This window comes from Thermofilum adornatum (assembly GCF_000446015.1).
In the GTDB taxonomy this organism is placed as follows: domain Archaea; phylum Thermoproteota; class Thermoprotei; order Thermofilales; family Thermofilaceae; genus Thermofilum; species Thermofilum adornatum.
This window is the reverse complement of sequence record NC_022093.1, coordinates 1,645,987-1,703,657: the sequence shown is the minus strand read 5'-3', so window position 1 is coordinate 1,703,657 and position 57,671 is coordinate 1,645,987. Positions and strand designations below refer to the sequence as shown.

58 protein-coding genes and 1 pseudogene (2 of these 59 only partly in view) are annotated in these 57,671 nt (G+C 47.1%); 26 read left to right on the top strand and 33 right to left on the bottom strand.

The genetic code is table 11. The features are described from left to right. The 6 genes from N186_RS09175 to N186_RS09150 all read left to right on the top strand — a co-directional run. Positions 1–56: the end of an N-acetyltransferase DgcN family protein gene (locus N186_RS09175; RefSeq protein WP_020963544.1), read on the top strand. Its footprint begins 1,006 nt before the window's first position; the window shows 56 of its 1,062 coding nt (coding positions 1,007–1,062); the start codon falls outside the window, past its left edge; it ends in the stop codon at positions 54–56. A gap of 4 nt (positions 57–60) precedes the next feature. Then, positions 61–1,524, top strand: coding sequence for a hypothetical protein (locus N186_RS09170; RefSeq protein ID WP_020963543.1), 1,464 nt, complete (start codon positions 61–63; stop codon positions 1,522–1,524). Between the two features lie 41 nt (positions 1,525–1,565). Further along, on the top strand, positions 1,566–2,237 hold the full coding sequence (locus tag N186_RS09165) for a ribbon-helix-helix domain-containing protein (RefSeq protein WP_020963542.1): 672 nt from the start codon (positions 1,566–1,568) through the stop codon (positions 2,235–2,237). 114 nt (positions 2,238–2,351) lie between these two features. Next, positions 2,352–3,650, top strand: a complete 1,299-nt coding sequence (locus N186_RS09160; protein ID WP_020963541.1) for an AAA family ATPase — start codon at positions 2,352–2,354, stop codon at positions 3,648–3,650. 37 nt (positions 3,651–3,687) lie between these two features. After that, positions 3,688–4,143: a hypothetical protein gene (locus N186_RS09155; protein ID WP_148682201.1), complete on the top strand. Its 456-nt coding sequence runs from the start codon at positions 3,688–3,690 to the stop codon at positions 4,141–4,143. A gap of 179 nt (positions 4,144–4,322) precedes the next feature. Beyond that, the gene (locus N186_RS09150; protein WP_052885592.1) at positions 4,323–4,655 is read left to right on the top strand and encodes a hypothetical protein; all 333 of its coding nucleotides are present in this window, start codon (positions 4,323–4,325) and stop codon (positions 4,653–4,655) included. A 41-nt stretch (positions 4,656–4,696) separates the two neighbouring features. Here the strand turns inward: N186_RS09150 and N186_RS09145 are convergent, their stop codons facing one another. After that, positions 4,697–5,506 carry a nicotinamide mononucleotide deamidase-related protein gene (locus N186_RS09145; protein WP_020963538.1) on the bottom strand — a complete coding sequence of 270 codons (810 nt, stop codon included), beginning with the start codon at positions 5,504–5,506 and terminating at the stop codon, positions 4,697–4,699. 72 nt (positions 5,507–5,578) lie between these two features. Between N186_RS09145 and N186_RS09140 the strand changes: the two genes are divergently transcribed. After that, the gene (locus tag N186_RS09140; protein WP_020963537.1) at positions 5,579–6,055 is read left to right on the top strand and encodes a GNAT family N-acetyltransferase; all 477 of its coding nucleotides are present in this window, start codon (positions 5,579–5,581) and stop codon (positions 6,053–6,055) included. Between the two features lie 76 nt (positions 6,056–6,131). Further along, a complete protein-coding gene (locus N186_RS09135) occupies positions 6,132–7,004 on the top strand; it encodes a CPBP family intramembrane glutamic endopeptidase (protein WP_020963536.1) in 873 nt (290 codons plus the stop codon). Positions 7,005–7,046: 42 nt separating this feature from the next. Here the strand turns inward: N186_RS09135 and N186_RS09130 are convergent, their stop codons facing one another. From N186_RS09130 to N186_RS09120, 3 genes are all read right to left on the bottom strand, one after another. Continuing rightward, positions 7,047–8,285 carry a radical SAM/SPASM domain-containing protein gene (locus N186_RS09130; RefSeq protein WP_148682199.1) on the bottom strand — a complete coding sequence of 413 codons (1,239 nt, stop codon included), beginning with the start codon at positions 8,283–8,285 and terminating at the stop codon, positions 7,047–7,049. Next, a complete protein-coding gene (locus tag N186_RS09125; protein ID WP_020963534.1) occupies positions 8,285–9,217 on the bottom strand; it encodes a prenyltransferase in 933 nt (310 codons plus the stop codon). Before N186_RS09125 ends, N186_RS09130 begins: the two co-directional genes overlap by 1 nt. Before the next feature lie 185 nt (positions 9,218–9,402). Then, positions 9,403–10,143, bottom strand: a complete 741-nt coding sequence (locus tag N186_RS09120; protein ID WP_020963532.1) for a hypothetical protein — start codon at positions 10,141–10,143, stop codon at positions 9,403–9,405. Positions 10,144–10,486: 343 nt separating this feature from the next. Between N186_RS09120 and N186_RS09115 the strand changes: the two genes are divergently transcribed. Then, positions 10,487–11,035, top strand: coding sequence for a flavin reductase family protein (locus N186_RS09115; protein WP_052885591.1), 549 nt, complete (start codon positions 10,487–10,489; stop codon positions 11,033–11,035). On the opposite strand, the gene N186_RS09110 is transcribed toward N186_RS09115, so the two are convergent. From N186_RS09110 to N186_RS09080, 6 genes and pseudogenes are all read right to left on the bottom strand, one after another. Next, complete coding sequence (locus tag N186_RS09110) at positions 11,032–11,325, bottom strand: hypothetical protein (RefSeq protein WP_020963530.1); 294 nt, start codon at positions 11,323–11,325, stop codon at positions 11,032–11,034. The two genes, N186_RS09115 and N186_RS09110, sit on opposite strands and share 4 nt — an antisense overlap. A gap of 35 nt (positions 11,326–11,360) precedes the next feature. Beyond that, positions 11,361–12,212: a helix-turn-helix transcriptional regulator gene (locus N186_RS09105; protein ID WP_020963529.1), complete on the bottom strand. Its 852-nt coding sequence runs from the start codon at positions 12,210–12,212 to the stop codon at positions 11,361–11,363. 53 nt (positions 12,213–12,265) lie between these two features. Next, positions 12,266–13,111 carry a uridine phosphorylase gene (udp, locus tag N186_RS09100; RefSeq protein WP_020963528.1) on the bottom strand — a complete coding sequence of 282 codons (846 nt, stop codon included), beginning with the start codon at positions 13,109–13,111 and terminating at the stop codon, positions 12,266–12,268. Positions 13,112–13,154: 43 nt separating this feature from the next. Next, the gene (locus N186_RS09095; RefSeq protein ID WP_020963527.1) at positions 13,155–14,492 is read right to left on the bottom strand and encodes a BMP family lipoprotein; all 1,338 of its coding nucleotides are present in this window, start codon (positions 14,490–14,492) and stop codon (positions 13,155–13,157) included. Between the two features lie 50 nt (positions 14,493–14,542). Next, positions 14,543–15,411 (bottom strand): annotated as a pseudogene (locus N186_RS09605) (ABC transporter permease). A gap of 115 nt (positions 15,412–15,526) precedes the next feature. Next, a complete protein-coding gene (locus tag N186_RS09080) occupies positions 15,527–16,582 on the bottom strand; it encodes an ABC transporter permease (RefSeq protein WP_020963524.1) in 1,056 nt (351 codons plus the stop codon). 82 nt (positions 16,583–16,664) lie between these two features. Here N186_RS09080 and N186_RS09075 point away from each other — a divergent pair, with 82 nt between their 5' ends. From N186_RS09075 to N186_RS09055, 5 genes are all read left to right on the top strand, one after another. Further along, complete coding sequence (locus tag N186_RS09075) at positions 16,665–18,227, top strand: ABC transporter ATP-binding protein (protein ID WP_052885718.1); 1,563 nt, start codon at positions 16,665–16,667, stop codon at positions 18,225–18,227. Between the two features lie 60 nt (positions 18,228–18,287). Continuing rightward, positions 18,288–19,502 carry a hypothetical protein gene (locus N186_RS09070; protein ID WP_020963522.1) on the top strand — a complete coding sequence of 405 codons (1,215 nt, stop codon included), beginning with the start codon at positions 18,288–18,290 and terminating at the stop codon, positions 19,500–19,502. 57 nt (positions 19,503–19,559) lie between these two features. Further along, complete coding sequence (locus tag N186_RS09065; RefSeq protein ID WP_052885590.1) at positions 19,560–20,114, top strand: thymidine kinase; 555 nt, start codon at positions 19,560–19,562, stop codon at positions 20,112–20,114. A 384-nt stretch (positions 20,115–20,498) separates the two neighbouring features. After that, the gene (locus N186_RS09060; protein WP_020963520.1) at positions 20,499–22,082 is read left to right on the top strand and encodes a hypothetical protein; all 1,584 of its coding nucleotides are present in this window, start codon (positions 20,499–20,501) and stop codon (positions 22,080–22,082) included. A 5-nt stretch (positions 22,083–22,087) separates the two neighbouring features. Continuing rightward, complete coding sequence (locus tag N186_RS09055; protein ID WP_148682198.1) at positions 22,088–22,792, top strand: hypothetical protein; 705 nt, start codon at positions 22,088–22,090, stop codon at positions 22,790–22,792. Positions 22,793–22,926: 134 nt separating this feature from the next. Here N186_RS09055 and N186_RS09050 read toward each other — a convergent pair whose 3' ends face one another. Then, positions 22,927–23,382 carry a type II toxin-antitoxin system VapC family toxin gene (locus N186_RS09050; RefSeq protein WP_020963518.1) on the bottom strand — a complete coding sequence of 152 codons (456 nt, stop codon included), beginning with the start codon at positions 23,380–23,382 and terminating at the stop codon, positions 22,927–22,929. Continuing rightward, a complete protein-coding gene (locus N186_RS09045; protein WP_052885717.1) occupies positions 23,357–23,644 on the bottom strand; it encodes a hypothetical protein in 288 nt (95 codons plus the stop codon). The genes N186_RS09050 and N186_RS09045 overlap by 26 nt, the downstream gene beginning before the upstream one ends. Positions 23,645–24,034: 390 nt before the next feature. Here N186_RS09045 and N186_RS09040 point away from each other — a divergent pair, with 390 nt between their 5' ends. Beyond that, positions 24,035–25,435, top strand: coding sequence for a phosphohexomutase domain-containing protein (locus N186_RS09040; protein WP_020963516.1), 1,401 nt, complete (start codon positions 24,035–24,037; stop codon positions 25,433–25,435). Positions 25,436–25,494: 59 nt separating this feature from the next. Then, a complete protein-coding gene (locus tag N186_RS09035) occupies positions 25,495–25,935 on the top strand; it encodes an RpiB/LacA/LacB family sugar-phosphate isomerase (protein WP_020963515.1) in 441 nt (146 codons plus the stop codon). A 26-nt stretch (positions 25,936–25,961) separates the two neighbouring features. Here N186_RS09035 and N186_RS09030 read toward each other — a convergent pair whose 3' ends face one another. The 4 genes from N186_RS09030 to N186_RS09015 all read right to left on the bottom strand — a co-directional run bounded on the left by N186_RS09030 (position 25,962) and on the right by N186_RS09015 (position 30,707). After that, positions 25,962–27,467 carry a glycosyltransferase family 2 protein gene (locus N186_RS09030; RefSeq protein ID WP_020963514.1) on the bottom strand — a complete coding sequence of 502 codons (1,506 nt, stop codon included), beginning with the start codon at positions 27,465–27,467 and terminating at the stop codon, positions 25,962–25,964. A 4-nt stretch (positions 27,468–27,471) separates the two neighbouring features. Beyond that, positions 27,472–28,833, bottom strand: coding sequence for a nucleotide-binding protein (locus N186_RS09025; RefSeq protein ID WP_020963513.1), 1,362 nt, complete (start codon positions 28,831–28,833; stop codon positions 27,472–27,474). A gap of 70 nt (positions 28,834–28,903) precedes the next feature. Beyond that, positions 28,904–29,503, bottom strand: coding sequence for a hypothetical protein (locus N186_RS09020; protein WP_020963512.1), 600 nt, complete (start codon positions 29,501–29,503; stop codon positions 28,904–28,906). 46 nt (positions 29,504–29,549) lie between these two features. Further along, the gene (locus N186_RS09015) at positions 29,550–30,707 is read right to left on the bottom strand and encodes a hypothetical protein (RefSeq protein ID WP_020963511.1); all 1,158 of its coding nucleotides are present in this window, start codon (positions 30,705–30,707) and stop codon (positions 29,550–29,552) included. A 238-nt stretch (positions 30,708–30,945) separates the two neighbouring features. Here N186_RS09015 and N186_RS09010 point away from each other — a divergent pair, with 238 nt between their 5' ends. From N186_RS09010 to N186_RS08990, 5 genes are read left to right on the top strand one after another with little or no spacing between them, the layout of a single operon-like run. Beyond that, positions 30,946–33,093 (top strand): ABC transporter substrate-binding protein, encoded by a 2,148-nt coding sequence (locus N186_RS09010; protein ID WP_020963510.1) that lies wholly within the window; start codon positions 30,946–30,948, stop codon positions 33,091–33,093. A gap of 27 nt (positions 33,094–33,120) precedes the next feature. After that, positions 33,121–34,191 (top strand): ABC transporter permease, encoded by a 1,071-nt coding sequence (locus N186_RS09005; protein ID WP_240366738.1) that lies wholly within the window; start codon positions 33,121–33,123, stop codon positions 34,189–34,191. A gap of 12 nt (positions 34,192–34,203) precedes the next feature. Continuing rightward, positions 34,204–35,310 (top strand): ABC transporter permease, encoded by a 1,107-nt coding sequence (locus tag N186_RS09000; protein ID WP_020963508.1) that lies wholly within the window; start codon positions 34,204–34,206, stop codon positions 35,308–35,310. After that, complete coding sequence (locus N186_RS08995) at positions 35,307–36,308, top strand: ABC transporter ATP-binding protein (protein ID WP_020963507.1); 1,002 nt, start codon at positions 35,307–35,309, stop codon at positions 36,306–36,308. The genes N186_RS09000 and N186_RS08995 overlap by 4 nt, the downstream gene beginning before the upstream one ends. Positions 36,309–36,313: 5 nt before the next feature. Then, complete coding sequence (locus N186_RS08990) at positions 36,314–37,276, top strand: ABC transporter ATP-binding protein (protein WP_052885715.1); 963 nt, start codon at positions 36,314–36,316, stop codon at positions 37,274–37,276. Positions 37,277–37,618: 342 nt separating this feature from the next. Here N186_RS08990 and N186_RS08985 read toward each other — a convergent pair whose 3' ends face one another. Further along, on the bottom strand, positions 37,619–37,852 hold the full coding sequence (locus tag N186_RS08985; RefSeq protein ID WP_020963505.1) for a DUF167 domain-containing protein: 234 nt from the start codon (positions 37,850–37,852) through the stop codon (positions 37,619–37,621). A 64-nt stretch (positions 37,853–37,916) separates the two neighbouring features. Then, complete coding sequence (locus tag N186_RS08980; RefSeq protein WP_020963504.1) at positions 37,917–38,729, bottom strand: putative CRISPR-associated protein; 813 nt, start codon at positions 38,727–38,729, stop codon at positions 37,917–37,919. 384 nt (positions 38,730–39,113) lie between these two features. Here N186_RS08980 and N186_RS08975 point away from each other — a divergent pair, with 384 nt between their 5' ends. Continuing rightward, positions 39,114–39,470 (top strand): nucleotidyltransferase domain-containing protein, encoded by a 357-nt coding sequence (locus N186_RS08975; RefSeq protein ID WP_020963503.1) that lies wholly within the window; start codon positions 39,114–39,116, stop codon positions 39,468–39,470. A gap of 254 nt (positions 39,471–39,724) precedes the next feature. Here N186_RS08975 and N186_RS08970 read toward each other — a convergent pair whose 3' ends face one another. Both N186_RS08970 and N186_RS08965 read right to left on the bottom strand, forming a co-directional pair. Next, a complete protein-coding gene (locus tag N186_RS08970; RefSeq protein ID WP_020963502.1) occupies positions 39,725–40,138 on the bottom strand; it encodes a type II toxin-antitoxin system VapC family toxin in 414 nt (137 codons plus the stop codon). Beyond that, positions 40,138–40,362 carry a type II toxin-antitoxin system CcdA family antitoxin gene (locus N186_RS08965; protein WP_020963501.1) on the bottom strand — a complete coding sequence of 75 codons (225 nt, stop codon included), beginning with the start codon at positions 40,360–40,362 and terminating at the stop codon, positions 40,138–40,140. The genes N186_RS08970 and N186_RS08965 overlap by 1 nt, the downstream gene beginning before the upstream one ends. Positions 40,363–40,751: 389 nt before the next feature. On the opposite strand from N186_RS08965, the gene N186_RS08960 reads away from it, so the two are divergent. From N186_RS08960 to N186_RS08950, 3 genes are all read left to right on the top strand, one after another. After that, positions 40,752–41,627 carry an SDH family Clp fold serine proteinase gene (locus tag N186_RS08960; protein ID WP_020963500.1) on the top strand — a complete coding sequence of 292 codons (876 nt, stop codon included), beginning with the start codon at positions 40,752–40,754 and terminating at the stop codon, positions 41,625–41,627. Positions 41,628–41,670: 43 nt separating this feature from the next. Then, entirely contained in the window at positions 41,671–42,963 is a 1,293-nt protein-coding gene (locus N186_RS08955; RefSeq protein ID WP_148682197.1) for a hypothetical protein, read from the top strand. A gap of 158 nt (positions 42,964–43,121) precedes the next feature. Further along, entirely contained in the window at positions 43,122–43,451 is a 330-nt protein-coding gene (locus N186_RS08950; protein ID WP_020963498.1) for an anion permease, read from the top strand. Between the two features lie 103 nt (positions 43,452–43,554). Here the strand turns inward: N186_RS08950 and N186_RS08945 are convergent, their stop codons facing one another. From N186_RS08945 to N186_RS08920, 7 genes are all read right to left on the bottom strand, one after another. Further along, complete coding sequence (locus N186_RS08945; RefSeq protein WP_020963497.1) at positions 43,555–43,956, bottom strand: type II toxin-antitoxin system VapC family toxin; 402 nt, start codon at positions 43,954–43,956, stop codon at positions 43,555–43,557. Positions 43,957–43,958: 2 nt separating this feature from the next. Then, positions 43,959–44,195: a hypothetical protein gene (locus N186_RS08940; RefSeq protein WP_052885588.1), complete on the bottom strand. Its 237-nt coding sequence runs from the start codon at positions 44,193–44,195 to the stop codon at positions 43,959–43,961. Positions 44,196–44,479: 284 nt separating this feature from the next. Next, on the bottom strand, positions 44,480–44,656 hold the full coding sequence (locus N186_RS09800) for a hypothetical protein (RefSeq protein ID WP_020963495.1): 177 nt from the start codon (positions 44,654–44,656) through the stop codon (positions 44,480–44,482). 412 nt (positions 44,657–45,068) lie between these two features. Beyond that, the gene (locus N186_RS08935; protein WP_020963494.1) at positions 45,069–45,806 is read right to left on the bottom strand and encodes a hypothetical protein; all 738 of its coding nucleotides are present in this window, start codon (positions 45,804–45,806) and stop codon (positions 45,069–45,071) included. Positions 45,807–45,932: 126 nt separating this feature from the next. Beyond that, positions 45,933–46,703 carry an LEA/WHy family protein gene (locus N186_RS08930; RefSeq protein WP_020963493.1) on the bottom strand — a complete coding sequence of 257 codons (771 nt, stop codon included), beginning with the start codon at positions 46,701–46,703 and terminating at the stop codon, positions 45,933–45,935. A 247-nt stretch (positions 46,704–46,950) separates the two neighbouring features. Then, positions 46,951–47,373 carry a type II toxin-antitoxin system VapC family toxin gene (locus N186_RS08925; RefSeq protein WP_187147025.1) on the bottom strand — a complete coding sequence of 141 codons (423 nt, stop codon included), beginning with the start codon at positions 47,371–47,373 and terminating at the stop codon, positions 46,951–46,953. Continuing rightward, the gene (locus N186_RS08920; RefSeq protein WP_148682195.1) at positions 47,360–47,635 is read right to left on the bottom strand and encodes a hypothetical protein; all 276 of its coding nucleotides are present in this window, start codon (positions 47,633–47,635) and stop codon (positions 47,360–47,362) included. The genes N186_RS08925 and N186_RS08920 overlap by 14 nt, the downstream gene beginning before the upstream one ends. A gap of 399 nt (positions 47,636–48,034) precedes the next feature. Between N186_RS08920 and N186_RS08915 the strand changes: the two genes are divergently transcribed. Further along, positions 48,035–48,328 carry a hypothetical protein gene (locus N186_RS08915; protein ID WP_020963490.1) on the top strand — a complete coding sequence of 98 codons (294 nt, stop codon included), beginning with the start codon at positions 48,035–48,037 and terminating at the stop codon, positions 48,326–48,328. A 96-nt stretch (positions 48,329–48,424) separates the two neighbouring features. Here N186_RS08915 and N186_RS08910 read toward each other — a convergent pair whose 3' ends face one another. From N186_RS08910 to N186_RS08885, 6 genes are all read right to left on the bottom strand, one after another. Continuing rightward, on the bottom strand, positions 48,425–49,183 hold the full coding sequence (locus N186_RS08910; RefSeq protein WP_148682194.1) for a TraB/GumN family protein: 759 nt from the start codon (positions 49,181–49,183) through the stop codon (positions 48,425–48,427). A 162-nt stretch (positions 49,184–49,345) separates the two neighbouring features. Continuing rightward, the gene (locus N186_RS08905; RefSeq protein WP_020963488.1) at positions 49,346–50,596 is read right to left on the bottom strand and encodes an MBL fold metallo-hydrolase; all 1,251 of its coding nucleotides are present in this window, start codon (positions 50,594–50,596) and stop codon (positions 49,346–49,348) included. Then, the gene (locus N186_RS08900; protein ID WP_052885587.1) at positions 50,583–53,546 is read right to left on the bottom strand and encodes a protein NO VEIN domain-containing protein; all 2,964 of its coding nucleotides are present in this window, start codon (positions 53,544–53,546) and stop codon (positions 50,583–50,585) included. The genes N186_RS08905 and N186_RS08900 overlap by 14 nt, the downstream gene beginning before the upstream one ends. A 1-nt stretch (position 53,547) precedes the next feature. Continuing rightward, positions 53,548–53,970 carry a hypothetical protein gene (locus tag N186_RS08895; RefSeq protein ID WP_020963486.1) on the bottom strand — a complete coding sequence of 141 codons (423 nt, stop codon included), beginning with the start codon at positions 53,968–53,970 and terminating at the stop codon, positions 53,548–53,550. Continuing rightward, positions 53,967–57,167, bottom strand: coding sequence for a DUF499 domain-containing protein (locus N186_RS08890; protein ID WP_020963485.1), 3,201 nt, complete (start codon positions 57,165–57,167; stop codon positions 53,967–53,969). Before N186_RS08890 ends, N186_RS08895 begins: the two co-directional genes overlap by 4 nt. Beyond that, a protein-coding gene (locus N186_RS08885; protein WP_020963484.1) for a DUF1156 domain-containing protein crosses the window boundary here: on the bottom strand, positions 57,157–57,671 show its 3' end. 2,539 nt of this gene lie beyond the right edge of the window; 515 of the gene's 3,054 nt are visible here — the last part of the coding sequence; its start codon lies off the right edge, out of view; it ends in the stop codon at positions 57,157–57,159. The genes N186_RS08890 and N186_RS08885 overlap by 11 nt, the downstream gene beginning before the upstream one ends.

Sequence of the window (57,671 nt, the reverse complement as noted above, 5' to 3'; positions counted from 1 at the left end):
GGGTAGGCAGAATCGTCGACTTGATGCTGAGAGATTTCCCCGAGCTAAAGGTGTAGAGGATTGGTAAATCTGAAGTGCTTCGACAGGATCATCGTTGGTCCAGCCGAGGTAAAGGGTAGAAGGACTAGCGTCAAATACACGCTGGAGTTCGACGGGCTCAGGAAAGAGTATGAATTAGTCAACGTTTATCCCGAAGACATCGACCAAAGGGTCCTATCAGCCTTCTTCAATGTTGCCGGCATTGTCCCAGCCATAAACTATACCTTGTTCAGCGACGAGATAAAGCTTGACCTCGAGCTCGACCAGGTAGACTTGAAGTTTTTCGAGGACATGTCACGTGTAACGGCAAGAGACATATTTGTAAATAGGATAGTCAACCGGACTGGGCTCATAAGGGAAGAGTACCTTCCCAATCCAGAAGACGTAACCCCGGAAGACGCAGAGCCGAAGGCACACGTCTCGGCCGAGAAAATAACTAGCAAAGATATTGGCCCCGTCCAGCTCGACGAGAAGAGCTGCGGCGTAATGTCGTCAGGTGGAAAGGAAAGTCTCTTCACGTATGGGTTGCTCCGAGAAATGGGCTGCAATGTTTACTCATTCTTCCTCAACGAGTCTGGGAGACACTGGTGGACAGCCCTAACAGCGTACAGGGAGCTGGCGAGGAGGGACCCAAACACCAGGAAGGTCTGGAGCAACATTGACAGGCTTTTTGCCTTTATCGAGAAAAACATGAAGATAGTTGTCCCATACTACTGGAGGAAAAACAGGGAAATCTACCCCGTAAGGCTCTTCTGGTACGCTAACTATATCCTCTCATTTATACCAATAGCGCTTAAACATGGGGTCGGCAACATAGTTATGGGCAACGAGTTCGACGACCCATCCGGCCTCACATTCGAGTACAAGGGCATAAGGCACTACTATGCAACCTTTGACCAGAGCCTAGACTTCGACAACTACATGACAGGCTACTTCAAGGCCAAGGGGCTCGACATAAAGCAGTGGTCCCCACTGAGGCCACTGACGCCCATAAGCATGCTGAAAATATTCAAAGACAGGTATCCAGACCTAATCCCACTTATAACTAGTTGCCACTCCACACACATAGAGAACGGCGTAGTAAAGCCATGCGGAACCTGTTTCAAGTGCAACGGGGTACAGCTAATGCTCCTAGCAGTCGGAATAGACCCTAGGCTCCTAAGATACGAAGACAAACACATAGAGACCCTGCCGCAGAGAATAGCCAGGGGACTAATAAGGCTAGAGCCATCACTGATACAGCACTCGATATACCTTGCTACACAGAGGGGCGTGTGGAAGCAGGGAAAAGCGGAGCCAGTGTGGCACGTCGAGATGCTACACTTCGACAACATCAATGCTACGCCCACCTTTATACCGCACAAGTGGCTGAGGAGAAAGGTTCTCGACCTATACGAGAAATATACGCTGGGATATGTGAAGCTAGTAGGCGACAAGTGGGTGCCGATGACAAGAGAAGAGATAGAGAGGATAAAGGAAACGTAAAAACTTATATAGGTATTTGTGTATAATTTATACGAAAATACATGTCAGGAGAAGAACTAAAAAACGAACTAGAACAAATGCTGAAAAACATTGAAACAAGGCTAAACGACTTGCTCGCTAGTATAGATAGGCTGGTTGCGGAGGGAAAAACCCAGGAAGCATACAATCTTTGGAAACAGGAATCCACAAGCATGATGAGTGATTTTCAGGCGTCATTCGAAAAGTTCCGCGAGAAAGCCAAGACAAGCGACGAGGCTACACAGCGAGAGCTCGAAAAAATATTCGAGGAGAAATTCAGGGAGATAAAGTCTTCCCTAGAGAAAATCTCGCAGAAGCTTTCGAAGCCCTCACAGTTCGAGTCACAAATATCGCAGTCACTCAGCACGATTTCTAAGAGCCTAGAGAATATTGGCGTGATTATAGGTCAAGCAATAGACTCCGTCACGAAAGGCCTAGAAGAAACATTCAAAACAATTGGCAAGACCCCCAACATTGTCTCGGCGAGAATAAACAGGAAAGACCTCGAAATTATAGACGAGCTCGTCCAGGCGGGCATATTCAGGACTAGAAGCGAGGCTGTAGCATTCTTCGTGTCCAAGGGCATTGAGGCAAGCAAAGACTGGGTGCAAAGGGCACTGGACCAAGCGAGGAAAATCAAGGAGCTCCAGGAATCCCTCAGAAGAGAAGTGGAGAGCCAGTTCAAAGAAGAGTAGGCGTCTCTTCCTAGCGCAACTGGAACAGTTTAGTAAGCTAGAAAGTCTTTTTTTACAGGCACCTTTTGGAAAGATTTTTATAACAGATGCGAATATTCCTACCAGAATATTCACATGGAGCAAATTGTGCTTAGGCGGAGAGAAGCTGAGGAACTTAAGAAGGCGAGGGGCTGGCTACTTGTATATGGTAGGAGAAAGGTTGGTAAAACTTTTCTGCTTAGAAGGGAGCTTTCTTGGAGCATTTATGCAACTGTAACGAGGTCTAGGGAGATTTTTCTTGAAAGCAATGGGGGCATCGAGAAGACAGGTTTAGAGGAGGGGCTTCAGCGTGTCGTAGATGCCCTCAGAAGGGGGGAGTGCGTAGTCATTGATGAGTTCCAGAGGCTTCCTGAAAACTACTGGGACATGCTGGCCCTTGCGCACCCTTTAGGCAGGCTCGTGCTTTCTGGGTCAAGTTTTGGTGTTGTTGAGAAGGTTTTTTCCAGGAGGAGCCCCCTGCTGGGCCTGGTGAATCCTCTCCGGGTCGATGTTGTAAGCTATGCGGATGCAGTTTCTTCTCTTGTGGAAAGGCTTAATCCTGAAAAAGCACTGCTTTGGGCAATAATTGTTAGGGATCCATGGATTGTCCCCTTTGTTGACCTAAGCCTGCCCCCTGCGGTTTTCATTGCTGAAAACGCTGGGAGGCTGGCGCTTGCAAGTATGGGTCTTGTTGGAGAGGTGTTCGTGGAGGAAGAGAGGAGACTCACAACGCTGTATGAAGCAGTGCTGAGGTTGCTCGCAGAGGGTTATTGGAAGCCGGCCGAAATCGCGGGCGTCTTGGCTCCTAAGGGGCTCGTGGAGGGTGGAGCCTCTGCTGTTGTGGGTATACTTGAGCGAATGGTGAAAATGGGATTAGTCAGGAAGTTAAAGGCTTGGAGATCTGGAGGAGCCAAGGTCTACTACAGGCACTCTTCACCACTACTGTCGCTGGTCTACTATTTGGATCAAAAATTTTCGGTGAGTGAGGGCTACCAGGCTACCCCGGAGGCGGCAAACACGGCACTGGGAAGAGAGGCAGAAGCATGTATTGCCGAGCTAATGGCTGAAAGGTACTCCGGTGTAGCAGGGTTTTATGTTTCACCGTTTGGAGACGTAGACGTAATTGTACTTAAGGGTAAAAGGCCCATCGCAGGCTACGAGGTAAAGCTAGGTAGCATTGAGCAAAACGAGGCCAAGAGAGCCCTTGAAAGAATACACTCCCTAGGAATACCCCACGCGGGACTCATCAGCCTGAAAGAAAAACCTCCAGAAATAGAGGGCGCTGAGACGCTTGGTCCCGACGAATTAGTCTCTCTTGCAAAGATGGTCAGCGAGACAAAAATCTCCACACAGAAGGCTCATGAATCAGGTGAACTTTTTTGGGATAACAAATGAAGAGCTCATTGCTACTGGCACGTTAGAGGCGAGATCAATGCTTGAGGAAATTGAGAGTAAAATTGAGAAAGCCCGGAGGATTTTAGAGTCACTTAACTATCACCTGGATGTCTCTGCTCAAGATCTTGTCGACTACATGTCTACTGATACCTACACTGAGGACAAGGTTAACTTTAGAGATGTTCTCGAAAACGAATATCTTCTGATACACGAGCTCGTTGAGATAAATGAATGGAAGAAAAGGGGTTTTAAAATTCACAGGAGGATAATTGTTGATTCTCCCAGAACACTAGTTTACACAACTCACTATATTGCACTCGAAAAGGAAATAGAATACGCACTGCAGAGAGGAGATTACGCTTGGGCAAAGGAGAGGATCAGAAGTCAATTAGAAGACCCATATATGCCGGAAGAATTTAAACCACAAGCCAAGCTAATTCATGAAAAGTTCATTAAAATCCTAGAGAGCAAGGAGAAATCACTCGATCCCTGAACCTCTGTCCTCAGGCTTTGAGGCCTAAGCTCATCTGAGCGTAAAGAAGAGTTTCTCCGTTAGGGGTTTTCCAGGAGCACTTTCCCGTTTTTAGCATCCAAGACGACTCTTGTCTTCCCAAGTTCAACTATTCCCCGTGAGACACGAAAGCTCTCCCCGCAGAAGTAATTAGCGGTTGCTTGGAGAAAGATATCGCAGGAAAAGACCTTCTGAGATGCATCGCCGAGTCCTATATTTCAAAGTATTCTGACCCAAAAATGAGAAACCTCTTGCTACATTCCCTCTCAGCCTCAAGCCACTATGAGCCCCTAGCCGAGTTGCTCAAGAAGACATGCGGGGAACTGTTGCAAAAGGCAACGCTGAAGGTTTTCGGAGAACTTAACACAAAGAACATTGTAAAGATGAGGGTTCTTTTGGGCGATTTAATGTGTTACTCTAAGCCTACGGAGCTTAGCGAAAAAGAATACATAGAAGAAGTCTTATCCATTATATATGAGAGTTCCAATAAGTGAACCACGTTAAACGAGAATCATGGAAAAAGGTTTCTTGGGCATCAGTTTAGAGGAGATATGCTTGCCGATTGTCCAAATGTTTTCCTGATTTCTTCGATGAGGAACTTTTCCACCTTATCGACAATATTGCTTGCCTCTTCCTCGCTGCTGGAAGAAGCATATACGTGTATCTCTACAACTGGCACCCCATCCTCGAGACCGCGCGGGTGGCTCTTTACGTATGCCTTTTCGTCGATTTTAAGTGCTCTTCTAAGTATTGGTGTAAGGTCTGCCTCTGGGACACCCTTTACCCTAATCATTTTTTCCCTATAGAAGTACGGCCTCCCCCTTGACTTGAGGATTGGCTCGACGTGGTCTTTAAATATTGCTTCCATTTCTGCTGGTACCCCTGGAAGAACAATGATCAGGCGTGAATCTGTCTCGACCATTATTCCGGGAGCCGTCCCCACTGGGTTTGGCAGGGGTCTAGCGCCCTTGGGTAGCTTTGCCATTTTTTCGCGTTCAGGGGTGAGGGGGTAGCCCCGCTTAGCGTATTTTTCCTTGAGCATTTCGAGCGCCTCGGGGTTTGTCTCGAGCTCCCTGTTGAGCGCCTTTGCTAGGGCTATGTTTGTAATGTCGTCTGGTGTGGGTCCCAATCCGCCCGTAGATATGACGAGGTCTGCCCTGGAAACCGCCCTATGGAACTCCTCTACAATGTCGTCCATGTTGTCTGGCAGGACGATTATTCTCTCTACACAGTAGCCTAGGAGTGTTAGCCTCTGGGCGAGCCACGACGCGTTCGTATTGGTGACTTTTCCAATTAAGAGCTCGTTTCCAATGGAGAGTATGTATGCCTTAGCCTTGCAGTCCATGTGGAGAATAGTATTTTAGGGGGCGATAAACTTATTGTAGCAGGATGCCCAATTTTGTAGAGGGTCGGAGAAGTGGCTTTAACTGGTCTTCAGGTAAGGTTTGCCGAGAAGGGCGACCTAAAACAGGCAAAAGAAATACTCAGAAAGTCTTTTACTGGCTCCTATAGGTATTGGAGCGAGCTCCTCCTCGGCAGGCTAGACACTCTCGTTGCCATTATGGATGGGCGAGTCGTAGGTGTGGCCGAAATATACACAAAGGAGACTAAAACCCACGGGAAGATAAGCGTAATAAGCTTTATAGCCGTAGACCCCGGCTACAGGGGCAGGGGCATAGGTAAAAACCTTGTAGCCGAGGCAGAAAAGATATTCAGGGAACATGGCTGTAGATATTCTGCGGCCAGCACTAGGCGAGACAATTTGGCCTCGATAGGTATGTTCACGAAAATGGGCTATTCACTGTATAGGCGGGGAGAAAAAGAATTCGAGGAGCTTGAGGGGCCGCTCTATGCTTACGAGGACGATATAATCCTTGTTAAGAAGCTAGGATAGAATTGGCCTATTGAAATTCCCAAAAACACTATAAATGGCCCGCAAAAAATTAAATCGTAAAGCCCCTAAGGAATATATGGCTTACAGGGACGTTGTCGCGTTCCTCGCTATCTCGTTTGGGCTCGCATTCCTGGCCGACGTACTCGTATTCACGATTTCGCAAAATGTGCCATCTCCCCTTGTTCTGTCACAGGTAGCTCTTTTGTGGGGCCTCTTCAGGATGTATACCCCCACTGTCGGTGCGGCTGTAGCCTTACGGATGTCTGGGAAGAGTATATCCGGAGAATTTAAAAGCTATCTTAACGTGAGGGATAAAGCTGTCTACTGGTATTTTCTGGCACCCCTAATAGTTTACATTGCACTAGGAATCTACTTTCTCATAGGCCTAGCCTTCAACGTCATCGACCTAGAAAAGCCTGTAAGGATAATAGCAGAGCAGGGAAAAATATCCATAGAAGCCGCCCGAGTACTCCTGCTTGTACAGCTTGTCTCCGCTTACCTAGTAGCCCTAACCATCAATGCTCTCTACGCTTTGGGCGAAGAGATAGGGTGGCGAGGCTACCTCTATAAGCGGCTAGGCTCTGCTCCAAGCCTTGGAAACAGTTTCATCGTAGGAACCGTCTGGGGACTGTGGCATGCAACAGCTATAGGGCTTCTAGGACACAACTATCCAAACTTGAAGTGGCTCGGTGTTCCAATTTTCGTGGTGTTATGCATACCTCTAACATTTATAATGCTAATCTTAGTATCCAGGACTGGGAGCATACTTCCCTCAGTCTCTCTGCATGGAGCTCTAAACGCGCTTTGGGCATTAACAATATTGACGAATAATTTAGAGGATGCTACTGGAGAACTTCTGGGTGGGAATGGCCTATTGGGAATACTCTCTTTAGTACTTGTGGCCACAATTGCGAAGATTTTTCTGGGAACAAGGGGCAACGTAAATTAGCTAAGACTTTCTTTCCGAAAAAATAGACATGAGATACTATGGCTATTGTATCGTCTTGATGTCTGGGGTTCTTATCAGCTTTAATTGTGTCTCGTGACTTGCGAGTGGACACATTGGATCCGAGGCAAATAGGTCTCCTGTTAATGCAAGGGTTCTAGCTCTGCAGCCCCCACACACGTCCCTATACTTACAAGTGGCACATGGACCCTTAAGATTACTTCTGTCTCTAAGAGCCCTGAATACTGGGCTGTTTCTCCATATTTCGAGTGCTGACTGTTCCCGCAGGTTTCCAGCTTTTATGGGGACGAATGCACATGGCCAGACGTCGCCGTTGGGCTTTATGTAGAACATTCCACTGCCCGCGCTACATCCCTTAAAGAATGGGGAATAGATTTTGAACAGTGGAGAATCTTTAAGGAGATAGGCGAAGTATTCGGGCAGACCTACTGGCACGATTACAGGCTTTACTTCTCGCTGTATTTTCTTTACTCTCTCCATAACCTGCAGAAATTCTTCACGGGTTAATAGCAAGTTCTTTAATTCTTCTCCCCTTCCAAACGGCAACAGCTGGTAGAGAAACACGACATAGGCCCCAAGCCTGTCAGAAAGCCGCATCAAGTCCTCTAATTGGTCGAGGTTCAGCTTGGAGAGCGTGACATTTATGTGGATATATAGACCTTCGCTGGCCGCGTTCTTTATTCCCTCTATGGCGCGTTGAAAAGCCCCAGGCACGCCTCGGTACTCGTCGTGTTGCTCCGGCTTTACAAAGTCTATGCTAGCAGCTATACCCTCAACTCCCAGTTCCCGCAATTTCTTTGAAACGCTCTTTGTGATTAGAATCGCATTTGTAGCTAATACAACACTGAAGCCGAGACTCTTAGCGTAAGAGATAAGCTCGTAAATGTCTGGCCTGACAAGTGGTTCTCCACCTGTAAAGACAAGTACGCGGAACTCAGGAACCTCGGCAAGCTTCCTTATTACTTCTTTAGCTCCCTCAGTGTCTAGCTCGTCTGGGTATGGTTTACCCCCTCTGGCGTGGCAGTGCTTACACCTAAGATTACAGGCGGCAGTAACCTCGTACACTGGATGTATAGGCATCCCGAAACAGCCAAAGCCAATAGCCCCTGCGGCAGTGCGCAACAGTAGTCCGGCCTCTGGAAGCCACCTGTCCAATCCAGGCCAGCCCGTCAACTCCTTGAAAGCAAGTAGACTGCCTACTTGTCTCAAGACCAACGTAGGAGGAATATAGAAAGGTAAAACATGGGGAGCGCGTTCTGGCACTAAATCCACCTGGCTACAATGAATCCAAGTGATAGGAGAAAAGTCGTGAGAACAAAAACCAAAATAGTGTTTTTCATGGACGGGACGAGGCCTCGAGGATTATCAATATTCTTCACTGCATTCCTAGTAGCTTGTATCGCTATGGGAAGCGTAACCAAGGAGAACAGTGTATATAGAGGAAACATTCTAAGAACGACACCGGCAATAACGGTAGCATATGCCAAAATGAAAAACCATGGATATACGAGGACAGCCTTCTTCTTTCCCAGCCTAACGATCATGTTTCTTTTACCCACAGTTTTGTCGGCTTCATAGTCTGGAAACTCGTTGATCCAAATGACCGCGGTGATCAGGAAGCCTGGTACCAGAGATGCGAGAAGTGCCACTGTGTCTAAGCGGCCTGTCTGGACAAGGAAGCTGCCAAGCGTAATGAATGGGCCATAGCTAAGCCCTATCATTGCTTCGCCTATTCCTCGATACGCAAAAGCAAAGGGAGGAGCCGTGTAGCCTAGAGCAGCTATCATTCCCAAGATTGTTAAAACTAGAACCAGTGGTCCGCGGAGCCAGGTTAGGTACAGGCCTATTGCGACCGTGACCAGAGATGCGAAGAGCCCAGCGTCAAAAACTTTTTCGGGATTCAGCAGGCCTGAGGGGAGAACCCTGCTACCAGAGTTGAAAGGAGTGACATGTTCATCTTTGACAACAAGATCCACTCCGCTTTTAAAGTCAAAGTATTCATTGAAAGTATAGCTTCCAATCATTGCAGTAACTATGCCGAAGAGTGTCAGCAAAAATAGGTCGGGACTCAATAGGCCCTCAACATAGTATGCAACTGAAAAACCGAGAATCACAGGTGGTATGCCGGCTGCAAAGAACTTGACCCGTATAACGTTCATCCATGCAAGTATTTTTTCCAAGCTGTTATCCTTCATTGTGAATCCGCTTTTCTTTTTTCATGAATGCTATAAATTTTATCTAAAGCTACCCTTAGCAATTTTTAGCACTACAAAGTTATCAACAATGTGTGTCCTATGTCAGCGAGCTTTTCGTGGAGATTCCTTATCCTATGGATGGTCTGTTTGGAAGGAAACATGAAAGAAAGAAGAGGTTCTGAACATTAAATGCTTACAACAAGTTGCCCACCGCGGAGGCTTGCAACGACATAGAACTTCTTTATGCCGGTCTTAGCCGTGAACTCTGTCCACTTGTCTGTGTAGGCCAATACAACTAGGCCCCCCACGGGAATAGCTTTTGCCTGCTCAGCTATGCTATATAGGGCCGACAAAGACTCAAAGTTTTTAGCTGTGCCCTTAACGAAGAGTACCCTTGAGTCCCTCTTTATAGCCTCCTTAGGGACATGTAGGTAGACATACTCCTCTCTCTCAGAGGAGTTGTAGGGAGCGGAGTAAAACTTGCCCCAGCTTGTCCACGCATGCTCAGTAGCTACACAAGCGTCTGCCGAGAGCCACTCTGCCAAAACAACTGCGAGGGCACTATTCTTTTCCCCAGCCGTCATGACTAGATTGACCTCGTCGTCCTTAAAATGCTTCCATGCAAGATAGCCCACAAGGTTCAATATCCTCGGGTTAAAGAGGAGGCGCCACTCCTCAGCTACCCCTGTCTCCCTGGAAAGGGCCTGCTTCAGGGCCTTCTCGATGAGCCTGTTTTCACGGATAGCGTCAAGTATCTTTTTCGCTGTCTGCCTCTCGGGAAACTGGGAAAAAGTAGTGTACCTCCAGAGAAGCTGGCTGGGCATGTCCAGGATCTCCTCGAGCTCTTTGAAGGTATAGACCTCCTTCAGGCTGTTCAAGAGCTTTGCAACTATATACGAGCTCTCCTCGGTCTCGCCTATACTCATACACTACAATCTTGTTTTGTCTCACCTGGGTATTAAGTTTAATGTCATAAATGTTCCAAGCACTATTTAGCCTCAATCTTGCCCTGAAACTCAGGAAGTCCATACCTGTCTAATAAATTAAACTAAAAATGAGCGAAAGAATTGATGAAAGGTGAAGTCTTTGTTGAACTACGATGAGCGTCCGATCCTCGTTTTCTGGGGAACATAGAAAGCATGCCTCTTGAAGTGCAAGCACCGCAGGGCATTGGCTAATTCATATAGCGTGCTCGATCTCTTAAAATATATAAAAATTTTCTAGGGAAATATTGATAAGGATCCAAAAAGACCTATTTAGTGAAAAGCCATGATGGAAGTTGAAAACTTTTACCTCTTGCTTCACCCTAGGCCGGCATACCTCATTGGAAGCGGAAAGGTAGGCGAGAAAGTCAACTTTATGGCCGCTAGCTGGGTCTCGCCTGTGAGCGAAGAGCCTCCACTGGTGGGGGTAGCCATTGACGTCAATAGCTATACAAGGGAGCTTATCGACACGTATGGGGAATTCACTGTGAACGTTCTGCCTTTACAGTCGCTCGAGAAGCTCTACTATGCGGGGACTGTCTCTGGTAGAAGCGTGGACAAGACAAAGGTTATCAGCTACAGGAAGGGAGAAAAAGTCGATGCCCCCGTTGCAGAGGAAACTATCGGTGTGGTTGAGTGCCGTGTATACACCAGCATAAAGACGGAAGACGTTGTTTTCTACCTTGGCAAGGTTCTCTCTGCCAAGGCTGACGAGCGCTTTTTCGGGAAGAGGAGTGGATGGGATCTGAAAAAGACTAATTTGCCGCTACACAATTGGGGCGCAGGCTTCTATGAGGTTGGCCGGCTACATATAATTCGGAAAGGTGGCCCCTAGCTCTGGGGCTTTACTCCGAGGTTTATGACTTCTATTTCTATAACTGGAACGCTCTTTTCCTCTTTTAATTCGCCTACCTCAGTAGAATATATCTTTATCTTGCCGTAGCCAATCTTGTCCCCTGTTAGGCGCCTAACGCTCTCGGTTACATATACTGCTTTCGAGATGTTTCTCCCGTGGGCCTTAACGATTACTCTCTGTGCGCCCTTTCCAAGCATGTTTATGAGCTCAAGAGTATAGGATCCCTCATGCTTTTCCCCAACAACTATCTCGTGTACAAATTGGCTCATTATGTTAATATTGCTTTGGCATAATAAATATTTTCTTATTTCCTCAACAGAACAACGAGTAGACCTCCAGGAGTCTTCTCTGTTTTGACAAAGCCCATTGATTCAAGCCTTTTTATCCTCCTGAGGGCAGTTGTAGACGGCAATCCAAGGGCTTCACGTATCTCCTTTAGATAGGCCTTCCCGCCCATGGACTTCAAGTAGTCGATGATTGCCTGGTCCTCTTCAACTAGTGTCTCGGGGGCCTTTTTGTTTCTCCCAGTAAGCAAAAAGCCCAAAATAATTACGGCCAGCGCTAGGGCTAGTACAAGGATCCAGAGAGTATAGTCTTCTTTTGGAGGAACATTTGTAGGTGTCGTCGCTTGTGATGGTGCAGGTGGCTTTCCTTCGCCCGGTAGCCCGGTCTCAGCCAGCTCGAGCTGTAGACTTGTTGAGAGGTTTCCGAAGCCGAGGTACACATAGCCCGGCTTGTAGGAGATCTCGTCTGGGGTTGGATATATGCCTAGAACGGTATATGTCTGGCTAATGTAGATGTTAAGCTTCTGGTTTATGGGTTGCAAGGTAAGAGAAATGGTAGAAACATTTCCTAGGTCACACGTGAAAGTTACGTTTACGTTGGTATTGGGGTCCCCATATATTTGTAGAGTTGAACCGCTAAGCGTGTATGTTGGGACACCTTTCTCTGGGTAAACGGCAACTGTTGGGACACTACAGGGGAGATTTACCTCTGCCACTCCCTCGCTGGAGAGAGGCAAGAAAATGAAGCCCCTTAGGACCCCACCCTCCTCTATGTAAAGTGTTTCTACGGGCTGTCCAGAAACCAATACTAGTCCTATAGCTAGATAGATCAGTAAAGCTCCCCACATGAGGCGGATAGTTTTTCCACTCATTGTTTCCTTATATTTAGCCCTAAAAAATAAAGTTTTTTTATTGCCGAGAGTGCCTAGACGAGTCCCGGATACATGTATTTTTTGCCCCGAGCTTTTTTGATCTGGTCCCACTCGTGCAGAATCTTTACAGCCTCGTTTGCAACCCTAATTGCCATCTCCACGCCTGCGTTCTCTACAAGCTCGTTTTTTATCCTATTTGCGACGGCCGCTAGGACTGCTCCAGCCCTAGCCCCATATATGTTCGAGAGGGTAAACAGGGTTGAAGCCTCCATCTCGAAGCTCAGCACCCCGGCTTTCTGCAGGTCAGGGATGAGGTCACGCATCCAGCTCTGCTCGTACTGCCTGTATCCTGGACGCGCCTGGCCCGTGTAAAAGGAGTCGGTCGACGCGACTATGCCAACGTGGTACCTGGCTCCGAGGGACTCTGCGGCATGGATGAGGGCGGAGACAACCTCGAAGTGCGCGAATGCCGGGTACTCGACCCTCACGTACTGCTTGCTTGTGCCGTCGAGCCTCACGGCGCCAGTAGCAATGATTATGTCTCCCACCTCGATGTCTGGCTGTATCGCGCCAGTCGTCCCGACCCTTATAAATGTCGAGGCCCCAACCCTTAGTAGCTCCTCTACAGCGATTGCGGTAGCGGGCCCGCCGATGCCTGTTGATGTGCATGAGACGGGGACGCCCTTATATCTGCCTGTATATGTGACGTATTCGCGGTGGCGGGCTACTTCCCTTTGTTCATCCCAGAAGCTAGCTATCCACGGCACTCTTTCAGGGTCTCCTGGCAAAAGAACAAACTCTGCAACGTCTCCGGGCTTGCACCTGATATGGTACTGGAGCCCCTCCTCGGTGGATGCCTTTGATGCTGAGAATCTCTTCACGGTGCCTTTGCTTGACATGGAAATTTCATAAATTAAGAAAATTTAAAAATAAAAATATTTTTTATCCGAGCTGTTCTCTCCAAGCCTTTACATCTGACTCTGTCTGTGGGAGTGGTACCTGTACTTTGCCTTCACGTATCTGTGCCTCTAGCTCGCTTACCGCCTGCCATACCCACTGTGGTACAGAGTCCCTCATTGCCTTTACCTTGGCCCTGATCTGTTCTGGATCCATGGGTAAGACTTTCTTGCCTACATATTGTTCAGCCGCCTGTCCCATTTTTATGAATTCATCTAGGTCGTTGAGTGTACTGACGGATATACCCTCCATTGATTCGCCGTCCACTTTTGTTCCGATTCCTAGGAGAAGAATCCCGTTGTTTTTCACAGCTATGTCCTTGAATTTGCCCTTCTGTACTAGGTAGGCAGCGTAATATACTCCTTTGTCGACCCTCTTCATCATGCTTGCAATCACGAAGCCTGGGTTGATCCAGTCTTGGTCAGCGTCTACCCCTATCCAGAATGGTGGACCCATGTTGAGGCCTCTGGCCTTGGCTATTTCGTCTAGTGCCTGGTTTATGCCGAGCCCAAGTGGGCCTGCGACGTTGTATACAGCGACGGCTTTTTTGGCATACATTGCTTTTGCGGCTTCGTAGCCCTTGGTGATGTCGCTAAAGGTTCCCGTGTAGGTCCAGAGGACTCTCTCTTTAACAGGTTGGGCCAATATGTTGTCTGGGTTCTTGATTTTTGACGCATACTGGTCTGGGAACTTCTGCTTGTACCATTCTATGGCCCAGTTGCATCCCCACTTGTAGCCTATCTCGAACTTCCAGAGAACTGGTATCTCAATTCCTAGAACCATTCCTACGTGTGGATAGTCATAGTTGATGGCTAGGAGGCATGCAAGTGCACCTACGAGCGCGCTTCCCTTGTGCTCCTCAAACTTTATGTCGATGAGGTTTGGCAAGGGGTACTTGTCAGGATACTTCTGTTTAACTACGTCTTGGGCATATGTATCGATGCCTGCAAAATACTTGTCGGGATACTTTACTGCTACCTGGGCTAGGGCCTCGCTAAGCAGGAAGCCTACGCCCACAATTAGCTTAGTGTTCGGGTCCTTTGCGGCTGTCTCAAGGTTAGGTATGTAGTCAGCCTCTGTCTTGCTAATTAGCTCCATAACGTCCCATCCAAAGTCGCGGGCAGCCTCTTCTGCGCCTTTGAAGCCCATGTCGTTGAAGCTTAGGTCTCCCCTGCCACCGATGTCTGAGACTACAGCTATTTTAGGCTTAGCAGTGACTCCGGCAGGTCTCTGGGTCAATATATAAGCAGCGAGGCCGGCGACGACAATGATGGCGAGAATAATTATTGCATAAATTGTCTTTATGCCGTTTCTTTTCTTCATACAGAAATAATAAGGTTTAATAAACTTTATAAGACTTACGCTGAAGTTTTTTACTCTTTCTTATAGGGTACCCCAAGCGCCCTCGGGAATCTCCGCTTCCCTATCATCACTGCAACAACGACAAGTGTAACAATGTAGGGTATCATGAATACAAAGTAATATGGAATGGTCTCCTTTATCCCCGGCGTGACAGCAAAAGTATAGGCTACTGCCTCTGAGAACCCGAAGAGAAATGCGAAGCCTGTGGCTAGAATTGGGTCTAAACCGCTTGCCACGACACACGCCAAGGCAATGAAGCCTCTTCCAGCCGAGATCTCCTTGACAACTCCCTTGAACCATACAAGAGACATGAAGGCGCCTCCCAGACCGGCAAGGAGACTGCCAATTGTGGCTGTCAGTATCCTGACCTTGTATACGTCTATTCCCGCAGCATCGATTGCCTCAGGCTCTCGCCTGCGGCCCTTATCCAGAGGCCTAGGGCTGTTTTCTGCAACAGCCAGTTGAATACGAATGTGAGAAGCAAGGCCAGGATAGTTAGCTCGCTAAACACAAAGTAAAAGTTCCCTAGAGGTACATTCCACAGCTGTACGAGTACCTCTTTTGGAGGTACACGTATGCCGGGCATGTGCCATACTGCCATTAGGAAGTAGGGGACGAAACCATACGCGAAAATGTTGATTCCCATGCTTGCTACCACTTGGTCGGCTCTTCCATATGTACTTAATACTCCATGTATAAATCCAATAAGTGCACCAGCCAAGGCGCCGAAAAGCAACCCTATGTAGCCGTTTCCAGCCAGCTCGGCTCCGTATACTCCAAGCGTAGCGCCGATTAGGAGTATACCGTCTAGCCCTATGTTTGTTACGCCTGCTTTTTCGTTGATGACCTCGCCTATGGCTGCCAGTGCCAGTGGAGTCATTGCTAGGAGCGCTGTGTCAATTATTTTCAAGGAGCTTATCCCGGCGTACTCAAGTAAAAAGAGGAATGCAACGAAGACAACAATTGTTATGATAAGGCTTTTCTTTATCATAGCGTCACCCCTTGAGGATTCTGGAAAGCCTCTTTGATAGCTCGGGTATAGACAAAGCTATTACAATCAGCCCTATAATTGCCCTGCTAAGCTCCGAGGAAACACCAGAGTATGGTTCCATCAGTCTGCTCCCATTCCATAGGCCACCAATAAATATTCCTGACAAAATGATTGCTAGTGGATGGTTCCTGCCAATTAGAGCTACCCCCATACCGTCAAAGCCGACATTCATTATGTTTCCAAGGGTTCCGTAGAGAGCCCACACAGGCGGCCTCCCAGTGATTACAAGTCCACCTGCCAAGCCGCTGAGGGCTCCAGAGAGTAGGAAAGATGTTATCACGATATTTTTGTAGTTTACACCGGAATATTTAGCTGCGTCAATATTTGAGCCAGTGATTCTTATCTCAAAGCCGATCCTCGTCAACGTTAAGAGGAGGTGTATCAAGACAGCTGAAAAGATAGATACCAGGATTGCGGTGGTTAGGACGGCTGACCCGGGAACAACGCTGAACCTCGCGTTTTCTACTACTGGTAGAGACATCTCTGGGCGGGATGGGTTTACGAGTGGGCCCCTTACAAGAAACATTACGAAGTTGTATGCTATCCAGTTAAACATTATTGTGGAGATTACTTCGTGGACTCCTCTATAAGCCTTGAGCAGTGCAGGCGGCAGTGCCCAGGCAAGTCCAAGAAGCATAGATCCGGCCAGTGCCAATATTAGGGAGAAGGGTGACAGGATTGGGAGAAGCCTTGGAACGAGTCCGCCGAATATGATTGCTCCTATTGCTCCCATGTATGCTTGCCCCTCGACGCCGACGTTGAACATTCCTCCCTTAAAACAGAGCCCAAATGCGATGCCGGTAAGCATGAGTGGTGTAGCATATCCAAGTGTGTCTAGAATGCTTTCTAGGCTTCCGAAGCCGCCATAAAAGAGCCAGTAAAACGCCTTGATAGGGTCGTAGCCGTAGGACAGTATGAGTATCGAGGATGCCAATAGCCCGGCGAGGAGTGCTATTAATGTCTCGGCCACACCACGAACATCAAGGTTGAACTTCTGCATATTGTACGCCCTATTATTTCTCTCTGTAATTAAAAAGATTTCTACAGAAAGAATAAATATTCGGGAAACAATGCTACTAGCAATGAAGGAGCCCTATGTTGTGATGAAGGACATACACAAGACATACCCTGATGGAACAGTTGCACTCAGAGGTGTCGACTTAGAGATTTACCCCGGAGAAATATTGGGACTTCTCGGTGAAAACGGTGCCGGCAAGTCCACACTAATGAAGATACTGTCGGGCTTCATTAAGCCCACTAAGGGAGAAATCTATGTAGAAGGAAAACGTGTAAAGTTCTCCTCTTCGAGAGACGCCCTGGCCAGAGGCATAGCGATGGTTCACCAGGTATTTACACTTGTCCCAAACATGACTGCACTAGAAAACATAATCCTAGGAACCGGAAAAGGTTCCGAAGGCGTTCTCCAGGCGTTAACACCTCTAGATTTTGACTTTGGCAGGCGACAAATAGAGGAGCTCACGAGTAAGCTAGGCCTAAAGATACCCCTAGACACTCCTGTGGAAAGCTTGTCGCTTGGAGAAAGACAAAGAATAGAAATCATAAAGGCGTTAAGCAGGGGTACAAAGGTTCTCATACTCGACGAGCCCACAACTTTCCTGACGCCGATGGAGGTCTCAGAGCTATTCAATTTTGTCAAGAGGTTTAAGGAACAAGGCGGTTCCGTCGTATTCATAACCCACAAGATAAAAGAGGCTCTCGAGATAACCGATAGAATAGTTGTGCTAAGGAAAGGAGCCGTTGCTGGACAACTTAAAACAGGAGATGCTACTCCGGAAAAACTCGCCGAGCTAATGGTAGGGAAAGAAGTAGACCTAGAAGCGTTGACACATCTTGAGCGCATGACCATTACAGGAGAGACCATTCTCAAAGTCGAAGAGTTATGGGTAAACAACGACATGGGAGTTCCAGCGGTTAAAGGGGTCTCTTTCGAGGTAAGGGCTGGCGAAGTCTTTGGCATTGCTGGGGTAGAGGGAAACGGGCAAAACGAGTTGATCGAGGCTGTTACAGGCTTGAGGAAGATTGAAAAGGGCAAAGTATACCTAAATGGCAGAGAGGTAACAAACAGGTCCGTTATAGAGATGTACAAGAGTGGGCTCTCCCATATCCCGGGAGACAGGGAGAGATACGGGTTGATACTTGACTTCACGGTCATGGAGAATAGTATTATTGGCCGTCAGTGGGAGCCCTCTTTCCTAAAGGGGTCCCGCATAGACTGGGAGAAGGTAAGAAAGTATACCGAACACCTAGTAGCCAGGTTTAATGTCGTTGCTCCAAGAATTATTGCTCCAGCAAAGAGTCTAAGCGGCGGAAACAGGCAAAAGCTCCTCGTGGGGCGTGAGCTCAGCAGAGAGTCGTCCCTTATAGTGGCTGTCCACCCAACGAAGGGCCTGGATATAGCCTCCACTCTATATGTGAGGGAGCTCTTACTGGAAGCAAGAAATGCTGGCAAAGCAGTTTTACTTGTGTCAGCAGACTTGGAGGAAATACTCCAGTTGTCAGACAGAATAGCCGTGATGTACGAAGGCAAACTTGTAGCACAAGGAAAAACCAGTGACTTTACACTTGAGGAAATCGGAATGCTAATGGGAGGAGTTGCTCTCCAGAAGGCACCGAAGACAACCTAATTTTTGAAAATTCCCACGTGACAAATAAAGTTTTATAGGTTTGAGCCCTATATTTTCCACATGTCGCCCTGCATAAGCATCGCGGCTTCTAGCCTTGGCGTTGAACAAGGCAACAGGCTAGAGTCACAATATTTGGCTCCAGTGTTGCGAAAGTTAGATGGAGCCTTATACGAGGGTGTACTGACGTCAGGAGAAAACGCAAGGGAATGTCTGACAAGAGTTGTCCTCGTAGCTACGGGGGGAACAGAGGACACAATAATCTCGTTGGCCAAGAAGACAAAGCTCCTTTACCTGCTATACATCGAGGAGTACAACAGCCTGCCAGCAGTCATAGAGGCTGTTGGATACCTGAAAAACAATGGTAAAGATGTCTCTGTCGCAAAGCTGGAAGGCACCCAGCAGATCCAGGAATTATTGGAGAAACTTGGACGCATAGAAAAGACATATGAAAAGATAAGGGTTGCAAGGCTTGGACTGATAGGTGGCATTAGCCCATGGCTTGTCTACAGCAAGGTTGAGCCAGAAACACTACACAAGAGATTAGGGGCGGGACTCGTTGAGGTCCCCCTAGAGGAACTAGTCAAAACCTACAACTCTGTCTCTGAAGTAGAAGTGCCCAGGGAAATAATAGAAAATGCACTTGAAGTAAAGATACCAGTGTCCGAGATACAGAAAGCCTACAGGTTGTACCTAGCCATCAAGCAAGTTATAGCTGAAAAAAGCCTCGACGGCTTGACCATTAAATGCTTCGACATTATAAAGGAACTGGACACCACCGCTTGCCTCGCTCTTTCACTTCTAAATACCATGGGCTTTCCAGTAGCCTGCGAGGGAGACGTTCCTCTCCTCGTCTCTATGGTTCTAGGCGAATGGTCAACTGGTCAGCCAGTCTTCATGGCTAACCCCGCAATTATAAGTGGAGACAGTGTCCTCTTCGCCCACTGCACGGCCCCCCTCATCTCGTCCTACTCTCTAATGACCCACTTCGAGAGTGGCAGGGGTGTCGGAATAATGGTAAAATTTCCCGTAGGCGAAAAAGTCACAGTATACAGGGTTAATCCTAACCTAGAAACTCTCCGAATATTTACAGGCACAATTCTAGAGTCTCCATGGAGTAACAGGCACTGCAGGACACAAGTAAAGGTCAAACTTTCACAGCCTAGAGTAATATTGGATAGGAGCTTTGGAAACCACTACGCACTGGTTTTAGGCGACCACACTGAGGAACTATCCGGCGTAGCAAGACTCCTGGGTCTAAACCTGGAAACTTATTGAGGTTTTCCCTAATTTTTAAAGGATTTGCATAAATTTTGTTGGATCATACTAGTTGTGATGCTGGTAGTAATAACTGGTCCCATGTTTTCGGGAAAAACTACAGAGCTTATAAGGCGAATCGAGAGACAAATGATAGCTGGCAGAAGAGTCGTAATATACAAGCCAACAATAGACACGAGGTATCACCCATCAAGCGTCATATCACATAATGGTCTAAAGATCAACGCATTGGTGGTTCCTCCCGACGAGGAAGGAGTAAAAAGAATAGCCAGCGAAACCATAAACTATGACGTTATAGGGATAGATGAGGCACAATTCTTCCCATCCATACTGGCAGAGGAACTCAACAAGCTAGCCATAGAAAAAATGATAGTTGTCTCAGCTCTAAACCTAGACTTCAAGGGAGAACCCTTCGAAACAACAATGAAGTTGCTCGCCTACGCAGACAAAGTTGTAAGCTTGACAGCAATATGCAAAGTCTGCGGAAAACCCGCCACTAGGACCCAGAGGCTCATAAACGGCAAGCCTGCACCAAGAGACAGCCCAAGAGTCCTCGTAGGCGGCTCAGAAACATACGAGGCAAGATGCAGAAAACACCATATAGTCCCCTAGATGGTCCCCTCTAAGTTTACAAACATCAGAAGCGCTCTAGAAACTTTTTTTATGTGTTCTAGAATGGACTCCAAAGACTGTGTTTTTAGATGCTCGATTTTTCCGCTTATATGTTTATGGTGGGGTACGTATATATTTCTGGATGGTGTGGTCTGTTATCTTAAAAGTAAACGTTTAACTTAGATTTTATGAACATCACAATATTATGATGATAGGAGAACATTCATTATTTAACCTGAGATACTTATTGTACAAGATACTAGGCATGTATAAATACATTTTAAACGGAAACCCCCATTAATAGTAAAAATAAAATAAAACATTTAGCAGAATTTTTAAATAACTGTTTTGCGAAGAAATACTCGCTGAAAGCTTGGTGAAAATTTGGATAAAAGAACTGTGTCCATAATTCTAGGAGTACTGGCAGTTTTCCTAATCGCCCTATACTTTATACCGATACCGGGAGGACCGTCTGGCGAACCAAAGCTAGAATACAAAATCTTAACCTCGAGACACATTATAAGCGCTGCGTATAAGGTATATGGTAGGCCTGAGCTAGGCCTCTGGGTTGCAAAGGTTATTCTTACAAATAACGGGACATCACCCATATATGACTTGAAAATATCCTATTCCATTGACAAATATTCTGACTGGGTTGAGGGCGGAAAATACCCTGTCCTGTTGCCGGGAAGCACTGTTGTAAACCTCTACTACCCAATTGTTTCCAGCGAGGTCGCCAAGCTGACGACATCTACCCCTTCAAAGGTCAACATCAAGATTACCTATGTCGATGCTAGGGGAGCCCAAAAGGAGATAACTGAGAGTAAATCAATAGAGATTCTCGGGGCACATGACTTTATATTTACAAGTCTCTCTCCAGAGGAAAACACCGGGACGTTCTACGACATATTCAGCAACTATCCCCTAATAGCCGCATTTGTAACACCCACTGACCCCGTTGTTAGGGAATACGCAGACATGGGCAACAAGCTGGCTGGAGGCGCAGGTGCAACACTTTCAGATGAGGAAGCCTTAAAAAGCTTGTCAGGAATGTGGGAGCTCTCTGTCTACAATGGAATATCATATAAGACAGAGCCACAGGCATTTTGGACAGGACAGGTTTCACAGTATGTAAAGTATCCAAGGGATGTGATTAGGGACAGGGCGGGGACGTGTCTAGACACGGCAATCTTCTTTGCCTCGCTGGCTATCGCTCAGGGTCTCGACGCATATGTAGTCCTGATGCCAGGTCATGCCTTCACGGTTGTAGTGCTACCACAAAGTAGACAAATAATACCGATAGAGACAACAACACTAAATCAGAAGGTTTCATTCGAGGAGGCTGTACAGGTAGGGGTAAAAGTGTTAAAAGAAGCTATAAATGGTCCACATTATGTAGTAGATATTAAAGGTTTTCAGGCTTTAGGTATAACTCCTCCCGAGCTCGAAACCCTGCCGCCAGACACACTCGCGAAGTGGGGGATAAAGCTACCCTCTGGCATGTCTGAGAGTCCATCACAAGGCTCGTCTTCAGGCTCGCCGGGCCAGCCTAGCACAGGTGGGTCTCTACAATATACAAACCCCTCGCCAAGGTGGAGCATGTCATATCCGAAGAGTTGGACTGTTTCCCAGCATGGATCATACGAGGTCGACTTTGTCTATCAAGACCAAGCCCTGATCGTTGTCTTGTGGGTTCAAGGCGTCAAAAGACAGGAGTTGAGAAGTTATTTTGAGAACGCTATGAGCCAGCAGGGTGACTTGAAAGTCTTAAAGGAACAAAAGGTGTCAGTATCAGGTGTCCAGGCTGACGCAGTTGCATATCAGTATAGTTTCAGTGGTCAAAACTTTATCATAGTTGCAAGGTACTTCGAGTATCAGGGTTACGGCTTTATCATATTTTACCAAGTCTTCGACCAGAACATGATAAATACATGTGAATCTATCATTCAAACGTTTAGGCTGGGGTGATAAAAATGAGAAGGTACTTGTCTATTCTAATATTAATGCTCCTCGCGATAATCCTATTAGATGGCTTTACCACGTGGGCACAGGTTCAGCCAATAGCGGTCTTAGAGCTTGAGGACAAGGCTACCTACAATATTGCGGAAAATGGGGATGCATACGTTGAGGAAGTTATAAGCATGTCTGCAACTGCCTTCGCCAGCTTTAAACAACAGTACCCAATGCTGAGCATGCTAACTAGACTCTTCAAATCAAAAAGAACTGATGTCGAGATAACAAATCTCAATATTCAGGTCGACGAGGCAAACAACAGGATCATTGCTAAGTACGTTATAAAGGGCGCCGCAGTATATAAGAAGGATTACTGGGAAATGAAGATTGCAAGTGAAAAGCAGAAGGTAACACTTTCAGCCCAGACGGGTAACACCTTAGTATTCACTTATGCTGGGGCGGTTACAACAGATACTAGAATGATAATCACATCAACTATTAACCTGCCAAAAGAGGCAAAAAACATCAAGTTCATAAGCGATACGAATACATTGCGATATGAATATACTCCTCCAACAGCGTCAGGCCTCTCAATGGCGGGGAACCCAATATTTTTGGTTCTAGGATTAGTATTAGCTATCTTCGCCATAGCAAACATGGTCCTGCCGATGAGAAAGACGGCTCCGACTGCACCTCCCCCACCGCCTCCCCCTGCTAACCTTTGAGAAGCTTTTGAAGGTAAAAAGGAAATTTTTATTTTAAACCATTTTTGTTTTAAATTTTCAAAAACCTTACTTTATGAATTTATATCTCATGGAATGGCCTCTCAATACTTGTAAAGCCCGGGAATTCATCATTTTCACTTAAGTATGACACTCTGAAGCCCTTCTGCAAGAGCTACATTATGCAGACTCCTGTCCCCCGTATACATCTTGTTCGCCTTTACGTACTTGGCTGAAACCACTTGAAGTGCATCAGCCTGGTAAATGTGGTATTTTTCTTGGAGCCTCCAAGCCTCTGCGAGCAGTCTAACTCGGATAGGCACAAGGATCAAAGCTCCAAGCTTCAACAATCTTATAGTTTCTCCGATAAACATCATCCTTGCAGCTACATAGCTTTCATCGTCCAACCACGCTCTTCTTCGATACCTCTCTAGAACCCCCAGCACCTCCCCAATATTCCAGGCTGAAAACGAAAGAGTTAGGTTGCCAGCCAATGCTGAGTTGTATACATCGCGGGCAACCTCGCTACCAGCTTCTTCTACGTAACGTTTAACGATTGTGCTGGAATCAAGGTACACTATTGGGTTTTTCATTTTCTCTCTCCCTCAGCTCCCTTATAGCCTTGCTGGCGTCAGTGGGAACCTTGGGCTTTACAGGCTTGACTTCAATGAGTGATGAGGTCTCTACCATTTTTGAGAGCTCATCTGCTACCACTAACTCGGCAACCTCATCTTCTAGAAGTTCTTCCACAGCTCTGCTCAAAGCTCTCAGCCCAACACGGCTTCCTACTTTGAGCTTAAACTCCTCCCATAGAGCTCGATTTATAAACAGGCTTGTTTTCACTTTCTCACTCATACTCTTCACCTTAATTACTCCAGAGAGTATAAAAAGGTTTTTCAGTAACTTGTTTTCTATAACTACCAGCTGAAGTTTTGCTTTAAAGCTCTGTGAAAAACTTATAATGAGTATTAATACACACGATAGGAGGTAAAACGGGTCTCCAACTATCCTATATAAGGAAACCAAATTATCTGGACTTTTCTTCAGGTGGTAGTGTTATCTTTACTCTCTTGATCCGTGCAAATGTTAGGACAATGTTTTGATACAGCGTGTACAATTCAAACATACCTACAGAACTTCACTGCACGCTCTACTTAGCGCGCTGATTTGATAGAGCACCCGCTTTGGTTGTCCATGGCGGCTCGACCGGAAGACTAAAAATCAGGCACCTGTTATACATGTTTTGTGAAGATATTTGGGACAGCTGGTGTCCGGCTAAGGTTTCCCAATGAACTAGACCCGATCTTGCTTTACCGCGTGGGGCTTGTCTTGGGGAATCTAGGCCTTTCGGGGACGAGTCATATCGTGTATGATTCTAGGATCACGAGCCACCTTGTAATGTATGGATTAGCATTGGGGATGTTATCCTCTGGGATAGACGTATATGAGGTTGGGCTCGCCCCAACACCCATAGCTGGCTTCGCCGCTTCTAGGAGGAAAAGCCTCGGCATAAGTGTAACTGCTAGCCATAATCCTCCCGAGTATAACGGCTTTAAGTTATACACGCCTGACGGCTTTGAGTCTACGCGGGACCTCGAGGAGAAAATCGAGCTCTTACTTGATAAAAGCTTCAGGCCCGTTTCTTGGCAAGAAGTTGGGGGGTTTTCCCGCGACAGCCTGGTCGTCGAGGAATATGTTACAGAGCTTTTAGAAAGATTTGCCCCGTCGAGGACTGCCTGGAGACCCATAGTAATTATCGACTGTGCAAATGGCGCTACTTTTGACGTCTCGCCTAGGATAGCTCGGATGATGGGGGCTAGGCCTATAACCATGAACTGTAACCCTGACGGGCATTTCCCGGCACGTTTACCTGAGCCCAGGAAGGACGTGCTAGAACAGTACTCTGGGATTGCAAGCGTTGTAAATGCATCGATTATCCTGGCACACGACGGGGACGGGGACAGGCTTGCAGTTCTTGACACGCAGAGTGGATACATAAAGCTGGACAGGCTACTAGCATACTATGCAAACTTGGCACTCGAGGACAAGCCTGGCCATGTTATAGCAAGCATTGATACCGGATTGGCCCTAGACGAGGTCGTAGAGAGGCACGGCGTAAGGCTAGAGAGGTACCCCCTAGGAAAGACCCATGAACGTGTAAAGCAGCTAGGGCCCGGCAACGTTGCTGTGGCATGCGAGCCTTGGAAGCTTATCCTCCCCTCCTGGGGACACTGGGTCGACGGCATCCTACAAGTAGCAATAATACTAAAGAACATGGTTGAAACCGGGAAGCCTCTCTCAAAGTTGCTAGAGGAAGAAAATATCCCAGACTATCCCTGGGACAGGAGAAGCTATATCCTTGACCCCGAAGAGATACGGGACAGGCTTTATGAAGAGCTGGTAGAAGAGCTTAAAGGTCTCCTAGGCGAGCCGGCTAGAATCATCGACATTGATGGATTTAGATACGAGTATCCAGACGGGTCCTGGTTGCTCGTCAGGAAGAGCGGTACAGAGCCAAAGCTTAGGATCTACTCGGAGGCTAAAACCAACGAGAGACTGCGAGAAATAGTTTCAAGTGTGGAGGCAAAGATATTTGAGCTCGCGAAGAGGCTTGGAGGAAAAATAATAGAGAAAACACTCGGCTAAAAATTAGTCATTAGTTTCGGAGTAAAGGCTATAAATTGGGAAAACTATACGTCTAAGTGATGAGGGTAGCTTTTGGCTCCGATGACAACTACTCTATTGTATCCTTCATTGTCCAGGAGCTGAAAAAGAGGGGGCACGAAGTAATCCTGGTCGGCTCGGCGCTGACAGGCAAGCCTTATCCATGGCCAAAGGTCGGGCAGGAAGTTGCACAGCTAGTAGCATCTGGCAAGGCGGATACGGGCATAGTTATGTGCTATACGGGGACAGGTGTAAGCATAGCGGCTAACAAGGTAAAGGGAATAAGAGCAGCGCTATGCACAGATGCAAAGAACGCAAGAGGCGCAAGGCTGTGGAACGATGCCAACGTTCTAGCGCTAAGCGCGAGGTTGCTCTCAGAAGAGGTAGCCAAAGAAATACTCGACGAATGGTTCTCGGTAAAAGAGCCCGACCCCTCTGAGAGGGAAAACATAGACTACCTCAAAAATCTTGACCAAGCCTGAACGGCTTAACGGGAAGAGTTTTCTTTTTATTTCTTTATTTTCTCAACGTATCTTGCTTCTTCTCTTTCTCTTGGAACCGACAGTGCAACTATTATCGAGCCCGTCAAGAAGAAGTAGTGCCAAACAGCCCAGAAGAGGTTTACCAGTATCGCGGCTTGCAGAATCATTGGTGCAGATGGGTACCACGCGACACCAGCAAATATTGATAAAAGCAAGAGAATGTCAAAGAAAACGTGGGGTACAACAACGCCGAACGCTCTTCTCCCCCTGCCTTTCGGGGTCACCTTGAATGGACGTTTACGCCTAGCAAGCCAGGAGAAAAATGAGACCGTTAACCCGAAGAAGGCTATGTATTCTACGAACTGGTGGAGAAGGAAGCCCCTAAGACCATAGGTTTTTCTCCGTATGCTATAGGTGAATATGGCCGTCGAGAAGAACAAATAGGGAAAGTAGACAATGGCATAAAGGAACGGGTCAAGCTTGATGTAGGGTCTCCTTAACAATAGGAAGACTATTGGCGCAATTATTTCGAACAATGTAAGGATACCCTCTTTCAGCCAATAATAAAAGCCAGCAGCATAGTCAAAGAAGACCTGAATGTCGAGGCTCATCTTTAAAAGATTAGGTGTAAGCTGGAAATAGCCAAAAGACCATCTGCTCTGCTGCTGTACATATGCAGAAGCGTCTGGAGGCGGCTCTCCATACCAGATAAGCTCCTCGTCCAGGTAGGGGGAGAGATATTTCATGGAGTGAATCTTTACAGAGGTTGCCGCGTCCTCAGTTATGCTCGACTCGTCCATGCCCCCGACTTCCTTAAGGACGCTTGCCCGGAAAACCGTGCCAGAACCCAGGGAAAAAGCCGACGACTCGCTTCTCCCACGCATTATTATCCTTAGGAAGGGCTCCTGTTGGTACTTTGCGCCCTGAGAGACATAGGAGTCTATCTCGGTGTATTTTTGAGGAACCTGGACAAATGCGACATTCTCGTCTCTAAAGAATGGAATTACCGCATCAAAGAAGCCTGAGGTTGGACGCTGGTCAGCGTCGAATATAGCTATGAGGTCATACTTGTCTCCAACAAGCCTTAGGGCATTGTTTATGGCTCCAGCCTTGAAGCCTCTGCGGTCAGTCCTATGGATATAATATATACCATTAACTTTACAAAATTCCTCCATTTCTTTGACTATCTCGGGCCTGGTCGAGTCGTCCAAAAGATACACGTCGCCTCTACCCTTAAGTGCGGCCTTAACTGAGAGAAGCGTGTCCTTAATAATACCTGGATCCTCATTAAATGACGTGACAAAGGCCGCAATCCTAAGGTTTAGGGGTTTCCCTACGTACCTTGCATCATACTTTCTGTATCGAAGTGTCACAAGTGTGTAGTTTAGAAATACGAAGAAACCCGTAAACATTGCTAGCCAAACGCCATATGCAAGCCACACCAGCCAAACGTCGCTGAAGGTAAGATAAGTTGCAATTAGTGCCGCGAGGAAAGGCGAAAAAAAGACGAGGTAATTTATTATTCTCTTCATGTTTCTAGCCAGGGATCTTTGATTGGAGAACTGTGCATTTTGGAACCCCCTCTTTGTAGTCTGAACGTATAGCTATATCTACCAGTCCCCTCAATGCTTGGCACTGTGCTCCAATAGGCTCACATAGGAGGATTATAGAAGCATTTTTTGTTCCATGCTTAAGGCTTTCTAGGAACTCCTTCCAAAATGCCCTAGAGAGCTGGGGCGCCTCTTGTGAGGGGTATATGGGTTCGAGGTCATTTGTACTTGCTATTACTATAATTTTTTCTGTATCGTCTGCCTCAATCTCTCTAATGAAGTCCTGTGCCAGCTTTTTGGCTAGTCTTATAACTTCTTCTACGCTCCCTGTTTTTAGCTTGGTTGCTTCATAGGAATATGTTGTTCCATAGTAGTCAACATAGCTTGATTCTGCTATTAGGGTCGAGAATCTCTGTGTTGAGAAAATTAAGGCCTTGAATTCCTCAGAGTATATTTTCTTTGGAACCTCTAGTATCTCCTGTATGCATTTGAGAATATTGGAAGAGTCTGTCTCAATAAGCATAGTGGACCTTATATAAACTGCTTTCTTTAAGGCGTCTAGATGTGAAGGGGTATACATTATCTTTTTGTTTCTTTCTAAGGCTAGCGCTATTTCCATGACGCCTACGGGAATCGGGTAAAGCGTGAAAGCCCCGGGTCTATAGAGAACATAGTCATTAATAATAGGGATAAGCGCGCCAACCTTGGCGCCACTATATTCCATGGCTTCCTCCAGTATCTCTCTAGCCCTTGTCATAGTTTCTTCGTCTGTGGGAACTTTGTTAACTATGATGGCCGAAAACGGTAGCTGTTCTTTAGCCTGTAGTGCATCAATATACCTCTTTGTAGAGCTGAGAGACACTGGGGTCGGCTCGAGAACCATTATTATCCCTTCTTGGATCCCCTTGTATGTCTCGTGGAAATTTTTTCTTTCAATAGAGAATAGTGGATCTTCATAAGACAGGGCCGCCTCATGGTCAACAATAACATAGTCAACATTTTCGCTATTAAGCGCTCTCGTATATGTCTCAGAGAACTTGTCTTTAAAAGACAATAAGTCTCGCTTCTCTACTTCTAGGGGAATCCTTTCACTATATATCCTCAAAACTGTTAGAGTCCCCTTTCCAGTCTCAATTGTTTTTAGTGATGTCCTATAGTCAAGATTTTCTTTTACAGCCTGGATAATGCCCTTAGCCTTGTGTCCAACAAGCTCAGATATTGTGCTTACTGGATCCGCGTCTACAATTAAGACTTTTGAACCTCTTAGCGCTAGAAACTTGCCAAGCGAGAGTGCTAGTGATGAGCCGCCAACACCACCTTTAACCTTTAGGAAAACATATCTACGCATGTTTATATTTCCGAAAAGGAAGTATTTATATTTTTTAGTTCAATTTAGACGCTTGACTGAGCGTTCCCGTTTAAGGGAAAAGTTGCTCCAAAACCTGTCCCCCTGTCAAATATTTTTCTAGAATCTTCATCTGTATCAATTTTTCACCAATGACATTATATGTCATTTTTCCATCAAAAACAAACAAAGAGTATGCGATTCCTTTATGCTCGAGCTCCATATTCTGGATATCGTTCAAGATTCCTTGCAAAGGACTTCTCTTTGAGAATTGCCTGAAATACTCCTCTAATTTTCTCATAGCGCTAGGTACGCCTAGCATTCTTACGGCCAAGTAGTCAGTTTGTTCAAAAGAAACATTTTGATGCATTTGGAGCGACTGTTCTCTATACATATTTGTAAGATATTCTAGAACATCTCTTTGGCAATCCTTGTCAGGGTAGAGGGGAAACTTAAAGGGAATATTTTCAGAGCTTGCCAGGTACTCTTTCTCGATCCGTCTAGACAATAAGAGGCTCAATGAGTCGTTCCTTAGTTTACTTGAAAATACGCAGTCAAAGAGGTAAACATATTTTGGGTTGTGGAGGCTTGTATAAAGGACGTAGGGGAGCCAGACTTTCTTCCACGTGCTAATCTTTTGTAGCACTCTCTCCGAGACATTTATATACAGCATATGGATAAAGCCAAGCATCGGCTAGTTAAATCTCACTGCATATCTTCTAGCTGTGTTTTCTTATGAGGCTGACATAGCCTGAATGCAACCTTGGATGATTATCTTCAAATATTGGGCCCTCCCTGTTATATAGATAGGAAAATCTTTCCTTTACGTTTAACCCTCGAATCGAGGCCATTTCTACAAAAATTTTCCTCGCAAGTATAGAGTATCCGCTCCAAGACTCTACGGGAAATTGGTCAAGATGAGAGGTACCTGCTACAAGGTCTTCGCCTATTCTATAGAGACGCATATGTCCGTAGAGATACCCATTAATCAGAGGGAGATAGATGAGTCCCTTTGTTCCCCTGTCTCCCGTCCAGGAAGCGCTTGTCTTCACAAGCATCTTCATCTCGTTCCCGAAAGGTGTCTCGCCAAAAAAGTAGCTTTTAACTTCTCCTGCCATGTGGAATCCCTTGAATATAAATGACACGGGCCAGTCAATGTTTCTCGCGGAGACATATTCGGACTGGAAGTCGTAATTGTAGGTTATCGAGGAATCTATGGAGACTTCGGCTAGGCCACTAAGAGGGTGAACTAGGCGCGAGAAATAGTACTCAGCCCAAAGAGACCTGAGATTGAAAGCGCTGGCAGTGAAGGCTTTTCCCGAGAACCTTGGCTCAACATTTGAACCCAAATAGCCAACAATTGTGGCTTGGTTTCCTTCCCAAGTCTCATATATCTTTAGCTTCCCTCCAAGTCCAGCAAGCCAGAATTCACCTAAAAGGAAATGCTCTTTCCCATATAGGTCTATAGGAGCTCCCTCATGATCCGCTAGTCCCTCACTCTTTAGGGAACCAGAAACGATGGGATCCACTAGGACAATTCTCTCCTTTTTAGCGTCGTAAAATACGTGCAGGCTACTCGTCCAAACTCTTGCCTTGTAACTCCGGTTGTGCAGAAAATCCCAGAAAGAACCCTCAACCTCTCTTGGCTCCTCGAATCTTACAAGATAGGCGCATCCATAGTTGCCTGTCGACCTATTGAACCAGTCATGAGTAAATACTACATGATAATCTTGCTTTACAAAAATTTGAGCATACTCACCATCTGCTACCCGTGGTTTTTGCATTTTCCCCTTTAAACTGCAAGGTTCAAAATGCAACGAGGTACTTGCAACTAGCTGTTTTAGGCTTGCCCTAACTTTTGAACGTTTATAATTCATGTGATTTCTATCTTTAAAACCAAATAAAAAAGTAAAGAAATAAACTTATAAAGGATAGCAAAATTTCTCAAAGGAATTAAAACGGTTGTTTCAAGGAATTTGACATATATGCATCTTCTCCTTAAGGAAATTGTTCAAGAATTTATTTACGACTTCTTTATTTAATAAAAAATCTTTAAAGATAGCTAGTAGTTTGTCAATGATAATACTTTAAATAGTTATTCTTATCCTTTAATGTGTGCAAACAACAAAATCCAAAGGCTTAAATAAAAATACCTTATACGCCGTAATTATTGCTGTAATACTTCTAATTGTTGCGGTAATAGTTTTGCTTCCAAAGGGTCCCACACCCACGGGACCAGTTGCACAGGCTAGACCATTCCACAAGCAAATACTCTACGTAATTGTCAACGATGAGGGAACAAGAATTAACATGTATAAAACCGGGGTATTCGATATAGCTGCTGTAACCCCGGCGAGATGGCCTGATGTAAACAATACAAAGGTAGGTAACTTTACCCTCCACCTGGTGAGGAGACCAGACAAGCCACAACTTACAATTCAGTATGTAGGACTTAACCCCATGAAGGAACCCTTCAATATTCCGGAGGTTAGACAGGCACTGGCATATGCTGTGCCCTATGACGTCATACTGAAACAGGTGTTTGGAGGCCTATACACGAGGCTCTACACTATAATACCCAAGGGGATGCCTGGCTATACAGAGTTCGGCATAAACAAGTATGAGTACGACATGAATAAGGCACAACAGATAATGTCCCAGCTTAAGGCTAAAGGCTTCGACCCAAGCAAGTACGTTATAACCATTATCTATAACGAGGGCAACACTGCGCGCCAGCAAATAGCGACACTGCTCCAGCAGTCATGGAGCCAGCTAGGATTCAAGGTGACAGTAGAGTCTTACTCGTGGCCAAAGTACCTTGACTTGACAGACCACTTCCAGTTCCAAGTCATGCTTCTAGGATGGATCCCCGACTATTTCGACCCAGACGACTACTTGATGCCATTTGTCTGGGGAGGCGCAGAGTTCAAGAATCTAGAGATCAATAGCAACGTCGCTCCAGGAGACGTTGGAAAATATCTCGCAAACGTAAACATGACTGTAGAGACCGAGAAGTTCATAGTTGTCGCCGGCGAGAAGGGTACCGGCGCGAAATATACGGGTCCGACAAACAAGCCGATAATCACTATTGGCTACGTGGTTGACTGGGACACAACAAACAGCAACTGGGCAAACCCAGTAAACATGGTCACTCTTGGAACAGGAGGACTCAAAGATGTTGCACTAAGCGCCCTATGCAAGGCTGCCCAGAGAATAGTAGACCCAACGATCAGGGAAGCAGTGCTCCAGGCGGCAACGATTTATTTCAATAAGCAGGCAACGTTACTCATCTTAGGGCAACAAATCACGGGCGAAAACTACGGATCATGGGTACACGACATGTACTACCCCGTTGCCACCTTTGCTAGATACGACCTGGTATGGGAGGATCCCAACGCTCCAGTCGCTGACACCGGTGTAGCGGGCGTCAAGAACAGCCCAGAAACAATGGTTATAGGAGACATCGGCTGGCCAGACACATTTGACCCAGCAAAGTCCTACGAGAGCTTCGGCTGGGAAATATTCTGGCAAACCTATGGAAAGCTAGTCACAATGTGGAAAGAAGATACCGAGCCTATCCCAGAGCTCTCTGTCGCGTGGGCCTTCAGCAAGGATCTGACAGAGCTCTACTTCGTAATGAGGGGCAACGTCAAGGCATACGACCCGTGGAACAACAAGACCTACCCCATTACAGCTGTAGACGCGCTCTTCAGCGTGTGGCGCGCAGTTAGACTAAACCTACCAGGTGGGCCCCAATGGATGATCGACAGCTACATAGATGTTAACGCTTCAAGCGTTATGACAGAGAGCGAGCTAGACAACCTAGCAAAGACAAACGGGCTAGTAACATTCTACATGGGCAAGTCTGCAGAAGTCCACAGCCTAAACGAGCTACTAAGCTTCTTCAAGTACAGCGGGCCGACAGCGGGCGTAGTAAAGTTCAAGCTACGCTTCCCCTACGTCCCAATACTCCAGATATTCGTCACGGGCGTCGGCTCAATTATACCGATGCAGTACGCCCTTGGAAATAACTACCAGGCGGCTCTAGCCGACTCAAACAATGGTAGAAACCCCGCGGCGTGGGCTAAATATGTGGGTGTAGGCGAAGATGACCCGACATTCAAGCTACTTTCAACAAAGCCTGTATCAACTGGTCCATACTATGTTGCAGACTACAAGGAAGATAGCTACATCCTGCTCAAATACAACCCATACTACTGGAACGCGACATTATGGCAACAACTATATGGATTCAAGCCCTAAAAACTTAAAACCTTTTTTTCTTTTTTGGTGAGTTGGAAAATGGGACTTGGAAGTTATCTTTTAAGGAGGTTGCTGACCTTTCTGCCCAGCGTGATAGGGGCGTTGCTGATAACTTACCTAATTGCATACGTTATACCTACTGACCCCGTCAGGGCATGGGTAGGAGAGAAACTCATGGATCCATCAACCCTCGACAAGCTAAAAAAGGAATACAAGTTCGACGCGCCCTGGTACGAGCAATTCGTCTTCCTGGTTGAAAAGTTGCTGAGCGGTACACTTATTGACCCGGTGCGTGGAACCCCAGTTGTCCAGCAAGTGGCACAGAGATTCCCCATAACAGTCGAGCTGGCGATTTTTGGGATGCTGTTTACGGTGGCTATAGGGATACCTCTAGGCATAGTTGCCGCCGCAAAGAAGGACAGTGTCATCGACTTTTTTGTAAGGATATTTGCATTGTTCGGTAGCTCTATTCCAGCCTTCGTGCTATACTACTTTTTGATACTCGCCTTCTACGTATATGCCAGAGCCTCTTTGCTCGCTGGAGTACCGTTCTATTCCCTTTCCTGTGCCGCCCGCCTAGACTCTATAAGGGACGCTGTGCCAGTGCTGGGCTACTTGGTATGGGCAGTTGGGCAAGTCCCAATCTTTGGCGCCCCAATGTGTGGAGAATTTAGTGTTGTTTCCGATACGGTGGTAAGAATGTGGCTTCCAGGACTGGCTCTTGGCCTGCTATCAGGGGGATTCATTGCCAGAATAGTGAGGAACAGTCTTCTCGACGCCTTCACATCAGAGTCAATCCTTTTTGCAAAGGCTAGAGGGCTGACAAACCAGCGGATATGGCGCCACGCTTTGAAGAACGCCTTTGCACCAATAGTGACCATTCTTGGACTTGATTTTGCCGGGCTACTTACCGGGGCAATAATAGCTGAGACTGTCTTCAATATTCCTGGAATGGGGCTCTACATGTATCAGGGGATAACTAGGCTTAACTTCCCTATAATCATTGCTGGAACATTCCTGTTCTCGATAATATACATAGTCATGAATCTCATAGTAGACCTCATTTACGCCTTGATTGATCCCCGGGTGAGATACTAGAGGTCGAGAAGCATGAACCCTGTTTACCGTTTTGGAAGCTGGCTTATAGACAAATATGCAGGTCTAAGGGAAAAGATAAGCCCGGGATGGCTCGAAAAGAACAGGTCCAAACTCGTTGAGACAAAGCTCTCCGTCTATGTCTTCACTTCTTCCAGGATAGGGCTCACCGGTCTAGCCCTTGTTGTCATTACACTTTTTCTAGCGATATTTGGCCCCTTTATTGCATGGGAACCGTACGACGTATACCCGATACTCAACAAGCCCGAGCTAGCTGGAAAGTTGCCTCATCCACCGTGTTTTGGGAACTGTGAAGGTCTGCCAATGTTTGGTACAGACCAGTATGGAAGAGACGTTTTAAGCCTAGTGGTAAGGGGTTTCAGGATAGCCCTTGTTATGAGCATAATAATTGTTGTAACTAGCTCTCTTATAGGCATTCTGATAGGCCTAGTCTCGGGCTATTTCGGAGGACTAGTAGACGAAATCCTAATGAGGTTTACCGACATGATGCTCGCTTTCCCAGGGCTAATCCTAGCTATAGCATTCAGCTTAACGCTCCGGCTCTCTCTTAGAGACTTCCTGATGGCAAACCCAACGGCAACAAGCATAGTTGCCTCCCTATTTGCCCTTAACCCCAAGGACGCTCCTAACCTCGCAAACCTGCTCTCTGTCTTCCTCGCACTTATACTCGTTTGGTGGCCCCCATACGCAAGGGTTGTGAGAGGCTCCGTCCTATCAGTAAAGGAGCAGGGCTTCATAGAGGCCGCAAAGGCTCTGGGGCTTTCAACGTGGAAGATACTTACCAGGCACATTTTCCCCAACATCATGTCTCCACTCCTAGTCATGGTTACATTCGATTTTGCGACCGCGACACTTAGCTCTGCGGCCCTATCGTTCCTGGGTTTGGGCCCCCAGCCACCTGTCCCCGATCTGGGCCTCATTATTTCACAGGCGGGGCAGTACTTCCCGGAGAAAAGCTGGTGGATAGTAATAGAGGCCGGGACAGCATTGCTACTAATATCTCTTGGATGGAACCTAGTGGGAGACGCCCTGAGGGACGTCTTCGACCCGAAGACTAGGCGCTCAATAGAGTTAAAAGCCAAGATAGAGGTGAGAAAATGAGTAGCACTTTGCCCGAAAACCAGGTATTAGCGGTAAGAGACCTCTCGGTGAGGTTCTACACGTATGCCGGCGTTGTACACGCTGTCTCGCAGGCCTACCTAGACGTGTTCGAAAGGGAAACAGTCGCCCTGGTTGGAGAGACGGGCTGTGGGAAGTCTGTTTTCACAAAGGCGATTACAGGCTTGATAGATCCGCCTGGGCGCATTGAGACTGGACAAGCATTGTTCAGGAAGAGAGACGGGACAATTGTTGACCTGCTAAAGCTGTCGCCAGAAGAGATCAGGGAAATAAGGGGAAACGAGATTGCCTACATATTCCAGGACCCCTCAAGCTCACTAGACCCACTATACACTGCAGGAGACCACATAGCTGAAACCATTCTTGAGCATAGACCAATAACTAAGGACGAGGCTTATCAAGAGGCTGTCCAACTGCTCCGAGACGTATTGATTCCGAACCCCGAGGTCAGGGTCAAGAACTACCCACATGAGCTTAGCGGGGGGATGAGGCAGAGAGTTGTGATTGCCACAGCTATAGCAAACAAGCCGAGGCTCCTAATTGCAGACGAGCCGACAACCAACCTAGACGTAACAGTCCAGGCACAGATCCTAGACCTGTTGAGGGGGCTGAAAGAAAAATACAAGATGAGCCTCCTCTTAATCACACACAATCTAGGAGTAGTAGCAGAGACAGCTGACAGGGTTTATGTCATGTATGGAGGCAGAATAGCCGAAACAGCAGACGTAAACACTATATTCGAGGCACCAATGCACCCCTACACCCAACTCCTATTAAGGGCCGTCCCAAACCCATTGAAACGAATCGAGCGGCTAGAATCAATACCGGGCACCGTTCCCAACTTGATAGACATGAAGCCTGGTTGCCCCTTCGCCCCCCGATGCCCATTCGCTATGGAGATCTGCAGAAAGGAAGACCCTCCCAGAATAGATCTAGGTAACGGTCACGTTGTTCACTGCTGGCTACATGCAAAGAGGTGAGAAAAATGGCGGAACTTATACGGGTTGAAAACCTGAAGAAATACTTCAAGGTAAGAGGCTCCCTATTTAAGACTGTCAAAGCCGTCGACGGCGTCGACTTCACTATAAGCCAGGGCGAAACCCTTGGACTCGTGGGTGAAAGTGGGTGCGGAAAGTCGACACTAGGCAGAACCGTTATACGCCTCCTAGAGCCAACGTCTGGAAAAATATTCTTCAATGGAAAAGACGTCATGTCCCTTAGGGGTGAAGAGTTAAAACAGTTCAGGAGAAATGCCCAGATAGTCTTCCAAGACCCAAACACATCTCTAAACCCCAGGATGACCATTTTCGAGATACTCTCTGAGCCACTCTTCGAGCACAATATCCCGGTCGGAGACCCCGAAGAATACATTGTAAAGCAACTAGAAAGCGTTGGCCTGGGAAGGGAGCACCTATACAGATACCCCCACGAGCTCAGCGGTGGACAAAAACAGAGAATAGCTATCCTCAGGGCGCTCACCCTGAACCCAAGCTTCATAGTCCTAGACGAGCCAACATCTTCCCTAGATGTCTCTGTGCAGGCATCTATACTAAACATGCTTAAAGACATACAGAGAGAAAGGAAGATATCCTACCTCTTCATATCCCACGACATAGGAGTAGTCAAATACATGAGCCACAGGATAGGAGTAATGTATCTAGGAAAAATCGTCGAGCTAGGGCCATCGGATAGAATATTCGAGAACCCCCTGCACCCATACACAAAGTTCCTACTAAGCTCAATACCTATACCCGACCCCAAATATGCGAGAACCAGGCAGAGACTAGCAATCCAGGGCGAGCCCCCATCGCCAATAGACATACCGAAGGGATGCAGGTTCCACCCCAGGTGCCCATTCGCCACAGAAAAATGCAGGACAGCCGAGCCGCCACTAATAGAAGTTGAGCCCGGCCACTATGTCGCATGCTGGCTACATGAAAAAGCCTAAAACTCTTCTATTCTAGGCTTTATTTTCTCAAAGTCTTCCTCAATCTCTGTTAAACAATAGAGTACGATGTTTTCTTCTGGCTGAAATGTAAAGCCGCCATGCTAGCGTGCAAGAACTAGTTCCAGCTTGTTGTTTCTCAAGGCTTAATGTAGTACTCCTAATCCTTCTCTCTCAACGAATAACATACTCCAAGTTATTATACTCTAAAGTATCATGCTTGTGATTTTTTATCTCCACAACGTTAATCTTCAAATCCGACAAGCATGGCAATATTGAAGAACATAGTCAATAAAAAGCTAAAAGAGACAGACACGACGCAACTCTAGGCTTGTATACTCTCTCCTAAACCTTTTCTTCTTCACTCCCGATCTCTACTATTTTTGTCCTAGACTTCCAGCCAGAAACAATTTTTACCTGAGAAGATGAAACCCCAAAGTACTTTGCAAGCTTCTTAATAAGCTCCATGTTTGCCTCTCCCCTCTCCGGCCTCGACTTGAGACCTACAAATATCTTGTCGCCCTCCACCCTGACATAATCCTTGTGAAACTCGACCTCTACTTGATACCTCAAAATCATCACAATATGGATAATAACTTTTGGAAATAAATTTTGAGCGCGCGCTGTGATCCACATTTCTCTGCTAGAAGCCTCTCACCAAGTGCAATACCCACTTCCTTATCCTCACAGTTGTGCCACTCCTTTCGACAAGCCCACTCCTAAGGAGGACATCTAGCATCTCTTCGCCTATCCTTTTACGTGCCTCCTCTAGTTCGACCTCTTGATCGCCTAGCCGCTCGACAGTTCTCAGCAGGGAGTCCTCAAGCTTTACAGGTATAGCTGGGACCTCCACAGTGCTCCTCATGGCCTCATGTATATAGTAGGCCTTCTCGACGCCCAGCCTAGACAGACAGGAGACGAGATACAGGACAGCCGCCTCCAGCTTGAAGCCCCCCGTAAGGTTTATCCATGCCCTATAACCCAGACCTCTATACCTTGCCACAACGCTTGCAACTGTGTCCACCAGGTTAATCAGACCCTCCTGAAAGTCCAGGCCGAGGCCCGGCACCCTAATTGTTTCTACAAGTTTCCCCTCCGAGGAGAGATAAGCCTCAAGAATCTTCGCAGAGAACTCAGACACACCAGTATCAGACGAAAGAAGCACAACGGCGTCGACCATTCCCTCCTCCAGGTAAGACCTCATAGCGTTAAGCTCAGCGCTCACCTCATACGGCTTGCTGGCAAGAATCCTCAGCCCAGCCTCGAACTCCTCGCAGCCGCTACAAGCCCTCTCACCAGCTTCAGCGTCCTCTCTGCTCCTGGGAGAAGCCTGAGCCCACCTCTTGAATTTCTCTAAAACCTCGCTAGAGACGCTTTGTCCAGAAACATTTTGCGCTATATTCCTAACAATGCTCGTCCCCACGGTAACAATGTGAACGACTTTTTCTTGACTCATAAGTGCCAAAAAAGCTACGGAGAGGAGATTTATTTTGTTTTCTGTAAGAAAAATTTCTTAAATGATAGCGATTATTTTAACCCTTGGGGTTAGCGCGCACTGCATGCCATAACATAAAGTACAAGGCGTTGTAAATGTTCCCACAATATCCATCCTCTTTCATCGCTACTTGGAGGAAGCAAGCTTTCCATCATAAAAACTATTCCAAAACAATCACACAAGTGTTATAGTTTTGGAACATTTTAAACTGTCAACTCACTGTGTTTTCTATTCACTGCTTTTAATAACCTCGTCAAGCCTTGTCAAGAGGATAATCCACGAAACATAGCCGGAGCGCGCGCTAAGTAGAAAATCTTTTTAAGATATTAGAGGCGATTGAGGACAATGTCTTTTCCTAGGGAGGATCTAGCCATCGAGATACAGACGTGGAAGCTCCGCGAGCTCTTAAAGTGGAGGGACTACCTGGAAATACTCGTAGAAGCTGTTAAAACCGTCTTTGGGAAGGGTGCAGAGGTCTACGTATTCGGCTCGGCGGTAGAGGGCAAGCTCACGGTTGACAGCGATGTGGACATCGCAATAGTCCTAGAAGAGCCTCCTAGAACATCGCGGGAGAAAATCCAGGCTACTGAGCAGGCTATGGAGATTGATGGAGGAGAAGGGCGAGCCATGGTGGTACCCCTTCGAGATACACCTGCTTACAAAGGAGGAGCTCTCACTCCTGGAAGGAGCAAAGCTGGTTAGGGTCCTGTAGTCTCGCGCTAATCCAAAAGTGGCACCTAAACAACACTGCTATAACTATCGCGACGAGGAGTTGCACATGCAATACAGAATGTGTTCCTAAAAAGCCTTCGACTAGGTGGAGCACCCACATTCTAATTATTACAGTTGACCCGGCCTCTTTTAGAAAGCCTTCGTTAACACCAATTCCAGGTGAACTTTTTATAGCTTTTCTGGGGCGCAATACTCAGGCACGCACCTTTAAATCGCCTTAGCCACTAACGCCTCGAACGCTCTAGCCCTGCAACGAGCTCTTCTAAGCCTACAGATTCTGGGTACTTTTTCAAATCCGAGTCCTCGGTCACAAGCCTTAAGCGGAGCTTTCTAGCTGCGTACAGGTAAGCCGCATCATAGAAGGTTATTTCCTCCGCCAAAGCCAGCTCTAAGACGTCCGCTGTTTCCTCGTCCCTCAATCTGACAACCTTAACTTCCCTAAATACCTCTGCGAATGCTATCGCTAAAGCCTTAGGAGCCCTAACCCTGCCTACCCGACTCTCCTTCCAAATCACGTTGCCAATCTCATATACTGTCAGATCCAGCACTACAAAGAGATTTAAGTAGTCGAAAAGCTTATCCTTCATCTTCAACATGAGTGGATAAAGTGCAGAGGCGTCAAGCAGGTACTCAACCATTAATGTTCCCTCCTAGTTTCCTTTACTGCCCTAACCCATTCTTCAACCGTTATGTCGCAACCCTTTAGGGCTTCCTCGAGCAACTCCCTGAACTTCTCCTTCTTCGCCTTTCTTACCTCCTCCTCGAGAGCCCTCTCAATAACACTCCTAACATCGATTCCCAGCCTCAAAGCTTCCTCCTTAAGCTCTCTCCTGACCCTAACAGATAGCACTTCAGTAGACACAAATATGTATACAAAGAATTGGGTATATAAAAATTCCGTCTACTGGAATGCGTATTACTTTGAGAAGCATTGTTGCCCGTCATTCGTCAACATATATGTCTATCAACTTAATTTTACGTTAGCTCGCCCCAGCGAAACATGGTAAAAAATGACAAAGAGAGAATGCCAAAAAACTAGCAGAGGAAGCGGATTTAGCGCTTACGTACCACGACTAAAATGAAAAGTTTTCTCAGAACGCGCCTAGAACTCATTCTACTCGCAAGTGGAACAATTGTGCTTGTTTTCCTTTCAAGGATTATAGATTGTGGCGCCTCCTATAGTCACTGTTGTGCTTGAACCAATAAGCTTAAAGCTTTACGCGTAGATTATTCCTGTTGTAAGGTGGTTAAATGGATATAGATATAATGAGCCTTTTGTTCTATATCCTCCTCCTTTACATTGTCTTCCATCCACAGCTACAGATGAACGCTTTGACCAGGGCAAGGCTGAAGCTTATACAGGCAATAGAGAAGAAGTACGGCTGGAGAGTCATCACTCTCATACATAGACAAGAAAAAATAGGCTTCCTAGGCTTCCCGCTCTACAGATACATAGACATAGAAGACTCAGAGGCAGTCATAAGGGCTATCAGGACAACCCCGCCCAACCAGCCGATAGCACTCATACTACACACGCCGGGCGGACTAGTCCTAGCAGCGTCACAGATAGCAATGGCGCTCAAACGGCACCCAGCCAAGAAGATAGTCATAATTCCACACTATGCTATGAGCGGGGGAACCCTGATAGCCCTAGCGGCAGACGAGATAATCATGGACCCCAACGCTGTCCTGGGACCCCTAGACCCACAGATACCCGTGGGCAACACCGCTTACCCGGCACCAAGCCTAGTAAAAGTCGCAAAGCTCAAAGGCGAACAGGCAAAAGAAGAATTCCTAATCCTAGCAGACGTAGCCGAAAAAGCAATAAACGAGATACAAGACTTCATAGTCTCCCTACTCGCTGACAAGATGCCCCAAGAAAAAGCAAGAGAAATAGCCAGAACCCTCACAGAAGGCAGATACACCCACGACTACCCAATAACAGCCGACCAGGCAAAACAGCTAGGACTAAACATAAACACAAACATCCCGCCAGAAATCTATACACTCATGCAACTATACCCACAAGCCATACAGCAAAGACCAGGAATAGAGTACCTCCCACGACCACCAGTCCCATTCTACCCCACAAGACAAGAACCAGCGCGTGCCCGCTGGCAGAGATAAGGAGCATGGCCGCGAGCTTTTCAAGCTTCCCGGGTGGCTAGGCGTGAGGAGGATTGAGGCGCTCCTGCTTGCTGTGCTTTTATGTGTAGGCGCTTTAGCGGCAATCACTATAACGAATGTAAATGAGTGGCACGTCCAGGCGACCCAGCCGCCCGTAAAGAAAATTGCCGGTAGGGACCTTGGGAACCCAGCCTACGGCGTTAAGTCTGGTAGAGTATATTCGAGTATCGAGGACGGCTTAAATGTTACATACGTTGAGGTGTCAGTTCCAAGGTGTCACAGGGCAACTTTTAGCCCTGTGCTTAACGTTAGTGGTTCTGGTGTTTCTGCTAAGCTTTTCGCTGAGAGTGTTTCCGGTAGCTATGCTGGCCAGCTAAATGCCTCTATAACCCTCGGAGCCAACCTACAGGTAGTAGTGTCCAGGGGCACAATAACCCAGCAGACAGGGACACCCGTCACCATAAGCGGACAAACAAGCCTAAGCCTACAGGTGGCTGTCGGCTCTGGAGCACCGCTAGGCGTCGAGGTGGCCCGTATATATACGTGGCTATACTTCAACTACTCCACGGCAAAGGCACGCCAAAAAATAGTATGGATAGTCAAGACCCTCCCCACTCCGCCCAGAGTAGTCCTCTTCTACGACGGGTTCGAAAGTGGAACATTGGCGGGCTGGACAAGTACAACCTATGCATATGTAGAACAGAAAAACTATGATGTAACAGTCACTGAGACATGCTACACAAGAACACCAACTCCCCGAACGATTACAGATACAACTAGACCCGTGGCGGGGTCATGGCTGGCATGGATAGGCTTCGGGAACCAGGTGACCTGTGAACCAGTTCCAGCGAGGGACGATTATCTCAGGCGTTCCATTAGTGTGCCGTCGAGCATTGACGGCGTCGAAGTGAAATATGTAAATGCGACTTTCTGGTGGCGCTTCTTGACGTGGGACTCTGCAAACTACGACTATATTACTCTTTCTCTTAGCAAGGGCACAACAACCTTCTACTGGAAGAACGGATACAACCCCAACTCGGGAAACAATTATGGCCCATTCAGGGACACTGGCTGGCAGAGGAATAGCACGTTTTTCAGTGGGGTTGCAGGCTCCACGATAACTCTCAGTTTCTTACTGCACACGTATAGCGACCAATATTACAGGAGCTGGCTATACATAGACGAAGTATACGTGGTCGCGTACTTTGACTGTGTTTCTGCAAGCCAGGATCCATCCCTAGACGTTGCAGGGAGTGCCCCAGCAAGCTCCTTGAGCCTCACATCTACACTTCACACTCGCCAAGATAATGGTTCATGTGTCGCCTGTAGAGGCTAAGTTAAAATATAGTTTTTGCAAAGTATTCATTCTTTCACAGCGCGCGCAGAATCTCATGTAGACAAGAAATGCCAATAAACGAGAGCACGACCTAAAAGCGAGGAGGCTATCATAAAGCTTTTAGTGTTAGCTCGTTATGTGTATTTCTCTTTGCTTAGATGTTTCACTCCCTACAATGTCTCGGGAACTTCTACTGGCTACACTATCTCTTCGCGAGCCTGACCACACACACTACAGCACTCTACCCAATATTCCTAAAGACACTAATCCAGCACGGCATACCCCCCGCGCTTGCAGCATACAGCCTCGCATACACGCTTAGACTAACGGGCATAATATCCCCATACGCGACGGGACCAGCCCCAGTCTACTACGGAAGCGGATACATCAAGGGCTCCGACTACTGGAAGCTAGGACTAATATTCGGAATCATATACTTCATCGCCTACCTAGCCCTAGGACTACCCATCCTAATGCTTATACTCTAATAAACCCAAACCAAACCTTTTTTCTAACAAATAGTCCCCTATAATTAAACCCCTTTAGACCAAGCTAGATACCTTCAACACATTGAAGATTGGCAAAAACACATTAGAACCGCTTCAAAATATTCATTGTTCTAGCTGTTCCCACGTAGCGTGAAGCCTTCGAAAGAAGCTTATCATCATCGGATACTAAAGTTAACTTATCTCTGCGCGCAATGTATAGATAAGAGGCATCATACACTGTTAGCCTCTCCCTCGATGCCAACTCATACACCTCCATCTCAACTCCTTTAATACTCTCTAAGGGAACCACGTTTAACGCACCCATCAAGATTTCTACGAGGCCTCTAGCAGTATCTGCATCTATCCTTTTCTGCAACACATGCTCCTTCCACACCGCGTTAAGCGCCTCGTACACTGCAAGGTCAAGGCTTAAACCCTCTCCTAGCGGCTTGAGTAAGCCCCGCTTAGCTAAGTTGACTATAGCACTGGCATCAAACAGGTACATCTTTACCTCCCCTCCCTATCTTCACGAATAAGAGATGCTACCTCCTCGTCACTTATGTGACTTAGCCTGGCGCTTAGCTCCTTAGCCTTCTCCTCGAGTTCCTCCAATACACGCTTCCTAACCTCCTCCTCAAGAGCCTTCCTGATCACGGGTCCCGGCTTGATACCATACCGCTCTAGCATCTCCTTCAGGCGCCTGGGAATTTTCGCAGATACAGTCACATAGCTCATGAAACTCATGTAGACTTAAATGTAGTTAGATATAAGGTTTACCTATTTATACCAACTATAAAAGGTCTATCCTAATCATAACAACGAATTTTTGTTCCTGTTGGGTAGCATTTAACCTTTAGGCAGTAGCGCGCAAAAAACAAGATGAAATGGTCTGCGGCTTTCCCAAATCATCTCTAAGTAGTCACCGTGCAGAGGCAAAACTCCAACCTTAAAGATCCTCGTCTGACCATCCCATGCTAATGTCTAGGAGTATCTAGCTGTATGTAAGTTCTCTGTAAAAGCACGCTAGTCTAGAACTGGCGTCTTTCACGAGCCTTTCTCCTGTTTCCCCATAGGGCCTCAGCCTCCCTGTCGATATCGTATTCTACGATTTCGTCCACATTGATATTCATATAGCGGATATACTCTTCCCTAGAAACACCGCTTGATAACCTCAGCTCTACATACCTCTCAACAACGTCCCTCATCCCCATCCGCCCGGTTAGGAACCTCCACCACTAAGCGCTTCGCGCGCTTCTCATATCTTTTCACTTAACTCTTCCTTGAGCAGAAGCATAGCTCTGAGTTTAAAAAGTTCAATCCTTATTAGGTCCAGCTTATCTAGTACTAATTTCAACTGTTCTTCAGTAATAGTTACGCTAATTCCTACGCACTAAAAACATACTGAAACTAAAGATTTATAAAGCTTTTCACAGTAAAATGAAAAACCAAAAACCAATGTACGAAAATCTTTAAATAATTTTTTTCTACGCCTCTCCCTAGCGCGCGCTAAGTGCAAAGGCTTGAAGAAGAGCATAACAGAACATGGTTAAAAAGGCAAAGAAAATTTTCATTGTTTGTAATCCCTCTTAGGCACGTCCCCAAGATTCTTTAACTTAACTAGCCTTCAACCTTCAGCCTTGGCGGGTAGGAATTCTCCATAGTCCAGGTACGCTGAGAGTTCAGGAAATCTACCTCAAGGAAGTATCCCCTAAAACTCAAGCCAGACTTTTCGGAGGCCGTAAACGTGACCGTGAGCTCCATCGACTGGCCATTCTCAAGCTTCACATTGAAGCTATTCGCTACTAGATCAGTGTCCGGCTGTAAAGCCAGGTCCCTGCGGACCCTCACCTGCACAACCTCCTGAACGTTGCCTCCAACAGCTTTCACCCGAACATGAGCCGTAACAACCTGCCCAACAATGGCGCTTGTTACAACCCTCCCGTTAACCGTCCACCAGGCGGACTCCACTACCAAAGTTCCCTGAACCGGAGATGCTGCATAAACCTGGAGCCTGGGCGGATAGTTCTCGGGCATAGTCCACGAAACTATACCCTCCAATTCGACGAAGTATCCCCGCAAAGAGCTACTGCTTGGCTCGTCCGGTCGAAAAGTCACTGTTATCTCCCTATTTTGGCCCTCGCCAATTGAAATATACTGGTTTTCTACCTGCAGATCCTTGTCAGGCATAAATGCAAGGTCTTTCCGAACTCTAATAGTCAACGGCCCCTCAACAGAACTACCTTCAGCATGCAAAATTATATGAGCTGTTACTACGTCTCCTACTTTACAGCTAGAAACCCTCTGACCACCCACTGTCCAGTATGCGTCAATAACCCTAACCACTGCCCTTGGCACAATGACCTGTAGCCTAGGAGGATATAAGGGAGGCTGCTCGCTAATAACTCTACCGTCCCAGAAAACCTTCAGAAAGAATCCCCTCGTACCTATTCCTGCATAAGTCTTAAACGTGCCTTTAAGCGTCTAATTTTCTCCGGGAGCGAGATCAAGTTGATAGGTGTATACAGAGGCATCCCTGTCTTGGCTAAGCGCAACGTCCTCCCGTACAGCAACCTCTAAGGTTCCAGTAAGGCGCTGGGATCTGTAAACATTGCTCACCACCACCTGAAAATCGACACTTTCCCCAGCTTTACACGAAGTTTTACTCCAAACTGCTTGTTCGACCCTAGGAGAAGGAGGAGCAATCAAGACATATGTCTCACGTCTCACTGGAACGTCTAGAGAGAAAAACAAAGCCGAAACCTCAACCTTACCATCAAGCGCAACCATGACCTCGCCGTTGTGGTCAATAACCGACTGCAACACGCTTGCCAGGCTTTCGGCCGATATAGAGGAAGCATCTAGAGTCAAAACCAAGTGCACAGGACGGGACTCCCCCGGCTCGATAGTGAACGGCTGGGAACTCTTCACGAAGCCAACATATTGCCCCTCGAGATAAATATCCGAAGAAAAACTCTTCACATCTACAGGCAAAACACCTCTACCCTTCACGTTAAGATAAACATCTATACTGAGACGGCGACTAGCAACAATGTTCAGCAACTGGTCCGGACTAGAGAACCCAACCCTATCAACACTCACCTCAACATTCGTCATAGAATAATAAAGAAGCCCGAGGTAAACCAGAAAACCCATAACGAGGAGAACAACTATAGCCTTTACAACTCTACGTCTACGTGAAGCCCTCGGATACAACTCTATGGAGGACACCCAAAAGTCGTCGTCCTCCTCCACAACAATAAAAATTGAAAACCAATCAAATATATTTTATGTAAAATCTTCAAGGAGAAACATCAACAAGCGCGTGCAAAGCCTCCCAAATATTCAGCAGAAGACAGCATGGACAGCCCTTAACAAAAAGCCTTTGAGGAAAGGCCCGTCACTTTCTCCAAATCGTTTGATGCATGTCCATATTTCCACAAATTTTATGTTGCAGGTCTAGGAGTACCCAAGCTTGCTAAGAAAAGGTACTTTCAATTCACTAATGGCTCTTCCTTTTATCAATGATTTCGACCGGCTCCAGCCTCGGTATCTCCAAGTTACTGAAGTCCTCGTCGAATGAAACTATGGCATCTGCACCAATAGAGAGAGCAACAGCGTACTGCAGTGCATCATCTATGTCCAGTTTCTTCTCCCGCGCCAATTCCACCGCTCTAACCTCCTCCGCAATAGACGTATAGTGCACAGCTAGACCCCTGTACCCGGTCAAGCTCAGGAGAAAAGTCTTCAGCTTCTCGGGCCTGTTAAGTCTGTCCAAGAGCACCATTATTGAGTGAACCGAGAAATCGGTCACGGTTCCCAATATTTCGCCGTCCCTCAGCATCTTCAAAAAGAGTTTGCACTCGTCCTTCCTCCTACGGGAAAGCATGACCTCGAGAAAGATGTTCGTATCAACCAGGTACATCCTTGAGCACCTTTGAGGCCCAGAACTCCTTAAGCCTATGCTGAAGCTCCACCGAATCAACATCAAGGTCCGCAAGGATCCCGTCAATAGCCTCCACGGGGTCCCCTTCAAACTTTAAGCTCTCTTCCTCCACCCATGAAACCCACCGCGCAATAGCTTCCTCGACTGCTTTTTGCAGAGAGCCCTTTCCGTATCCAAACCTCCTCATCGCAAGTTCCCTAAACCTTCTCTCAAGATCCTTACTTATATTAGCCCTTATCATGGTACTGATTACATAATGCCATAAGACATAAAAGCCTTTTTGCCACAAAACAGCCACTTTTACACCAGACCCCCTTATTCAAAAAGACCACAGTACCCAAAAGACTGGTATCTTTGTCCTCTCTAGACACTGAGCCCCAGAAGACCGAGTATCTTTTCGCCCACCCTGCTGTCAAGAACGTTGAACGCCTCGCCCCACTCTTCGCGCGCTAAGCAGATGTACCTACCTTAACGTAAAGCGATACTTTAGCAGAAGCGGAGCCATACTGCAATATGAGCTCGCAGAAAATGAAAAAATAGAACTCGAGCTAAGTCGCAACTATACCTCGGATCCTCGATAAATCACCATGCCAAACAATTAATCGTATAAACTTAAATAAAGAGATAAAGATAGAAACATATGAGTAAGGAAAAAACGAGCGAAAACCGCGACCCAGACAAAACGGGAAAAGACCCTCCATACATGAAGCACGTCTACGACGGCGACCAGTGGGGCATCTTCTACCTCCCAATAGACGACTTCGAGCAAGAACTACCAGAGCTCGGAAAAGCCCTCGACCACATACAGCAAAACCACGGCGAAGCCACAGCAGTCATCCCAAACATAGGCCTCACAAAGGCAAGCCTCTTACTCGGAACCTCCTTCCAAGGAGTCAAAGGATTCGCAATAATATACAAAAAGCATAATCTCTGAATTTTCAGGCGGTATGCATCTTTTAGGATTTTTGCCTACGGGGGACTAGGAGGGCAGTCCGAGGCTATTAGCGCAGAAGACTCTAATCATCAACAACTAGTTAATCTCTTTGCAATAAATGCCCCTCTTTTCTAATTCCCTAACTATGCCATTTACATGCATCTTTCCTCTCACTATTAGAACAGTTTTACCAGAATTGACCAATTCAGTTGCTCTTTCCACCACCTTGGAATCACGGATGTCAATTGTTCTGTAGGCAAAAATCGGCCCGCTGAGAAGCAAGCCACCTGTAACTAGTAAAGTAGCAAGTTTGAAAGCTTGCTCCGGTTGCATCATCACTAAAATTCCAGACTGGATCCCCACTTGGAAAATTTGAATAAAATATTCCCAATAAAAAATACCATTAGCTGTGATTATAATTTCAATGAATAGCGTCAATAAGATCAATACAAGCAATGGAATCCCCACTAAAAATAAAATAAAAACAGTGAAAACTTCCACGTAGACACTCTTTTTCAAAGCATATACTTCATGAAAGTCAGAATCTGTTCTTTCAATTATTTTTCCTCTTTCCTTTGCCAGCGTCGCCACGGAGAACATATCCCCCTTGAACTCTATACCACGGAATACCTTATAGTACCATCTTGCTATTCCAAAAGCTATCTTCTCAACTAATAACGAAAAAAGCACGCCTAAAATAGACACTATTGTCACAGGATCTTTCCTCACCAATTTCTCCCATTCCCGTATTAAAAAACCCTCAAGCAAAACGACATCCACCTTGTCCAATGCATTTTCAAGATGAGGTAACAAGATATGTATAGATCCATAGATGTAACATTTGTCCTTTATCATTACTTTGCCACCATAATTACTCAAGGTAATTATTGTAAAGATAATTTTCTAAAATAACACTGAAAGTTATTTTGATATATTGCTAGTATAGCTACGTACCTCGCTATTAAATGACAAAGTGAAGACTTACAGAGGATAAGAGAAAAAGTTCTCTCATTTTCCTTACTCCCTTTGAGAAACCTTTCCAAAAACCCTAAGCATGAGTTCCGGCTCCTCCGTGTGGACCGGCACTATCTCCCTCGGCTTGACGAGCCCAACAAGCCTAGCGAACTCGTGGGGATAATAGTGCCCAGAAACCCTCAGCCTATACGACTGAAGCCCCAGGCGGCGGAGCCAGCCGAGCGCAACGGCCTCTTCCACCCCCTCTTCCGCCTCGTGCTCGGAGATCATAAGGATGGCTATTCCCCCTTGGAGCTCTATCTCCCTTGCAGCCCCCCTAGCAAAGTCTACCACCTCGAAGAGGTCTGCGATTACCGTATATGCGCTGGGGTTCCGTAGATCATCGTAGCCGGCAAGCTCGACTAGGGACGGCTTCTCGGCAAGTGTGGGCGCACGGAATATTCCCTCCGTCTCCAGGTTGAGATGCGAAGTCCACAGCTCGACAACGTCTAGGAGTTTTTTCGAGGCGATAATACCCCTTCGACCTGTCTCACGAAGCAGTGCATATAGGGCCATAAACAGGTCGAACTCGAGCCTGTGGAGGGCTATAAATAGTGGAACCCTTGAAGACAGTATCTTCTTTAGCAATGGTAGAGAGTCTTCCCAGGATAGGGGCCACACTGGCCTGCCAAAGTTTGTACCCTCAACTATGAGTTTGTCAATCCTTATATCAGGGTTCTCCTCAAAGTAGTCAAAAAGAGTGTGTGGATAGAGCTGAGCGGTTCCCTGGAGTTTATCGAATCGGAAGTCCCCAGTATAAAGTATGTTCTCGTCGCTCCCAAAATAGAGGTAAGCAACCGAGGGGTAGGAGCTGTGAGGCACACGCAGAGCCATAACACCACGTTTATCTACGACTCTATGCTCCGACTCTTCTATCTTCGCCGCGTATCTCGGAGGAACATATGCAGTCCAGTCGGGAGAATTTTCGTACCATTCACTGATAAGCATTAAGGCCTCTACAGACGGCACCTTTATGACTAGTTCGTCCGGAAGATCGCCAAGAAGCCCCAAGTGGTCAAAATGGAAGTGGGTTATGTAGAGCGCCTCGGCCTCCGCTAGCTCGTCCCTGCTCGGCAGAACTCCAACTTCTCTAAGCTCGTCTGGCCCCGCGGGCCTAAGCCTATAGCCATAGAGCTTTTTTAGCCATTTAAACCTTAGCCCTTGATCAAATACGAGAACCCTGTCTCGGTCCCGTATCCTTATACAGTTGCCCCCAATCTCCGAGTCGCCCTGTAAGACCTCAACTTGTACCATACAAGTCGCCCCTAGGAACACCAACGAACTTAAGGGCTCCAACAGGCCGGAAATCTATCTTTGAAATAGGATCCCTTATAGGTATCAGCTCGGGTCTTCCAAGCTTAATATTCCTGACAATGTATATCCAATACCTGTCCCTGTTCTGGGAGGCGAAACGGTACTCGTCCTCAGTAAGCTCGATCATCAGCGAGGGTCCAGCGTGCCCCTTTACCTCTATGTATCTCACCTCGCCGCTCACAGGGTCTTGGCTCAAAATGTCGTAGTGCTCTCTTTCGTGTACATCAAGGGGTTCACGGCCCTGCTGGCGCTCATGTTCCATTGCGATACGCATAGCTTCAGCTTCTATCTCGGCTTTCTCCTCCAGGCTTAGAGACTCTTCTGACAGACGTGAAGCTCTCGAGGTGAAGAATATTTTTCCTATGAGTCTTGGCTCCTCTATGCTTAGACTTTCAATGAGTCTCTGAGGAGACTTTTCCCTTAGCAGGTTTTGTTGGGCAACTTGGCTCCTGTACCGTTCATAGTCATTTGCCAGATCTCTAGCGAGCCCCTGAATGTGAAGTGTCAACATGTGCTTGTCTGTTGCTGGTACCTGGTTCTCGACATCTGTATCTACTGTATCAAAGTACTTGTTTTCGATAGCCCTTGCCAGGATCTCTAAGAGCTCTTTGCCCCTAAAGATTCTTCCATCATCAGAAATGGCGACAGGCTCCCTATAAAGAGTGGGCCCGCCGCGAAAAGATATTCCTACCACATATATTCTTACTTCCTGGTCTCTCTCGCCCGTCGACACTATTATTGGCACAGCACTTTTAGCCTTTGATTCGCGCGAAGCAATGTTCGACAACAAGGTGATAATAGCTTCCTGTGCCTTGTCAAGGGGAACAAGGGCCCCTCCAGGTGCCTTTACATAGATTTTCCCATCCTTATTTTGCACCAAGTCCGGGTACCTTTTACCAATAGCTTCAACGAGTCTGGCCACATAGCTCAAGGCCTCCTTAGAAGAAGTGAATCCCGTCGTCTTCTCCATAAACTGCATTATTTGTTCACGTGTAAGCCTCTTACTACCGCTAACCTTTTCAAGATCCTTCTGGAGCTGCTGTATAGTTCTTGCAATAGAGTCTACGAGCCTCTCGAAGCCCTCTCTGCCCTTTTCGATGTACTGCCTTCTAAGTGTGTACTCGCTTACCTTTTTGAGCCTTGATCCACTCTTAATAGACAGTGTAACAGGTTGCGGCTCTCTCCTTTCCTCGAAGTCGATAACGTATGCCTCTTCTCCGACTGGAGGCTTCTCGAGCTTCCCGAGAGCCCTCCCCATAGCAACGAGCTTCTTGTACAACACGTCTAGAACATCCTTGTCGCTGTCGACAGCAAGGAAAACAGTATAAACATTTACATCCTTCTTTTGACCCAGCCTCCAAACCCTCCCAATCCTCTGCTCCAGTTTTATGGGGGACCAGGGAGGCTCATAATTTATCAGGACATTGGCAACCTGGAGGTTAAGGCCCTCAGATGCCACGTCAGTTGCAACTAGAACTCTCTTCCCGTTTTCCTCGAGCCACGAACGTATCGACATCAGCTCTTCTTCCCTGGCCGCCTCGTCACTAGTGAGCAACCTCACGTTTTCTCTGCCGAGAACCTTCACCAGAGCATCGAACACGTAGTGAGCTGTATCCTTAAACTCTGTAAACAAGATTACCTTGTCGCCCATGCTTACATGTTGCTCAACAATGCTAACAACGCCCTTCAGCCTGCTATCATTAGTCATCGAAGCCTTGGCGAGCTGGACAAGATGCTGAAGCTCTCTTACATCATTTTCAGAAAACAGGATAGAGCACCTTTCTGCAAACTCTTCAACAACCTTGTCTGGATCCACATCTTCCTCATATTCCTCAAAACCAGTGCCGAGTAGAGCCTTGGCAAGATTAATCCTTTTCCTTAAATCTTTCTCGGCAATAACCCTATTTTGGAGCCAGTATGCTCGCTTCTCGAGGATAACCTGCATAGTGTTAATAGCAGCGGCCGGGCTCGATGAAGCCCTCTTAAAGATCAAAGCATTGAGAAGACCAAGAGCCCTAGGCTCTGTTCCACTCACATTATGGTAGTCGAGGATCTTCGTCCTGAGGAAGCTTATAAGCCTCCTATGGAACTCGCTCTCGTCACGGGTAGCAGGGACAATCACCGCTGAAACACTACACCCTGGAAAGACCTTCTCACCTTCATAGACATTGTTCACGTCGAGCTTTGTTCTTCTAAAGACCAGCACATTCTGTGTAGCACTATAAAATAACACATTGTCAAGCCTCTGAAAATCTGTCGTTAAGGAGGGGTCCAAAAGCATAAGCCTGGAAAGATAGTCCTTAGGGTCTCCACGGTGGGGCGTAGCAGAAAGCAAAAGGATATGCTTGGACTTGTCGACCGCAATCCTAGAGACAAACCTGTACCTCTGGGTCTCTTTTTTGGCAGATGACTTGCCTACCCTGTGAGCCTCATCCACAATAAGCAAGTCCCAGGAAACACCTAGAATCTTATCCATGTACCTCTCCCTTTTAACTAGATCCATCGACGCGACATAGAAACCCTCTGGAAAACCGCTCGAAGAAAGACTCTGGAAGTTCGCTCTCTCGATCCTTGTGGCCCTTATACCGAAGCGTTCAAGCTCTAGGAGCCACTGCCTCACAAGTATCCGGGGAACCAATATGAGAACCCTCTTGGCAAGGCCCAGATCGGAAAGCCTCTTAGCAGTCGAAATAGCTGTAACAGTCTTGCCGAGACCTATCTCGTCCGCAACAAACACGCGGACCGGCACCCTAACCATTGTACGTGCAAGGAACTCGGCTTGATGCAGATAAGGATAAACGGGAGGCCTAGCCCTCTGAAGGCCAAGATACAGAATCGGGTTATACCGGGAATAAAGATCCAAAACGTCGTGGACAAGGCTTAGAGCCATACTAATCAAGCCCGTACAAAACCCTAAACGCCCTAGCAGGCCTATTGAGAGCCTGCCTGCCCCTCTCAGTTGCAGCAATAAACTTCGCGAACCAAAAATGCAGCTCGTATTCGTCCAGCCCAGCAACTATCTCGCGGAGCTCTCCAGCCTTCGAAGGATCCCTAATCCTCTCCCTCACGACACCATACACAAGAAGCCTCTTGTAAACACCGTCGCCCACGCGCAGCGACCTCTTGCCAGACAAACGCGCACCAAGAGACTCCGCGAAGAGGACTAGCTCGCTCCACGGACACACCGCGGAAACCTCTGGCTTCTTGGAATAAGTATAGGGATAAAAATGACAGACCTGAACTACTCCACCATGTTCAGCCTTCTTCGACTTCCTTTCAGTGTAAGAGACACGTCTAAGAGGCTCCCTACTCATATGCTCGTCACAATCTTCTCTACACTCCTAAACCTTGAAAGAATATCTTCAACTTCGGAAAGCTCTTTTGGTTGCTTAAACTTGAACCTAGCAGAGAAGCCTTCAAGTCTCCTAATACCGGTGAGACTCATAGCCTCCTTGACCATTTCTATAAACACGACTGGATCAGTATTCCTAGTCTTCAAAGTGATCTCTTGCTCGCCAGACCTCAAAGCCGCAAAGCCATCTTCAAAAACCAAATCTGGGAAAGTCTTGACTATATCCTCACTTTCCAACAAATCCATCACAACTAGGCCGACAACTTTTACCTTCTCTTCTCCCAACACTTTTACCTGTAGCCTCCCAGAAACAGGTCTCCTATACTCTACGGACACCTCAAACTCGTAGGTTCCCGGCTTATTCGGTAGCTGAAGCCTCCAAACAGCAGTAAACGGCGGCCTGCCCTGGCCGGGCTCGATTTCTCCTTGACTTACCTTAATCTTCACTACGTCGTCGACCTTGCCCACCGGAGTTATGTCCACAAACACTTGAACCATGGAGCCAGGCTTATCCTCAACAAAGCTGGGACGAAGCGTAACCTCGATCCCCTCAGTGATCTCCTCCTCTTTCCTAACCAGAGGATAAGTCTTCAGAAGCTTCGCAGCATCCTCCGTGCTAAGACTACTCAAGTCATGCTCCCTACCCCCTTCCAATAACACGTACCGAATCCTGATGACCTTGCCATCCCTCTTCTCACTTACAGGCTTCAACTGTTCCAACAAGCGCTCAGCCGCAATCCTCCAAGGAAGCACAATATCATTGTCCTCCAGCATGCTGGGCGGAGCCCCCTCAATAATCGTCGGTACATTTTCAGGGCTATAAATGCGAACCCAGTAAATCTGGCCACCCCTCTGGATACCAATCTTGAGATTTCTCACGCCCTCAACTAGGGCCTGAATCACCAGGTTCCTGGGAACAAAAGGCAACCCGGGGTGAGTATAGAAGTAGCCCAAAATTTCTTTCACTGTAAGCTCCCTACTACCTTCACTAATATCAACACTAATCCCCTTCAACAAGTGCTCGAAAACATCATACCCTAAGGAGGTCAGATATGCCTTTCCAACATCAGGACTCTCTAGAGCCTCCTCCGCGATCCTCGCCAGAGAAGTCGCCTCTGGCCTCACAGGTGAAGTCTTTGCATAATTGTCGCCGCGCTCGCTCACGCTAGGATAACCTATAGTGTCAAACGCGTTAATTATTTCCTGGTAGAGCTGTGTCTCCCTGTCCCTCATGTACTGTCTAAGCTTTCTAGTCTGAAGCTCCCGTATATCCTCATCCTGATAAATCTCATTAAGCATCTCAGCAACATTCTCACAGGCAATAAGCTCCCTAGCAAGCTCCAATAGCCTATTAAACCTCCTCCCATCGCTCGGATAAAGCACCGCCACAGTATTCCTATAGACCCTGGAGCGGCCACCTTCGTCCTCAAAAATCAGCCTCCTCAAGTCTTCCTGTGAGAGTACCCGGGGGGCAATTATCAACGAATATTTTGGCTCATCTGTGGGTAGTGGCTTGTCCCTTACATCGACGAGAGAAAAGAGCTTCTGCTGTTCCTGCTTCTTTTTCCCAGTAGTCGGTGGGGGCTTCTGTGACAGGCTTCTAATTGCATCGAGCAAACGGTTTCTAGCCTCAACCTCGCTCACACGCCTAGCCTCGTCCTGGACAATCGCTATTATTGGAGAAATAGGGGTAAACCAGTACCTTCCGTCCTTCTCCTGTATAAACAGCAATTCACGTGAAGCAACATCCAAGGCATTCAACACGTCGGCTGGCTTCGAGTTGGTCTTTTTAGCAAGAGACTCCTCATAAACCATGAAAGCCACGTCTTCCCTAGTAGGGAACACCCGCTCCGGCCTCGTTGCGAGGCCATAAACATACGTCCTAACAAAGATGGCGAGCGCAACCGCGTGAACAAGCGGGCCCCTCTTCAGGGCGTTGTCATATATGTCCCTGTCGACAATCGGCTTAAACTTCGAGAAACTCTGTCCAAGCAAAAGCGCATCAAGACGCCCAACATTTATATGCCAAGGCATAACAAAGTCAGGATCCTCGGCACTATTCCAGATCTCCCTTACCACTACACGAGTAATCCTAAGTGCGTCCCTCGTCCTCTGGAGCCCGGGGTGCCTTGTAACAATGTCGTATAGAACATCAATGTAGCTTGGATGGAAAGGCGCAAGCTCATCTATCCTAGAAGCCTTCTCGACCGCAGATTTTCCGAAAACTTGCTCCTCAGAGCTGTAAAGCTCCAGGTATCTACTTCTAAGCGCCACGACAGCGTCACGATCAATCTTCTTAAAGATCCTCCTCTGCAGTACACGGACAACGTCCCCCGCATCAAGAGGAACATCGTATGCCGATGCAACCCTCCCAATAGCGTCCCTAAGCATCTTAGTCTCCTCCTCGTAGGCCTCCATGTAGCGCTCCTCTTCACCCCTAACCTCCACCGGAAGAGTAATAACTACGACAGACCTCGTCCCCTCGACAGCCTTCACAAGGCTCTCAACAAAAGCCACAACGTTCTTCCCATAGTCCCGAAGCTTTTCGTCCTGGCTCCCCCTAAACCTCGCAACATACTTCGCAATCTCGTCAATAAGGATGATTACAGGCTCGTCCCCAAGGAGCTTCCTGATAGCCTCCACAGATGGCGCAAAGCCACCCCTATCCTCCTCCTCGAAAAACCTATACTTCCCAAGCTGGTGAGCCATAGAGCCCCAAACACTCCTAACCACGTAATGCTTCACATCCAGCGGCCTGGCAGGGCTCGGACAAAGCTCGTCAGAATCCCCATCCAGCACCACAAGCTTCGCCCCAGCCTCAACAAAGCGAACAGCCAGCTCACTGTCAACCCTTGAAAGCGACTCTGGCTTCCTCACAGCGTGGAGTACCGCGAGCAACAAGTGCGTCTTTCCGCCGCCATAAAGCGAGAAAAGCGGGAAAACCCTCCTAGTCCCCTTGCCCTCCACAGCCTCCACAATGCCTCTGAGAACCCTCCTCATAGAGTCCGAGAAATACGTAGACTCGAAGAACAGCACAGGGTTAGAGTAAACCTCGTGGCCCCTACCCATGTAAACCTCTGAAAGCGATGGAGCAAGCTGCTCGTCAAGCCTCTCGTCGAACAGCTCTCCCCTAACCTCACAGTACCCCTTAAGCCCCACCCAACCACCCCTCAAGCGTTCCAGCACCACTCACATACGACAAGACCCTCTCGCAGAGTCTCCTCTCCGGATCAACGCTCGGTACAAGACGGCCAGAAAATACCCTCGCAAGCCTCAAAGCCTCATCTACGAGCACAGCATTAACAGAGCGGAGCTTCTCGTACTGCTCCCTAAAGCTTTTGACGTCAAGAGTAGCGGCATAATACTCCAACAAATGCAAGGCATCAACAGCACTCCTCAACACCGGCCTTGACGGGTCAAGGCCCCTAGCACGGAGAAGCTCTACAAGATCATCTCTCTCTTCGCCACGAGGTTCCAAAAGTCGAAACTCGCTGTCAACCTTCTCCACAATCCTCATACTTGTCAGCTTCTTGTCGTCGAGTCCCGTCCCAAAGCCAATAATGTGAACTGTGCTCCTATCCATCACCCTCCCCCTAGCCCTACCACTCCAAGGCACCAACACCTTGGCAAGCATATAGAAAAGCGCCCCAGCATCCCTAACCT

Bases quoted from the DNA above. Each gene is read 5' to 3' on its own strand.
- N186_RS09125 (WP_020963534.1), bottom strand. From the start codon at position 9,217: ATGAAGGATAACAGCTTGGAAAAAATACTTGCATGGATGAACGTTATA.
- N186_RS09160 (WP_020963541.1), top strand. From the start codon at position 2,352: ATGGAGCAAATTGTGCTTAGGCGGAGAGAAGCTGAGGAACTTAAGAAG.
- N186_RS09135 (WP_020963536.1), top strand. From the start codon at position 6,132: ATGGCTTACAGGGACGTTGTCGCGTTCCTCGCTATCTCGTTTGGGCTC.
- N186_RS08940 (WP_052885588.1), bottom strand. From the start codon at position 44,195: ATGAGTTTCATGAGCTATGTGACTGTATCTGCGAAAATTCCCAGGCGC.
- N186_RS08970 (WP_020963502.1), bottom strand. From the start codon at position 40,138: ATGGTTGAGTACCTGCTTGACGCCTCTGCACTTTATCCACTCATGTTG.
- N186_RS09115 (WP_052885591.1), top strand. From the start codon at position 10,487: ATGATGGAAGTTGAAAACTTTTACCTCTTGCTTCACCCTAGGCCGGCA.
- N186_RS09015 (WP_020963511.1), bottom strand. From the start codon at position 30,707: ATGAATTATAAACGTTCAAAAGTTAGGGCAAGCCTAAAACAGCTAGTT.
- N186_RS08950 (WP_020963498.1), top strand. From the start codon at position 43,122: ATGTTTCACTCCCTACAATGTCTCGGGAACTTCTACTGGCTACACTAT.
- N186_RS09800 (WP_020963495.1), bottom strand. From the start codon at position 44,656: ATGAGGGACGTTGTTGAGAGGTATGTAGAGCTGAGGTTATCAAGCGGT.
- N186_RS09095 (WP_020963527.1), bottom strand. From the start codon at position 14,492: ATGAAGAAAAGAAACGGCATAAAGACAATTTATGCAATAATTATTCTC.
- N186_RS09105 (WP_020963529.1), bottom strand. From the start codon at position 12,212: ATGAGTGGAAAAACTATCCGCCTCATGTGGGGAGCTTTACTGATCTAT.
- N186_RS08985 (WP_020963505.1), bottom strand. From the start codon at position 37,852: ATGATTTTGAGGTATCAAGTAGAGGTCGAGTTTCACAAGGATTATGTC.
- N186_RS09145 (WP_020963538.1), bottom strand. From the start codon at position 5,506: ATGGACTGCAAGGCTAAGGCATACATACTCTCCATTGGAAACGAGCTC.
- N186_RS09070 (WP_020963522.1), top strand. From the start codon at position 18,288: ATGTCGCCCTGCATAAGCATCGCGGCTTCTAGCCTTGGCGTTGAACAA.
- N186_RS08915 (WP_020963490.1), top strand. From the start codon at position 48,035: ATGAGTAAGGAAAAAACGAGCGAAAACCGCGACCCAGACAAAACGGGA.
- N186_RS09030 (WP_020963514.1), bottom strand. From the start codon at position 27,467: ATGAAGAGAATAATAAATTACCTCGTCTTTTTTTCGCCTTTCCTCGCG.
- N186_RS08990 (WP_052885715.1), top strand. From the start codon at position 36,314: ATGGCGGAACTTATACGGGTTGAAAACCTGAAGAAATACTTCAAGGTA.
- N186_RS08900 (WP_052885587.1), bottom strand. From the start codon at position 53,546: ATGGCTCTAAGCCTTGTCCACGACGTTTTGGATCTTTATTCCCGGTAT.
- N186_RS09050 (WP_020963518.1), bottom strand. From the start codon at position 23,382: ATGAAAAACCCAATAGTGTACCTTGATTCCAGCACAATCGTTAAACGT.
- N186_RS08905 (WP_020963488.1), bottom strand. From the start codon at position 50,596: ATGGTACAAGTTGAGGTCTTACAGGGCGACTCGGAGATTGGGGGCAAC.
- N186_RS09155 (WP_148682201.1), top strand. From the start codon at position 3,688: ATGCTTGAGGAAATTGAGAGTAAAATTGAGAAAGCCCGGAGGATTTTA.
- N186_RS09020 (WP_020963512.1), bottom strand. From the start codon at position 29,503: ATGCTGTATATAAATGTCTCGGAGAGAGTGCTACAAAAGATTAGCACG.
- N186_RS09165 (WP_020963542.1), top strand. From the start codon at position 1,566: ATGTCAGGAGAAGAACTAAAAAACGAACTAGAACAAATGCTGAAAAAC.
- N186_RS08895 (WP_020963486.1), bottom strand. From the start codon at position 53,970: ATGAGTAGGGAGCCTCTTAGACGTGTCTCTTACACTGAAAGGAAGTCG.
- N186_RS09080 (WP_020963524.1), bottom strand. From the start codon at position 16,582: ATGCAGAAGTTCAACCTTGATGTTCGTGGTGTGGCCGAGACATTAATA.
- N186_RS08975 (WP_020963503.1), top strand. From the start codon at position 39,114: ATGTCTTTTCCTAGGGAGGATCTAGCCATCGAGATACAGACGTGGAAG.
- N186_RS08980 (WP_020963504.1), bottom strand. From the start codon at position 38,729: ATGAGTCAAGAAAAAGTCGTTCACATTGTTACCGTGGGGACGAGCATT.
- N186_RS08960 (WP_020963500.1), top strand. From the start codon at position 40,752: ATGGATATAGATATAATGAGCCTTTTGTTCTATATCCTCCTCCTTTAC.
- N186_RS09000 (WP_020963508.1), top strand. From the start codon at position 34,204: ATGAACCCTGTTTACCGTTTTGGAAGCTGGCTTATAGACAAATATGCA.
- N186_RS08920 (WP_148682195.1), bottom strand. From the start codon at position 47,635: ATGATAAGGGCTAATATAAGTAAGGATCTTGAGAGAAGGTTTAGGGAA.
- N186_RS09075 (WP_052885718.1), top strand. From the start codon at position 16,665: ATGAAGGAGCCCTATGTTGTGATGAAGGACATACACAAGACATACCCT.
- N186_RS09045 (WP_052885717.1), bottom strand. From the start codon at position 23,644: ATGAGTGAGAAAGTGAAAACAAGCCTGTTTATAAATCGAGCTCTATGG.
- N186_RS09025 (WP_020963513.1), bottom strand. From the start codon at position 28,833: ATGCGTAGATATGTTTTCCTAAAGGTTAAAGGTGGTGTTGGCGGCTCA.
- N186_RS09065 (WP_052885590.1), top strand. From the start codon at position 19,560: ATGCTGGTAGTAATAACTGGTCCCATGTTTTCGGGAAAAACTACAGAG.
- N186_RS09120 (WP_020963532.1), bottom strand. From the start codon at position 10,143: ATGAGTATAGGCGAGACCGAGGAGAGCTCGTATATAGTTGCAAAGCTC.
- N186_RS08995 (WP_020963507.1), top strand. From the start codon at position 35,307: ATGAGTAGCACTTTGCCCGAAAACCAGGTATTAGCGGTAAGAGACCTC.
- N186_RS09055 (WP_148682198.1), top strand. From the start codon at position 22,088: ATGAGAAGGTACTTGTCTATTCTAATATTAATGCTCCTCGCGATAATC.
- N186_RS09035 (WP_020963515.1), top strand. From the start codon at position 25,495: ATGAGGGTAGCTTTTGGCTCCGATGACAACTACTCTATTGTATCCTTC.
- N186_RS08925 (WP_187147025.1), bottom strand. From the start codon at position 47,373: ATGTACCTGGTTGATACGAACATCTTTCTCGAGGTCATGCTTTCCCGT.
- N186_RS09110 (WP_020963530.1), bottom strand. From the start codon at position 11,325: ATGAGCCAATTTGTACACGAGATAGTTGTTGGGGAAAAGCATGAGGGA.
- udp (WP_020963528.1), bottom strand. From the start codon at position 13,111: ATGTCAAGCAAAGGCACCGTGAAGAGATTCTCAGCATCAAAGGCATCC.
- N186_RS08910 (WP_148682194.1), bottom strand. From the start codon at position 49,183: ATGATAAAGGACAAATGTTACATCTATGGATCTATACATATCTTGTTA.
- N186_RS08945 (WP_020963497.1), bottom strand. From the start codon at position 43,956: ATGTACCTGTTTGATGCCAGTGCTATAGTCAACTTAGCTAAGCGGGGC.